The organism is Microbulbifer variabilis (genome assembly GCF_052468405.1).
On sequence record NZ_CP174343.1, the window covers coordinates 2,767,563 to 2,825,233 of the forward strand.

Annotated in this window: 51 protein-coding genes, 1 tRNA gene and 1 pseudogene (2 of these 53 cut by a window edge); 30 read left to right on the forward strand and 23 right to left on the reverse strand. The window is 50.7% G+C overall.

Features of this window, described 5'->3' with window-relative positions; all coding sequences use genetic code 11:
- The 6 genes from ACJJJB_RS12685 to rpsB all read right to left on the reverse strand — a co-directional run.
- Positions 1-469, reverse strand: the 5' portion of a protein-coding gene (locus ACJJJB_RS12685) for a phosphatidate cytidylyltransferase (RefSeq protein ID WP_020413522.1). The gene continues 377 nt to the left of window position 1, outside the view; 469 of the gene's 846 nt are visible here — the first part of the coding sequence; its start codon is at positions 467-469; the stop codon falls past the left edge of the window.
- 126 nt (positions 470-595) lie between these two features.
- Entirely contained in the window at positions 596-1,345 is a 750-nt protein-coding gene (gene uppS, locus ACJJJB_RS12690) for a polyprenyl diphosphate synthase (protein ID WP_020413523.1), read from the reverse strand.
- Positions 1,345-1,902 carry a ribosome recycling factor gene (gene frr / locus ACJJJB_RS12695; RefSeq protein WP_020413524.1) on the reverse strand — a complete coding sequence of 186 codons (558 nt, stop codon included), beginning with the start codon at positions 1,900-1,902 and terminating at the stop codon, positions 1,345-1,347. The genes uppS and frr overlap by 1 nt, the downstream gene beginning before the upstream one ends.
- Positions 1,899-2,636 (reverse strand): UMP kinase, encoded by a 738-nt coding sequence (gene pyrH, locus ACJJJB_RS12700; protein WP_020413525.1) that lies wholly within the window; start codon positions 2,634-2,636, stop codon positions 1,899-1,901. Before pyrH ends, frr begins: the two co-directional genes overlap by 4 nt.
- 161 nt (positions 2,637-2,797) lie before the next feature.
- Complete coding sequence (gene tsf / locus ACJJJB_RS12705) at positions 2,798-3,661, reverse strand: translation elongation factor Ts (RefSeq protein ID WP_020413526.1); 864 nt, start codon at positions 3,659-3,661, stop codon at positions 2,798-2,800.
- 113 nt (positions 3,662-3,774) lie between these two features.
- Complete coding sequence (gene rpsB / locus ACJJJB_RS12710) at positions 3,775-4,521, reverse strand: 30S ribosomal protein S2 (RefSeq protein ID WP_020413527.1); 747 nt, start codon at positions 4,519-4,521, stop codon at positions 3,775-3,777.
- 305 nt (positions 4,522-4,826) lie between these two features.
- On the opposite strand from rpsB, the gene map reads away from it, so the two are divergent.
- From map to ACJJJB_RS12750, 8 genes are all read left to right on the forward strand, one after another.
- Complete coding sequence (map, locus tag ACJJJB_RS12715; protein ID WP_282952839.1) at positions 4,827-5,597, forward strand: type I methionyl aminopeptidase; 771 nt, start codon at positions 4,827-4,829, stop codon at positions 5,595-5,597.
- A gap of 83 nt (positions 5,598-5,680) precedes the next feature.
- Positions 5,681-8,392: a [protein-PII] uridylyltransferase gene (locus tag ACJJJB_RS12720; RefSeq protein WP_020413529.1), complete on the forward strand. Its 2,712-nt coding sequence runs from the start codon at positions 5,681-5,683 to the stop codon at positions 8,390-8,392.
- Positions 8,393-8,421: 29 nt separating this feature from the next.
- Positions 8,422-9,594, forward strand: coding sequence for a succinyldiaminopimelate transaminase (gene dapC, locus ACJJJB_RS12725; RefSeq protein WP_020413530.1), 1,173 nt, complete (start codon positions 8,422-8,424; stop codon positions 9,592-9,594).
- A 53-nt stretch (positions 9,595-9,647) separates the two neighbouring features.
- Positions 9,648-10,316: an endonuclease III gene (gene nth / locus ACJJJB_RS12730; RefSeq protein WP_020413531.1), complete on the forward strand. Its 669-nt coding sequence runs from the start codon at positions 9,648-9,650 to the stop codon at positions 10,314-10,316.
- 2 nt (positions 10,317-10,318) lie between these two features.
- Positions 10,319-10,672, forward strand: coding sequence for an ArsC family reductase (locus ACJJJB_RS12735; RefSeq protein ID WP_444901183.1), 354 nt, complete (start codon positions 10,319-10,321; stop codon positions 10,670-10,672).
- Between the two features lie 9 nt (positions 10,673-10,681).
- Entirely contained in the window at positions 10,682-11,713 is a 1,032-nt protein-coding gene (dapD, locus tag ACJJJB_RS12740; RefSeq protein ID WP_353376527.1) for a 2,3,4,5-tetrahydropyridine-2,6-dicarboxylate N-succinyltransferase, read from the forward strand.
- Between the two features lie 90 nt (positions 11,714-11,803).
- On the forward strand, positions 11,804-12,937 hold the full coding sequence (gene dapE, locus ACJJJB_RS12745; protein WP_445365008.1) for a succinyl-diaminopimelate desuccinylase: 1,134 nt from the start codon (positions 11,804-11,806) through the stop codon (positions 12,935-12,937).
- Positions 12,938-13,075: 138 nt separating this feature from the next.
- Positions 13,076-15,136: a S9 family peptidase gene (locus ACJJJB_RS12750; RefSeq protein ID WP_445365009.1), complete on the forward strand. Its 2,061-nt coding sequence runs from the start codon at positions 13,076-13,078 to the stop codon at positions 15,134-15,136.
- Positions 15,137-15,220: 84 nt separating this feature from the next.
- Here the strand turns inward: ACJJJB_RS12750 and ACJJJB_RS12755 are convergent, their stop codons facing one another.
- Complete coding sequence (locus tag ACJJJB_RS12755; protein WP_445365010.1) at positions 15,221-17,017, reverse strand: hypothetical protein; 1,797 nt, start codon at positions 17,015-17,017, stop codon at positions 15,221-15,223.
- Between the two features lie 147 nt (positions 17,018-17,164).
- Here ACJJJB_RS12755 and ACJJJB_RS12760 point away from each other — a divergent pair, with 147 nt between their 5' ends.
- Entirely contained in the window at positions 17,165-17,308 is a 144-nt protein-coding gene (locus tag ACJJJB_RS12760; protein ID WP_353376524.1) for a hypothetical protein, read from the forward strand.
- Between the two features lie 90 nt (positions 17,309-17,398).
- Here the strand turns inward: ACJJJB_RS12760 and ACJJJB_RS12765 are convergent, their stop codons facing one another.
- The 3 genes from ACJJJB_RS12765 to ACJJJB_RS12775 all read right to left on the reverse strand — a co-directional run bounded on the left by ACJJJB_RS12765 (position 17,399) and on the right by ACJJJB_RS12775 (position 19,022).
- Positions 17,399-17,776, reverse strand: a complete 378-nt coding sequence (locus ACJJJB_RS12765; RefSeq protein ID WP_353376523.1) for a hypothetical protein — start codon at positions 17,774-17,776, stop codon at positions 17,399-17,401.
- A 6-nt stretch (positions 17,777-17,782) separates the two neighbouring features.
- Positions 17,783-18,334, reverse strand: a complete 552-nt coding sequence (locus ACJJJB_RS12770; RefSeq protein WP_020413538.1) for a flavodoxin — start codon at positions 18,332-18,334, stop codon at positions 17,783-17,785.
- 217 nt (positions 18,335-18,551) lie between these two features.
- Positions 18,552-19,022, reverse strand: coding sequence for a Spy/CpxP family protein refolding chaperone (locus tag ACJJJB_RS12775; RefSeq protein ID WP_353376522.1), 471 nt, complete (start codon positions 19,020-19,022; stop codon positions 18,552-18,554).
- Between the two features lie 165 nt (positions 19,023-19,187).
- On the opposite strand from ACJJJB_RS12775, the gene ACJJJB_RS12780 reads away from it, so the two are divergent.
- From ACJJJB_RS12780 to ACJJJB_RS12790, 3 genes are all read left to right on the forward strand, one after another.
- Positions 19,188-19,892, forward strand: a complete 705-nt coding sequence (locus ACJJJB_RS12780; RefSeq protein ID WP_020413542.1) for a response regulator transcription factor — start codon at positions 19,188-19,190, stop codon at positions 19,890-19,892.
- Positions 19,893-19,903: 11 nt separating this feature from the next.
- Complete coding sequence (locus ACJJJB_RS12785) at positions 19,904-21,280, forward strand: ATP-binding protein (protein WP_445365011.1); 1,377 nt, start codon at positions 19,904-19,906, stop codon at positions 21,278-21,280.
- Positions 21,281-21,367: 87 nt separating this feature from the next.
- Entirely contained in the window at positions 21,368-22,081 is a 714-nt protein-coding gene (locus tag ACJJJB_RS12790; protein WP_020413544.1) for an SRPBCC family protein, read from the forward strand.
- Between the two features lie 69 nt (positions 22,082-22,150).
- On the opposite strand, the gene rluB is transcribed toward ACJJJB_RS12790, so the two are convergent.
- The 5 genes and pseudogenes from rluB to ACJJJB_RS12815 form a co-directional block, all read right to left on the reverse strand.
- Positions 22,151-23,011, reverse strand: coding sequence for a 23S rRNA pseudouridine(2605) synthase RluB (gene rluB / locus ACJJJB_RS12795; protein ID WP_020413545.1), 861 nt, complete (start codon positions 23,009-23,011; stop codon positions 22,151-22,153).
- Entirely contained in the window at positions 23,008-24,168 is a 1,161-nt protein-coding gene (scpB, locus tag ACJJJB_RS12800; RefSeq protein ID WP_445365012.1) for an SMC-Scp complex subunit ScpB, read from the reverse strand. The genes rluB and scpB overlap by 4 nt, the downstream gene beginning before the upstream one ends.
- Positions 24,169-24,439: 271 nt before the next feature.
- Positions 24,440-25,204, reverse strand: a pseudogene (locus tag ACJJJB_RS12805) (segregation and condensation protein A); the annotation flags it as partial.
- A 183-nt stretch (positions 25,205-25,387) separates the two neighbouring features.
- Positions 25,388-26,011 carry an L-threonylcarbamoyladenylate synthase gene (locus ACJJJB_RS12810; protein WP_020413548.1) on the reverse strand — a complete coding sequence of 208 codons (624 nt, stop codon included), beginning with the start codon at positions 26,009-26,011 and terminating at the stop codon, positions 25,388-25,390.
- A 111-nt stretch (positions 26,012-26,122) separates the two neighbouring features.
- Positions 26,123-27,118 carry a PHP domain-containing protein gene (locus ACJJJB_RS12815; RefSeq protein WP_445365013.1) on the reverse strand — a complete coding sequence of 332 codons (996 nt, stop codon included), beginning with the start codon at positions 27,116-27,118 and terminating at the stop codon, positions 26,123-26,125.
- A 171-nt stretch (positions 27,119-27,289) separates the two neighbouring features.
- Between ACJJJB_RS12815 and ACJJJB_RS12820 the strand changes: the two genes are divergently transcribed.
- The 7 genes from ACJJJB_RS12820 to rlmB all read left to right on the forward strand — a co-directional run bounded on the left by ACJJJB_RS12820 (position 27,290) and on the right by rlmB (position 32,195).
- Positions 27,290-28,009, forward strand: a complete 720-nt coding sequence (locus ACJJJB_RS12820) for a VC0807 family protein (RefSeq protein ID WP_020413550.1) — start codon at positions 27,290-27,292, stop codon at positions 28,007-28,009.
- 33 nt (positions 28,010-28,042) lie between these two features.
- Positions 28,043-28,342 carry a YciI family protein gene (locus ACJJJB_RS12825; protein WP_020413551.1) on the forward strand — a complete coding sequence of 100 codons (300 nt, stop codon included), beginning with the start codon at positions 28,043-28,045 and terminating at the stop codon, positions 28,340-28,342.
- Positions 28,343-28,366: 24 nt separating this feature from the next.
- Entirely contained in the window at positions 28,367-29,053 is a 687-nt protein-coding gene (locus ACJJJB_RS12830) for a TIGR04211 family SH3 domain-containing protein (protein WP_353376516.1), read from the forward strand.
- Positions 29,054-29,194: 141 nt separating this feature from the next.
- Entirely contained in the window at positions 29,195-29,785 is a 591-nt protein-coding gene (locus ACJJJB_RS12835) for a peptidylprolyl isomerase (RefSeq protein ID WP_157533499.1), read from the forward strand.
- A gap of 3 nt (positions 29,786-29,788) precedes the next feature.
- Positions 29,789-30,547: a pyridoxine 5'-phosphate synthase gene (locus ACJJJB_RS12840; RefSeq protein ID WP_020413554.1), complete on the forward strand. Its 759-nt coding sequence runs from the start codon at positions 29,789-29,791 to the stop codon at positions 30,545-30,547.
- Positions 30,547-31,416, forward strand: coding sequence for a Rossmann-like and DUF2520 domain-containing protein (locus ACJJJB_RS12845; protein ID WP_445365014.1), 870 nt, complete (start codon positions 30,547-30,549; stop codon positions 31,414-31,416). The genes ACJJJB_RS12840 and ACJJJB_RS12845 overlap by 1 nt, the downstream gene beginning before the upstream one ends.
- Positions 31,413-32,195, forward strand: coding sequence for a 23S rRNA (guanosine(2251)-2'-O)-methyltransferase RlmB (gene rlmB / locus ACJJJB_RS12850; RefSeq protein ID WP_020413556.1), 783 nt, complete (start codon positions 31,413-31,415; stop codon positions 32,193-32,195). The genes ACJJJB_RS12845 and rlmB overlap by 4 nt, the downstream gene beginning before the upstream one ends.
- 396 nt (positions 32,196-32,591) lie before the next feature.
- On the opposite strand, the gene guaA is transcribed toward rlmB, so the two are convergent.
- Positions 32,592-34,169 (reverse strand): glutamine-hydrolyzing GMP synthase, encoded by a 1,578-nt coding sequence (gene guaA / locus ACJJJB_RS12855; protein ID WP_020413557.1) that lies wholly within the window; start codon positions 34,167-34,169, stop codon positions 32,592-32,594.
- Positions 34,170-34,256: 87 nt separating this feature from the next.
- Positions 34,257-35,744, reverse strand: a complete 1,488-nt coding sequence (guaB, locus tag ACJJJB_RS12860) for an IMP dehydrogenase (RefSeq protein WP_020413558.1) — start codon at positions 35,742-35,744, stop codon at positions 34,257-34,259.
- A 172-nt stretch (positions 35,745-35,916) separates the two neighbouring features.
- Between guaB and xseA the strand changes: the two genes are divergently transcribed.
- Both xseA and ACJJJB_RS12870 read left to right on the forward strand, forming a co-directional pair.
- Complete coding sequence (xseA, locus tag ACJJJB_RS12865; protein WP_445365015.1) at positions 35,917-37,263, forward strand: exodeoxyribonuclease VII large subunit; 1,347 nt, start codon at positions 35,917-35,919, stop codon at positions 37,261-37,263.
- A gap of 69 nt (positions 37,264-37,332) precedes the next feature.
- Positions 37,333-39,624, forward strand: a complete 2,292-nt coding sequence (locus tag ACJJJB_RS12870) for a transporter substrate-binding domain-containing protein (protein WP_445365016.1) — start codon at positions 37,333-37,335, stop codon at positions 39,622-39,624.
- Between the two features lie 28 nt (positions 39,625-39,652).
- Here ACJJJB_RS12870 and ACJJJB_RS12875 read toward each other — a convergent pair whose 3' ends face one another.
- The 3 genes from ACJJJB_RS12875 to ftsH all read right to left on the reverse strand — a co-directional run bounded on the left by ACJJJB_RS12875 (position 39,653) and on the right by ftsH (position 45,831).
- Complete coding sequence (locus ACJJJB_RS12875; protein WP_020413561.1) at positions 39,653-40,630, reverse strand: NAD(P)H-quinone oxidoreductase; 978 nt, start codon at positions 40,628-40,630, stop codon at positions 39,653-39,655.
- 275 nt (positions 40,631-40,905) lie between these two features.
- Complete coding sequence (locus ACJJJB_RS12880) at positions 40,906-43,194, reverse strand: TonB-dependent receptor (RefSeq protein WP_445365017.1); 2,289 nt, start codon at positions 43,192-43,194, stop codon at positions 40,906-40,908.
- Positions 43,195-43,869: 675 nt separating this feature from the next.
- Positions 43,870-45,831, reverse strand: coding sequence for an ATP-dependent zinc metalloprotease FtsH (ftsH, locus tag ACJJJB_RS12885; RefSeq protein ID WP_353376510.1), 1,962 nt, complete (start codon positions 45,829-45,831; stop codon positions 43,870-43,872).
- 329 nt (positions 45,832-46,160) lie between these two features.
- Here ftsH and ACJJJB_RS12890 point away from each other — a divergent pair.
- The 3 genes from ACJJJB_RS12890 (at position 46,161) to ACJJJB_RS12900 (ending at position 47,869) form a co-directional block, all read left to right on the forward strand.
- Positions 46,161-46,237, forward strand: a tRNA-Arg gene (locus tag ACJJJB_RS12890).
- A 205-nt stretch (positions 46,238-46,442) separates the two neighbouring features.
- Positions 46,443-47,345 (forward strand): LysR family transcriptional regulator, encoded by a 903-nt coding sequence (locus tag ACJJJB_RS12895; RefSeq protein WP_353376509.1) that lies wholly within the window; start codon positions 46,443-46,445, stop codon positions 47,343-47,345.
- A gap of 155 nt (positions 47,346-47,500) precedes the next feature.
- The gene (locus ACJJJB_RS12900) at positions 47,501-47,869 is read left to right on the forward strand and encodes a DUF427 domain-containing protein (protein ID WP_020413565.1); all 369 of its coding nucleotides are present in this window, start codon (positions 47,501-47,503) and stop codon (positions 47,867-47,869) included.
- 147 nt (positions 47,870-48,016) lie between these two features.
- Here ACJJJB_RS12900 and ACJJJB_RS12905 read toward each other — a convergent pair whose 3' ends face one another.
- Positions 48,017-48,781 carry a substrate-binding periplasmic protein gene (locus ACJJJB_RS12905; protein ID WP_445365018.1) on the reverse strand — a complete coding sequence of 255 codons (765 nt, stop codon included), beginning with the start codon at positions 48,779-48,781 and terminating at the stop codon, positions 48,017-48,019.
- A gap of 311 nt (positions 48,782-49,092) precedes the next feature.
- Between ACJJJB_RS12905 and ACJJJB_RS12910 the strand changes: the two genes are divergently transcribed.
- From ACJJJB_RS12910 to ACJJJB_RS12920, 3 genes are all read left to right on the forward strand, one after another.
- Positions 49,093-49,512 carry a nuclear transport factor 2 family protein gene (locus ACJJJB_RS12910; protein ID WP_445365019.1) on the forward strand — a complete coding sequence of 140 codons (420 nt, stop codon included), beginning with the start codon at positions 49,093-49,095 and terminating at the stop codon, positions 49,510-49,512.
- Positions 49,509-50,366: a M90 family metallopeptidase gene (locus ACJJJB_RS12915; protein WP_282952816.1), complete on the forward strand. Its 858-nt coding sequence runs from the start codon at positions 49,509-49,511 to the stop codon at positions 50,364-50,366. Before ACJJJB_RS12910 ends, ACJJJB_RS12915 begins: the two co-directional genes overlap by 4 nt.
- Before the next feature lie 271 nt (positions 50,367-50,637).
- The gene (locus ACJJJB_RS12920) at positions 50,638-51,069 is read left to right on the forward strand and encodes a DUF6892 domain-containing protein (RefSeq protein WP_282952815.1); all 432 of its coding nucleotides are present in this window, start codon (positions 50,638-50,640) and stop codon (positions 51,067-51,069) included.
- Between the two features lie 108 nt (positions 51,070-51,177).
- Here ACJJJB_RS12920 and ACJJJB_RS12925 read toward each other — a convergent pair whose 3' ends face one another.
- On the reverse strand, positions 51,178-52,113 hold the full coding sequence (locus ACJJJB_RS12925; protein WP_020413570.1) for an SPFH domain-containing protein: 936 nt from the start codon (positions 52,111-52,113) through the stop codon (positions 51,178-51,180).
- 725 nt (positions 52,114-52,838) lie between these two features.
- Between ACJJJB_RS12925 and ACJJJB_RS12930 the strand changes: the two genes are divergently transcribed.
- From ACJJJB_RS12930 to ACJJJB_RS12940, 3 genes are all read left to right on the forward strand, one after another.
- Positions 52,839-53,231: a GFA family protein gene (locus ACJJJB_RS12930; RefSeq protein ID WP_083922733.1), complete on the forward strand. Its 393-nt coding sequence runs from the start codon at positions 52,839-52,841 to the stop codon at positions 53,229-53,231.
- An 89-nt stretch (positions 53,232-53,320) separates the two neighbouring features.
- Positions 53,321-53,557, forward strand: a complete 237-nt coding sequence (locus ACJJJB_RS12935; protein WP_353376508.1) for a DUF7661 family protein — start codon at positions 53,321-53,323, stop codon at positions 53,555-53,557.
- A gap of 102 nt (positions 53,558-53,659) precedes the next feature.
- On the forward strand, positions 53,660-54,787 hold the full coding sequence (locus tag ACJJJB_RS12940; protein WP_157533500.1) for an acetyltransferase domain-containing protein: 1,128 nt from the start codon (positions 53,660-53,662) through the stop codon (positions 54,785-54,787).
- Positions 54,788-54,902: 115 nt separating this feature from the next.
- Here ACJJJB_RS12940 and ACJJJB_RS12945 read toward each other — a convergent pair whose 3' ends face one another.
- Positions 54,903-57,671 carry the 3' portion of a translocation/assembly module TamB domain-containing protein gene (locus ACJJJB_RS12945; protein WP_445365020.1) on the reverse strand. Its footprint extends 1,254 nt past the window's final position, so 2,769 of the gene's 4,023 nt are visible here — the last part of the coding sequence; its start codon lies beyond the right edge, outside the window; the stop codon is at positions 54,903-54,905.

Consider the following 57,671-nt stretch of genomic DNA (forward strand, 5'->3'; position numbering starts at 1 on the left):
CCGCCACAACAATAGCGACTACATAGAGCACCAACCAGGCACCGTGATCAAGTCCTCGGAGAATCACAAGAGAGAGCCAGCTGGGCACAAGAACCAACAGTCCCACCATACCGCGCACCCAGCGATTGCCCCAGAGCATAGCGCTGGCGGGGTAGCTCTGGACCCAAAGGAAAGCAAGAGCCCACCAGCCGCAGGCCACCGCCAATATCTGACGGGCTCGATCTATATCCGGTGAAGCAAACTCCATAGAAAATACATACTGTGCGGTTAGAACAAGAGTACCACCCAGTAATGCGAGAAAAACGAAACGCAGAGCGCGATTCAGATTAGAAAGATTGGCCCACTCCCAGCCGCCCAGCAATACTACAGCGACAAAAACCAGCGTATACCACTGTATCGGCAGAAAAAATAGCACCCCTGCAAACAGTACCAGCAATACCAGCGCAGTAATTATTCTTTGTTTTAGCACCGAAAACCCCTTTCATCTGGACCCGCATTTCAGATCGCACTCTTCTCGCGACCCGGAATACCCCGGTGTAGTATTCCTAAATTTCACACAGGCAAAAAAATAGCCGCGCCTCCGGCCCAATATCAATCAGGCCTGCGCAGCCGTGTCCCCTTCGCCAGCCCGGCCGCCGAAACGACGATCGCGCTGTTGAAATGCCGCAATTGCCGCATCCAGAGCGGCCTCACCAAAGTCAGGCCACAGTGTATCTGTAAAATAGAGTTCGCTGTAGGCGGCCTGCCATAAAATAAAATTGCTGATACGTTGCTCTCCACTGGATCTTATCAGCAGATCCACCGCAGGCAAATCGGCGAGTTGTATATTGCTACCGACTGCCTCTTCGTCGATAGCATCGAGCGAGCGTTCACCTTTTAACACTTGTTCCGCTAATTGGCGTGCTGCCTGAGTAATATCCCAACGCCCGCCATAGTCAGCAGCAATAACCAAGTTACCCTGACTACCCTCTCGAGTAATCTCCTCCGCTTCAGCTATTGCACGCTGTAATCGGGGGGAGAAACGATCGCGACGCCCAATCACCCGCAAACGAATACCTTCATCGCACATACGACGGGCCTCTTTGCGCAAATATGAGTGAAACAGGCTCATTAAGAGCTCCACCTCTTTGGGCGGGCGCTGCCAGTTCTCACTGGAAAAGGCGAACAATGTCAGAACTTCAACCCCGCGGCTCCTACACGCAGAAAGGAGATCGCGAATACGCTCGACTCCGGCTTTGTGGCCCGCTGAGGGAGCGAGCCCCCTGCGGGCGGCCCAGCGACCATTGCCATCCATGATGATGGCAATATGCCTGGGGCTAGTCAGCTCGGTACCACCGATGCTCATTAAATTTCCATCAGGTCTTTTTCTTTGACTGCGAGTGATTTATCAACATCCGCAACAAACTGATCTGTAATCTTCTGAATATCATCGCCAGCACGACGTTCGTCGTCCTCAGAGATTTCTTTGTCCTTTACCAGGGACTTCACTTCCGCCAAAGAATCACGACGGATATTGCGGATAGATACACGCGCAGTCTCAGCCTCGCCGCGAGCCTGACGAATAAAGTTCTTTCGAGTCTCTTCGGTCAGCATCGGCATCGGAATACGAATAACCGCTCCGGCAGTACTGGGATTCAGACCCAGATCGGACTTCATGATTGCCTTCTCGATATCCGGAACCAGATTCTTCTCCCAGGGAGTTACCGATAAGGTACGCGCATCCTCAACAGTGACGTTGGCAACCTGAGACAGTGGAGTATCGGAGCCGTAGTAGGAAACATGAATACCGTCGAGAATACTCGGGTGCGCGCGGCCGGTGCGAATTTTATTGAAATTATTGGCCAGTGCGTCGAGCGCCTTGCCCATACGAGTCTTAGCGTCTTTTTTGATATCTTCAATCACGATTTCACTTCCTCTTCGATTAGCGTGCCTTCCTCACCGCCCACAACAATATTGAGCAGCGCCCCGGTCTTATCCATGCGGAACACCCGCACAGGCATGTTGTGCTCCCGGCAGAGGCAGATTGCAGTTAAATCCATTACGCCTAGCTTCTTATCCAGAACCTCGTCATAGGTGAGCTGATCATAGCGAGTTGCACTCGGGTCCAGGACCGGATCAGCCGAGTAAACACCATCCACCTTTGTGGCTTTCAATACCAGCTCAGCCTCAATTTCAATCCCGCGCAAACAGGCTGCAGAGTCCGTGGTAAAAAACGGATTGCCAGTTCCCGCAGCAAAAATCAGCACCTCGCCACGCTCCAGATAGCGAATTGCTGCGCGGCGGTCATAGTGATCCACAATGCCACTCATCTGGATTGAGGACATAACTCGCGAAGAGATATCGGATCTCTCCAGGGCATCGCGCAGGGCCAGGGCATTCATCACCGTGGCCAACATTCCCATATGATCGCCGGTTACCCGATCAAGGCCCGCAGCACTCAGTGCCGCTCCGCGAAACAGGTTACCCCCGCCCACAACCAAACCAACCTGAACACCAATACCGACGAGCTGGCCAATTTCCAGGGCCATCTTATCCAGCACCTTGGGGCTGATACCAAAGCCCTGGTCGCCCATCAGCTCTTCGCCACTGAGCTTTAACAGAATTCTTTTATATTTGCGGTCTTTAATACCGGGCATTCGTCGGTCCTCTCAAATGTACCTGTTTAGTGGCCAAGTATTGCCGCCGAACATTACAACACTTTCAGTCAATTACACAGAGGGGTGCCCCGCTGTAGGCATAAGACCCCCAGCGGAAGCACCCCACCGTGAGCGGGTACCGAGGCACCCACATTATTCGATCAGGAAGAGGATTTAACCTGAGCGGCAACTTCCGCTGCAAAATCAACTTCTTCTTTTTCGATACCTTCACCCACTTCGAAGCGAATGAAAGAAGTTACATCAGCACCGGCATCTTTAACCAGCTTGCCAATGCTCACGTCTGGATTCTTAACGAACGGCTGCTCTACCAAGCTGTTCTCTTTCAGGAACTTCTTGATACGACCACCCATCATCTTCTCTACGATTTCAGCCGGCTTGCCTTCCATATCTGGCTGGGCCTTGATGATATCCTTCTCTTTTTCCAGAACGTCGGCAGGCATATCTTCCGGCTTGTTTACCTGAGGGTTAACTGCGGTTACGTGCATGGCGACGTCTTTTGCCAGCTCAACCTCACCAGCGCTCAGAGCGACCAGAGCCGCAATACGATTGTTGGAGTGTACATAGGCACCCACGACCGGGGCTTCAACCAGCTCGATCCGGCGCACACCAATGTTCTCGCCGATCTTTTGAACCAGTGCTTCGCGAGCAGTTTCCAGCTCACCTTCCATCAGGGCAGCGACATCCTGTTGGCGCTCAGTAAATGCCTTATCAACAACCTTGGCAACAAAAGCCTGGAAGTTATCGTCACGGGCAACGAAATCAGTTTCAGAGTTCACCTCGATCAACACACCGAAGCTGCCATCTTCAGCAACTTTAGCGGCAACAACGCCGTCGGCAGCGGTGCGGCCAGCTTTCTTTGCAGCCTTCAGGCCAGAGGCTTTGCGCAGATCTTCGATTGCTTTCTCGATATCGCCATCCGCTGCGGTGAGTGCTTTCTTACACTCCATCATTGGCAGGCCGGTGCGCTCACGCAGTTCTTTTACCATAGACGCGGTAATCGCCATGATTCTTTCCTCGGGGTTCTGTCACTAAAAATTAGAAAAAAGGGGCCGTAATTTGGGCCCCTTTTTGAGTTCGCAATGTAACGCTATTGGGTTACACCACTTCGCCCTGCAAATTACTCTGCAGCAGCTTCGTCATCGCTAGCTTCGACGTACTCGTCTTTATTCACTGCGCTGCCAGCTTCAGCTGCACCGGCGAGAACCGCATCGGCTACAACAGTGGTGTACAGCTTGATCGCGCGAATAGCGTCGTCGTTACCGGGAATTACGTAGTCAACACCAATCGGGTCGCTATTGGTATCAACAACACCAATTACGGGGATGCCCAGCTTGTTGGCTTCCTGGATAGCAATGCGCTCGTGCTCAACATCGATTACGAAGATCGCATCGGGCAGGCCGCCCATATCCTTGATACCACCGATGGAGCGCTCGAGCTTATCCATGGTGCGAGTACGCATCAGGGCTTCTTTCTTGGTCAGCTTCTCGAAAGTACCGTCCTGGGACTGAACTTCCAGGTCGCGGAAACGCTTGATGGAAGCGCGAATGGTTTTATAGTTGGTGAGCATACCACCCAGCCAGCGGTTGCTGACATATGGCTGGCCACAGCGCTCAGCCTGCTCTTTGATAGACTTCTGTGCAGCACGCTTGGTGCCAACAAACATAATCTTTTTCTTTTGAGCAGCCATCCCCTTGATCACCTGCAGGGCTTCATTGAAAGCCGGTACAGTGTGCTCCAGGTTGATGATATGAATTTTGTTGCGGGCACCAAAGATGTATTGACCCATCTTCGGGTTCCAGTAACGAGTCTGGTGACCAAAGTGAACACCAGCCTGCAGCATATCGCGCATGCTTACTTGCGGCATAATAAACCTCTAAATATACGGGTTAGTCCTCCACACATCCCATGCGTCAACCCCTTCTGAGGCACCCAGACACATGTGCCGATGCGTGTGCGGCATTTTCACCCCGGGAGCATCCCGGAGCGGCGCGCTTTATACCACAATCCAGCACCCGAGTGAAGGACAGTCGAGAATTTGGCGCGCAGGGGTTGTGTCCAACGCACGCAGCGCCTCCATGCCTGTGAGCTATGCCCAGCCGCCGGCAATCCGCTACAATATCGCGCCGCGGTGGGTACAGCCCGCCTTCAACTACTGACCTAAGGACACGCATGACTTCAGCCATTAAGACCCCGGAACAGATTGCCAAGATGCGTATCGCAGGCCGCCTCGCAGCAGAGGTCCTGGAGATGATTGGCGAGCATGTCGTTCCCGGTGTCACTACGGAAGAACTGGACCGGCGCTGCCATGAACACATCGTTAACGTGCAAAAGGCCATACCCGCATGCCTCGGCTACCGCGGCTTCCCAAAGTCCATCTGTACATCTGTCAACGAAGTGGTCTGCCATGGCATACCCTCCGAAAGTAAAGTGCTAAAAAAAGGCGACATCATCAATATTGATGTCACCGTGATCAAAGATGGCTGGTTTGGAGATACCAGCAAGATGTTCTTTGTTGGCAAGCCAGCCGCACATGCCGAGCGGCTGGTGCGGGTAACTCAGGAGTGCATGTACAAAGCTATAGAGATTGTGCGTCCAGGCACTACCCTTGGCGATATTGGCCATGTGATTCAGCAACATGCCGAGAAAAACTACTACACCGTAGTGCGTGACTTCTGTGGTCACGGTATCGGCGATGTATTCCATGAGGAGCCTCAAATTCTGCACTACGGCCAGCCTGGAACCGGCGAAGTGCTGCAGGAGGGCATGACCTTTACCATTGAGCCAATGATCAATGCCGGCAAAGCCGCCACCCGCGTTCTCGGCGACGGCTGGACTGCAATCACCAAAGATCGCCGCCTGTCCGCCCAGTGGGAGCACACTATGGCGGTCACCAGCAATGGTGTTGAGGTTTTAACCGCCCGCAGTGAGGAACAGTTTTAGCCCGTGCGCCTAGCTTGCGCCCTCAGTAAAAGATGCAAAGACCCGCCGCCAAGCGGCGGGACACAGTCAAATGGACTCCGCCCATGCAGCCGGCCCACATCCCCCACTTTGAACGGCCTCTATTTTTCTTTGATCAGGCCAGATTTCGCCGAGATTTAGCCGCCGGCGAAAAGCCACCCCTGCAAGTTTTTAAGGATGCCGTCGGCGCTGCCGAGCATCAGATGACAGAGCGGTTTCGCGAGGGCGAAGATGTAAACACTCTGATTCATGAAAGAGCCCTATTCGTGGACTGTTTACTGCACTACGCATGGCATCAGTACGAATGGAAACCCGGCACAGGGCTGCTCGCAGTCGGCGGCTATGGACGTGGTGAGCTACACCCTCACTCAGATATCGACCTGTTAATACTTACTAATGGCCGCTCGGACTCGAAGACAATCGACAATATTGAGCGCTTTGTGGCACTCCTTTGGGACCTGGGCTTGGATATCGGCCACTCGGTACGTGGTGTCGAGGAGTGCCTGGAACTTGGCGCCCAAGATATAACCGTGATGACCAACCTCACAGAGTCGCGTACGGTGGTTGGCGATGCCGCACCAGGAGAACACCTGGCATCCTCTTTAGAGCGCAACAAACTATGGTCCACTGTAGACTTCTTCCACGCAAAACTCGCTGAGCAGGAAGAGCGCCACAACCGCCAACAAGCGGCGGAATATATTCTCGAGCCCAACATAAAGAACTCCCCCGGGGGATTGCGCGACATCCAGACCATCGCCTGGGTCGCCAAGTACTTCTTTCGGGTGCGCACACTTAAACAGTTGCAAGGCAAGGCTTTTTTTACTGAGGAGGAGTTTGCCATCCTCCAGTCTGGCGAGAGTTTTCTTTGGCGTGTTCGCTATGGACTCCACCTGCTTGCCGGGCGTGCGGAGGAACGCCTGCTGTTTGATTACCAAAGGGAGCTGGCAAATCAGTTTGGTTACAAGGACAGTAATAACCAACTGGCGGTAGAGCAGTTTATGCACAGCTACTACCGCACTGTAATGGCACTGCGCCAACTGAACGATGTACTTCTCCAATATCTCGGCGAAGCAATTCTGGCACCCGGCGGCGAGCAGGATATCACCCCCATTAACGAACGCTTCCAGCTTCGCGGTTGTGCGATTGAAGTTACTCACCCACAGGTTTTCAGCCAGTACCCCTCAGCATTGCTGGAAATTTTTGTACTGATGGCGAGAAATCCGCAGATCACCCGGGTGCGCGCCTCTACTATCCGCCTGATTCGCGAACACCGGCATTTGATCGACCGAGACTTCCGTTTAAATACCGCCAACAGCGAACTGTTTATGCAGTTATTACGTTCCCCGCGGGGGCTATCCACGCAGTTATCGCGCATGACTCGTTACGGAATTCTAGGGCGATATCTACCGGAGTTTGGACGTGTTACCGGTCAGATGCAGCACGACCTTTTCCACATTTACACCGTAGACGCCCACACCTTGCAGGTAGTGCGCAATATGCGCAGTTTCCGCAGTCCAGAAGCGAGGGAAAAATTTCCCATCGCTGCGGACATACTAGGTCGCATGCGTCAACCAGAGTTGCTTTATATCGCGGGCCTCTACCACGATATTGCCAAAGGCCGCGGCGGCGACCACTCCAAGCTGGGAGTAGTAGATGCAACTGAATTCTGCCAGCGACACCAACTGCCCGCCCGCGACCGGCGACTGGTCTGCTGGCTGGTAGAAAAACACTTATTGATGAGCCAGGTATCCCAGAAACAGGACATCAGCGACCCCGAAGTAGTACATGCTTTCGCCCGCGAAGTTGGTGACCGCGAGCATCTCGACTACCTATACGCACTCACAGTGGCCGACATCAATGCCACCAATCCGGAGCTGTGGAACAGCTGGCGCGCGAGCCTGATGCGTCAGCTCTACCAAGCTACCCAACATGCCCTGCGCCGCGGCCTGGAAAACCCTATAGATCGGGAAGAAATTATCGAGGAAACCCGCAGCCTTGCTTTAGAAAAGCTACAGGCAATGGGGTTGCCCGAAGCTTCAGTAGTTAATATCTGGGCACAGATGGGCGAGGACTATTTTGTACGCGAGAGTGCAGACAACATTACCTGGCACACTGCCGCTATCCATGAGCTACACAGCAATGCCCCCCTGGAGCAAAGCGACACCTTGGTGTTGACCCGCAATTCCGGCCCCGGTGAGCACGACGGTGCCACCCAAGTATTCGTATACACTCCCGACCGGGCCAATGTTTTTGCCGCCGCTGTGACCGGACTCGATATGCTCAACTTAAGTGTGCACGACGCCCGACTTTATAATTCCGCCTCCGGATACACATTGGACACCTTCTACGTACTGGATGAGTCCGGCCAACCCCTGCTTGACGAACCGCAGCGACTACAGCAAATTCGGCTTACGTTGCAGGAGGAGCTGGCCCTGGTGGAGGACTACTCCAAGGTGATCCAGCGTCGCACCCCCCGCCGCCTAAAAATGTTTGAACTGGAGAGCCAGGCGCACCTATCAGCCGAACCCGGGGACCTGTATAGCACCCTGGAAATAACCAGTGCCGACAGGCCCGGCTTGCTGGCCCGTATTGCGCGTATTTTTATCGCCCATGACCTGCGCCTGCACAACGCTAAAATTTCCACGCTCGGCGAGCGAGTGGAAGACATTTTCCATATTACCGATGCAGAGGGACGAGCTCTCTGTGACAACGAGATCAATCGCTCACTGGAAGAGGCAATCTGCCGGGAACTGGACGACCACACCACACCGCACTAATAACTATTGAGAGAGCGTATGAGACTGCTATGAACCCCAACCTGGAAAAGTTGCAGCCCTACCCATTCACTAAACTGCAAGCGCTGAAAGAGGGCTTGGAGGCAGCAGACAAGCCGCATATTGCCCTCTCTATTGGTGAACCAAAGCATGCCCCACCCGGTTTTGTCCGCGGTAAGCTGGTTCAACACCTGGACAAGCTTTCCTCCTACCCGCTCACAAAGGGACTGGAATCACTGCGTGTGACAATCGCAGAATGGCTGCGCAAACGCTTCCACCTGGACCAGCTATGTGCGGAAACTCAGGTGCTACCAGTAAACGGTACCCGCGAGGCGCTATTCGCTTTTGCCCAAGCCATAGTGACACCGGGCAGTAAAGTGCTTATGCCCAACCCCTTTTACCAGATCTATGAAGGCGCAACACTGCTTGCCGGTGCTCAGCCACATTTTATAAATTGTGTGAAGGCCAACGGCTTCAAACCCGACTTTGCCTCCATCCCCGAGTCAGTTTGGCAACAATGCGAACTGCTGTATATCTGCTCACCGGGAAACCCGACTGGCGCGCTGTTGGAAGTAACAGATTTACAGCAACTGATCCAGCTTGCTGATCGCTACGATTTCACTATCGCCTCAGATGAATGCTACTCAGAAATCTATTTCGATGAAGCATCACCACCCACCGGATTACTGCAGGCATGCAAAGATCTCGGCCGCAACGATTATCGCCGCTGTGTGGTATTTCACAGCCTTTCCAAACGCTCAAACCTGCCCGGCCTCCGCTCGGGGTTTGTAGCCGGCGACGCGCAACTGCTGGATAAATTTCTGCTCTATCGCACTTACCACGGCTGCGCTATGCCTCTGCCAAACCAGTATGCGTCCATCGCAGCCTGGCAGGATGAAGAGCATGTAAGACAAAACCGTACACTCTATCAACAGAAATTTGATGCGGTACTTGATATTCTCGATGGTTGCCTCGAAGTGAGTTTCCCTCAGGCAAGCTTTTACCTCTGGCCGCGCGTCGGTCATGGAGAGAGTTTTGCCCGCGAGCTATTTTGCCAGCAGAACATTACCGTTTTGCCAGGCGCCTTCCTCGCACGCGAAAACGAGCACTTAAACCCGGGAAGTGAATACGTACGCATGGCCCTGGTAGCGACGCTTGAGGAGTGCGTGGAAGCCGCTCGGCGCATCAAAACCTTTTGCAGCTAGCACAAACACTCGGACACAAAAAATACATCCCGGAGCCCCAGGCACAACAAAGAATGGCAGTAAAAAACTTACTAAAACAGGAGCGAGTGGATTTTATTCTACAGCGCCTAGAAGAACTCTACCCGGAAACTCCGGTCCCCCTTGACCACAAAGACCCTTACACATTACTGGTGGCCGTATTACTTTCGGCACAGTGCACCGATGAGCGCGTCAACCAGGTAACGCCCGCACTCTGGTTGCTGGCAGACAACCCGGTAGGCATGGCACAGGTACCGGTGGAAAAAATCCAAGAGGTCATCCGCCCCTGTGGCCTGTCCCCGCAGAAATCCAAGGCCATCAGTAAACTGTCGCAAATTCTGGTCAATGAATACCATAGCGCAGTACCTGAAAATATGGCTGCACTAGAAACCCTGCCCGGTGTCGGCCATAAAACCGCCAGTGTGGTGATGTCGCAAGCATTTGGACATCCGGCATTCCCGGTGGATACCCATATTCACCGACTTGCCCAGCGCTGGGGGCTCACTAGCGGAAAAAATGTTACCCAAACTGAAAAGGATCTGAAGCGGCTGTTTCCCAAGGAAAAGTGGAATAAGTTACATTTGCAGATTATTTTCTACGGCCGGGAATACTGTTCCGCACGAGGCTGTGATGGCACCGTATGCGAAATCTGCACTACCTGTTATCCCAACCGCAAAAATCCCAAGAAAACCAAAAAGGCGTAACTGTGATTACTCTGTACGGAATTAAAAACTGCGACACTGTAAAGAAAGCCCGTAAATGGCTGGAAAAAAATGGGGTTGATTATCAATTTCACGATTTCCGAGAAGATGGAATGGATAATGTACCCCTTAAAGACTGGCTGGAAAATTTCGGCTGGCAGGAAGTACTAAACCGCCGTTCCACCAGCTGGCGCGCACTTACTGACGACCAGAAAAACAGCATGAATAATGACATCGCCCTAGCATTGGTCAGCGAAACCCCAACACTGATCAAACGCCCGGTAACCACCAGCGGTAACAACACCCATTTCGGTTTTAAAGAGACCGAATTCGCCCAACTCGCCAGCAAATCCAACTAGGAGGAAAATATGAGCGATATTTACAGTATTGGGTTTGGCGTAGGCACTTGTAACAATAAGGGGGAATGGCTGGAAGTCTACTACCCCAGGCCTCTGTTTAAGCCCGATACGGGTGTAGCTGCTGTAATCAAGGAAACCCTGAAGATCGGCGAAGGCAACTACAGCCTTTCTCTGGACCCAGCCCAACTGCATCCCCTGGAAAAGAAATTGCGCCAGTTGGGTGCCAACGATCAAGCAGACATCCTGCAACAATTTACTATCACCCAGCGGCCTCTGGCGGCGGTAGTACTCTCCACTGACCAAGCACCACAATCGCTTCCCGAAGCCTACTTGAAACTGCATCTACTCTCCCATCGTCTGGTAAAACCCCACGAAACTAATCTCGATGGCATCTTCGGTAAATTAGCCAATGTTGCCTGGACCAACCAGGGAGCCATCGACCTGGAGGAACTACCACAGCGACAATTGGAAGCGCGCTTAAAAGGAGAGCACCTGGAAGTTTCCTGCATCGACAAGTTCCCCAAGATGGCCAACTACGTGGTACCTACGGGAGTGCGTATCGCCCACACCGCGCGTGTGCGCCTCGGCGCCTATCTCGGCGAGGGCACCACGATCATGCACGAGGGCTTCGTCAACTTTAACGCGGGCACCGAGGGACCGGGCATGATCGAAGGCCGCATCTCGGCCGGCGTATTTGTCGGCGCGGGCTCCGATCTGGGTGGCAGCAGCTCCACTATGGGTACCCTCTCCGGCGGTGGGAACATAGTGATTTCTGTGGGCGACAACTGCCTGCTGGGAGCCAATGCCGGTATCGGCATCCCCCTGGGAGATCGCTGCACTGTGGAAGCGGGTTTATATATCACCGCCGGAACTAAGGTGGCCCTACTGGACGACAGCGGCAAACTGGTCGAGTACATCAAAGCGCGGGAATTGGCCGGAAAATCCAACCTCCTGTTCCGCAGAAATTCCACCAATGGCGCCGTTGAATGTTTAACGAATAAGAGTGCCATTGAGTTGAATGCAGCACTGCACAGCAATTAAGACCTGACTCGGCGGGGCCCCGACCCCGCCCACTCTTCGCCTGCATAAATTCCGATAATAGCGCACCTTATTGACTAAAAGGATTACTCCGTGACCCCCACATTGCAACTGGCCTTTGACCTTATCCGCCGTCGCTCCGTAACCCCCGAGGACGCAGGCTGTATGGACCTGATGATTGAGCGACTGGAAAAAATTGGGTTCAAAGTGGCAAAGCTGCGCCGTGGCGATACCGATAATTTTTGGGCGGTGCGCAACGGGCAAAGCAAAGGCCCACTGCTCGCCTTCGCCGGACACACCGATGTCGTGCCGAGCGGGCCGGAGGAAAACTGGAGCAGCCCACCCTTCGAACCCGAAATCCGCGATGGCTTTCTGTATGGTCGCGGCGCGGCCGATATGAAGGGTTCACTGGCAGCAATAGTGGTGGCCTGTGAGGAGTTTATCCATCAGCACCCCGATCACAGCGGTCGCATCGCCTTTTTGATCACCAGCGACGAAGAGGGGCCGGCAATCAACGGCACAGTCAAAGTCGTTGAGTGGCTCGAAGAGCAGGGAGAAAAAATAGACTGCTGTATTGTCGGTGAGCCCTCCAGCAGCGAGCGCGTCGGCGATATTATCAAAAATGGAAGGCGCGGCTCCCTGGGCCTTGAATTAAAAGTCTTCGGTGTGCAGGGACATGTGGCCTATCCACATCTGGCGGAAAACCCAATTCACAATTTGGCCCCAGCTCTCGCTGAACTGGCCGCAGAAGAGTGGGATCAGGGCAACCAATTTTTCCCAGCCACCAGCTTCCAGGTTTCCAATATCAACGGAGGTACAGGAGCAACCAATGTGATTCCCGGTGAGGTGGATCTGCTCTGTAACTGGCGCTTTTCTACAGAATCCACCGCCGAAGAACTGGAGGCCCGTGCCCGAGCAATCCTGGATAAGCACAACTTAAAATATGAAGCGAACTTTAATTTGTCCGGGCACCCCTTCCTCACTGCCGAGGGTCCACTGGTCCACGCTGTAGAGCAAGCGATTCAAAAAATTACAGGAAAAGAAACAGAATTATCGACGGCAGGGGGCACTTCCGATGGCCGCTTTATCGCTCCAACAGGAGCGCAGGTAGTGGAGCTGGGGCCGGTCAATGCCACTATTCACAAAGTTGATGAGAGAGTAAAAGCCGACGATTTGGATATACTCAAGGAAATCTATCGGGAAGTACTTAGGGAGCTTCTAACCTGAGCTTACTGCCGCAGACGATAATTATTTATTAATTGCACGGACTATCCCACTAAATACACGGATCGGCTTATTCGCCTCCTGCCCGACCGTCTCTGCGGTATGCTCCTTCCGATAACAAAATGGAGGAGCCCGCAGATAATGAACAGACTATTGAAAATAGCCGCGGCGATATTAATCGCCAGTCCTGCCCTCGCTGAAGAGCAACCCACTAACTTCAGCTATGAGGATGTATTCAATCTCGAGTATGCCAGCGACCCTCAGTTCAGTAACGACGGAAAGAGTATTTACTACGTCCGCAACTCCATGAACAAAATGGCGGACAACAAGCGGGCAAACCTATGGCGCATCAGTGCCGACGGCAAGGACCACCGCCCACTGACCTCAGGAGATTACGCTGATTATTCGCCGCGCCTATCCCCGGACGGTAAAACAATCGCCTTTATCAGTTCCCGCAGCGGCAGCCCCCAGATACACCTATTGTGGCTCGATAACGGTCAAAACCTGCAGATCTCCCACCTGCCAAAATCCCCTTCAAATATTCAGTGGTCAAGGGACGGCAAACAAATTGCCTTCACCATGTTTGTGCCAGAGAGCAAACCTCTGCCGGTTGAACTGCCCGGAGCGCCCGAGGGCGCCGAGTGGGCAAAATCACCCCAGTTTATCGACCGCAGTATTTATCGTGCGGACGGTATGGGTTATCTCAAGCAGGGGCACACCCAAATATTTGTCATCTCCCGTGAGGGCGGCACGCCGCGTCAGCTTACCAGCGGTGAGTTCGACCACAACAGTAGTCTCGCCTGGAGTAAAAACAACGACGCTATTTACTTTTCTGCAAACCGCCACCCCGATCACGAGATCGAACTGATGAACTCTGAAATTTATAGAGTAAATCTCAAGGATGGCGACATTGAGCAGATCACCGAAAGATTCGGGCCTGATCACCATCCGCAGATCTCCCCCGATGGTAAAAAGCTTGCCTACCTGGGATTTGAGGATCAACGGCTCGGGTACCAACAACACAGCCTGCGCATCATCGATCTCGGCAGCGGCGAGTCTCGCAAAGTCCAAACCGCAAAAGACCGCAGTATCTCCAGCTACCACTGGCTAGGCGACAGTAAACGTATCGCTTACAGCTACGACGATCAGGGCTCCACAAAAATTGCCATTAAAAAAATTGGTGGCAGTGACACTGTAATCGCCAGTGATGCTGGCGGTCTATCGCTGGGGAGACCCTACTCGGGCACTCACTTTGCCACATCCAAGCGCGGAGCTATTGCTTACACGCAAACCAATCCGCAACATCCGGCAGAGCTGGCTTTGGCCCACAATGGCAAAGTAAAAGCGCTGACCAGCCTCAATAACGATGTGATGCCACTGCGCAATATGGCCCGCGTGGAGGAGATCAATTACAAGTCCAGTTTTGATGGCCGTGATATACAGGGCTGGGTCGCCTACCCGCCCAACTTCGACCCGAAGAAAAAATATCCCTTGCTGTTGGAAATTCATGGCGGGCCCTTCTCTAACTATGGCCCCCGGTTCGCCGCAGAGGTGCAACTTTTTGCTGCCGCAGGCTATGTGGTTCTCTATACAAACCCTCGAGGCTCCACCAGCTATGGGCATGAATTTGCCAATCTGATTCACCACAACTACCCGAGCCAGGATTACGACGATTTGATGGCCGGCGTGGATGCAGTCATCAACCAGGGTTTTATCGATGAGGAACAACTGTTTGTTACCGGCGGCAGCGGGGGCGGCACCCTAACAGCCTGGATCATCGGCAAAACCGATCGATTCCGAGCTGCGGTCGTTGCCAAACCAGTAATCAACTGGGAAAGCTTCGTCTTGACTGCCGATTATTCCAGGTTCTTTACTAAGTACTGGTTCTCAGGCATGCCCTGGGAAAAACCGGAGGAATATCGCCGCCGTTCACCGCTGACTTATGTGGGCAATGTCACTACGCCAACCATGCTGCTTACTGGAGAGGAGGACTACCGCACACCGATGTCTGAAACAGAGCAGTTTTACCAGGCACTGAAGTTGAACGATGTGGAAGCTGCAATGGTGCGTATCCCAGGCGCCTCTCACAGTATTGCCGCGCGACCCAGCCAGATGATTGCTAAGGTAGCCTCTATCTTGTACTGGTTTGAACAGCACAAGCCAGATAGAGAAAATGCAAACGAGAACTTAGCAGGCAATTAGCCAGTACTCTTGAAACTAAAAGTGTGGGCTAAAAGCCCACACATATCCTCATAATAGACTTGATACAGAACATAAAAAGATAAATCACAGCTTTCTTTCAGCCACCCCTGAGTCTACAATTCGGTTTCCCTCTGCATAAAGGCGGCATTTCCCAAAGACCTTATAACGCTGCCGAGATTTCTCACAAAGATTAAGTGCAGCATCATTTGCAGCTTCCTGATTAATATTCTCTTCAGAAAAACCTATAACAAAGGCCCCCCTAAAATCTAAGGCCAATGCCAAAGCTTTTTCCCCTGGCATATCCTGGTATTTAATAAGGTTTTCTCCCAAACCTTCTTTCACAGGCTTAGCGGATAAACGAGGGCTGCTAACATTTTCAATCTCCCTGCGCATTGAATCCAGACGACCCTCCCTTTCCAAACTGGAAAGCTGTACCATTAGAGGGCCAACAACCTGAGAAAAATATTCTCTATCACGACTAATATAAAGCTCATGAGCATACCACCATGCTATACCTGTGTGCCTTGGTGCACGCAAATAAGCCTGCTCCAGCATTTCAAAATAACTTTCTCGAGGATACCCTAATACCTGCATTGCAACTGCAAGTTCATACCAATAAACAGGCACATCATCATGGGAATTAATAAGCTTGATATACTCATCTCGTATATCAGCTACTACGGTTAAATTAATATTCTCAGCTTTCGACAGCTCTTCGACCAAACCAACACGAGCCTTAGCTTCAAGAAACCATTCCTGCTCGTGGTGATCAACAGGGATGGAGCTCAACCATTCTTTGGCTTGGAGGATATTTCCAGCATGAAGCTCAGCAAGTGCCATTGTAACAATTAGCTCATAGCTGCTATTCCCTTCCTTTTTAGCATACTCAATAAAATCTTTTAATTTAATGACATCCTGCCCCGAAAACGACATAAAACGAGCAATCTCTAATATCGCTTTATCTTTCTGGAGAGACTTTACCAATGGATTAACTTTAATCCCATTCTCTAGATCTAAAGGCCTATCAACATAACCAAAGCTACCCAACTTAGCCAAATGCAGATACTGAGATTCTAACTCTTCAAATGTCATACCCAACTCTTCCCACAGCGATCGAGCCGAATCTGGGTCTCTATCATACTCAACCAGATATTTATTAAGAGCTTTTCGTCTTTCCACATCAAAAAACAGCCAATGCGTCAACATCCAACCACTGGCATAGAGCTCTGTTCTATCTTTGAGGCTTAAAGACCCTTTTTTCGCATCAAGCAATTTATCTAGAGGCAATAAATTTGAAGCATTGAGGCCGACCACACGACTAGCAGGCATCCTTCCTAGCCTAAATTCCCCATCACTAAAACTAACTGTAGAAAATATTTCTGCAACACCCTCACTATACCAATATGGAAGATTGAAAGAATCACGCCCATAAGACAAAAAGTGAATGTATTCATGAAACAAAGTTTGGCGCGCTGGGTTGTCCGGGTAAAACCTATTACCTTCCAAATTTACAATGGCAAAGCTACCGTAGAATGTATTTTGAAAAGCCCCAATAACACGCCGAGAATCATCCCCACTAAACAACCCTCTAAAACTAAGACTGTCATCAAGTGCGTAGATAGTTAACTTTTGTTGATCCGGCACAAACTTAAGATATTCCCTAGCGACAGGCCTAAGCATCTCAAGATCAATAGCCAATTCCTTTGCTTTCGTGGCATCATCATTCGTTACAATACGAAAATGCTCTGTCTCCACCTCATACCAATCTGAGTTAACCAACTTCTGAGACGAAGTGCATCCCCCGAGAAAAAAAGCAACAAAAAAAAGCACTGTATAAAAAAGTTTAAATAATAAAGAGCTGCTATATGTCTTGGCACTCATTTATACCTCCTAAAGACCTTATTCGAGTTAGGCGAAGCCTGAAAGTTACACAATAGACGACTGATAAAGTAGCAACCTCAAGAGATAAGCGCCTTCAATAAAATTGCAGAAACACCCCCACTTTAAACTTGGTACTTTTTGAGAGGAATGAAAACTGATAAAAGTCTTATTTTTGCCAATGAAGCATATGGATTTTATAGAGAGAAAAATAAGATGGGGCCTTATACTGAACTACTAACCTTTATTGACAAGAATGTCGGTGTCGATTCAATGGAAAACAGCCTGCGGTGAAACAGCAATAAGTTAATAAAGGGCTAATCTTTTCAGTGTCATCTGACTTACCAACTAGTGCCCTTAATTCACAACCGAATTACCCACCTTTTAATGGAGGTTTCCTGAAGTATGGGAAGACTCTTCGACTGGACTGACTTGCTCGTCAAAGCCATGTGACAATACAAAATAAAAAATTACCTGCATCTGCCCTTGAAATTCGGTAACCAAATCAAAATTGAATTCCCCTCGTTCACCAGGGTTCACTCGAACAGTGGATACATGCGCAGGTTCGATAAAGAATTCTGCTACGGGGCGCTTTCCTCGGATAACCTGAACGAGCAAGGTGCGGGCATCCTCCTCAGCAAAGCGCCAATAGTAGTCATCATCATCGTAAACTACTGAGTCTGTACTCCCGGCACGAAGGATACAGTTGGGATGTTCGGCCAACCAAGCCCAGAATTCTTTAAAGGGTATTGCCTGATGCATGCAATTTTAATCATCCAACTCAATGATGCTGTCAGCACCACCATCAAGATTGAATTCATCAGCAATTTGTTTGCACCACAGGTTAAGGCGCTGAGCAGTCAACTCTTCCTGTTGATCCTCATCGATAGCGAGGCCCATAAATTTGCCCTCACCTTCGACCTCCGCCTTGGAAGCTTCAAACTCATAGCCTTCAGTGGACCACAAACCGACAATGGTCGCTCCTCGCCCGACAATCACATCGTGCAACATGCCCATAGCGTCGAGGAAGTAATCGCCGTATCCGAACTGGTCGCCCAAACCGTAAAGGGCCACGGTCTTGCCGCTAAAGTCGATTTCCTGCACATCTTCCCAGAACTCCTCCCAATCGGACTGAATCTGGCCGAAATCCCAGGTGGGAATACCAAAAATCAGCTGCTCGTAGTTGGCGATATCCAGCTGAGTGACATCGGCAATATCAAACAGATCTACCCTATCCTCACCCAGGCGGGCGCGGATACGCAGGGCTATAGATTCAGTGTTGCCTTCGTCGCTGCCATAAAACAAGCCGATTTTGCTCACAGTCACTCCTCTCTGCCCTAACCGGGCCACACTAGACACCTATTTGCGGGGCGGCGTATTCTCCCAGCAATAGCGGAATGCAGCAAGCTGACTCTGAAAAGCAAAAGCAGGGGAAACAAAAAGGCCCCCTTGAACGGGGGCAAAGGGTTATGAACCTACCGGGCCTCTGGGGAAGGGCGCGCCCGGTGGATCGCACAAGGAGTCTATAGAAGGGTAATCAGGAGTCTGAAGAGCGGCGCTCAAGGCGGCCTTCGCGCCATTTCATTCGGCGCTCTTTGCGCTCAGCTTTTAGCTCTTCAAACTTGGCTTTCTGCTCATCGGTGAGAATCGCCTCAAATTGCTGGCGCATCTGGTGGTGACTCTGCATTTGCTGTACCTTCAGCCGACCCAGTTCGGCACCTAGCTGATCCACTGTAGCCTGGTCAGCACCGGACTCTATCGCAGTATGGATTTGCTTTCGCAGAGCATTCAGCTGTTCACGCTGGGCATTTCTCGCCTCACGGGTACCATCGCGGTTGGCTTTTAGCTGTGCCTTTTGTCCCTCGGTCAGCTGCAACTCACGGGCCATGTGCTCAAAGCCGCGCTTGTGGTGATCCCCACCCCCGCCAGACGCCATCGTCGCTGCGGGGAAAGCTAAAACACCCGCCAGGGCCAAACTGCTTACCGCCAGTTTCCAGTTCTTCATCATTCTGTCCTCTCGTTTGCATTCAGTGATTTCATAGTAAGTGTGGCCTGTGTAAACAGGGGCAAACCGGGGTAAACAATTGTTAAGAACGGTAAAAAGCCCACAGGGCTGCGATAACTAGCGCCAGTGCTTTGCATATAATGGCACCACAGCAACAGAGAGAACGCCATGAGCCGAATCCTCCTGATCGATGACGACACAGAATTGACCGACCTGCTGAGGGAGTTCCTCACTGGCGAAGGCTTTGAAGTAACAGCGGCCAATGATGGCGGCCGGGGGCTTGAGCTGGCACAGAGCCAAAACTTTGACGCCCTGGTACTGGATGTGATGCTTCCAGTGCACAACGGTTTTGACGTGCTGCGTAAACTCCGCGAAGAGGCCTCCCCAACGAGTAGATCCCTGCCTGTCATCATGCTCACAGCCAAAGGCGATACCGTGGATCGCATTGTGGGCCTGGAAATGGGGGCCGATGACTACCTGCCCAAACCTTGTAATCCACGTGAGCTGGCCGCGCGCCTGCGCGCTATATTGCGCCGTGGGCGGGTTGAAATAGAAGAAAATGACGACAGCCTTAGCAGCGGTCAGTTGCGACTTTTACCAGCTGAACACCAGGCCTATTGGAGCGAACAGGCCCTATCCCTCACTGGTGCTGAATTCTCAGTACTCAAAGTGCTGGTACAGCACGCCGGGGATGTGGTTGGCAAAGAGGTTCTGACCGAAAGTGCACTAGGGCGCAAGCTTATGCCCTACGATCGCTCAATCGACGTACATGTGAGCAATATCCGTAAGAAGCTCGCCGACAAAGGCGCCAGCCGCGATCTGATTATCAATATTCGCGGCGCTGGCTATATGCTCACCCAGGCCAAGCAGTAGGTAGTATCAAAATGCGCAGCCTCTTCTGGAAAATGTTTTTTGGCGCATGGATCACCGCCATGGTGATGGTGGTTGCCGCCATTTACATTACCCATTTTGGCGAGTTTGGCGACCCACGCCAGGAGGAGCGCTGGGAGGGGCCCGCACTATTTCGAGAAGTCATGCGCAATATGCGTATAGCCCGCCGCCATGGTCCTGAGCAGTTCCAGCACTGGCTGGAGCGAGCGCCTAAGAAAGTCCAACGCCGCGTCTACGCGGTGGACCACCTGGGCAACGATCTGCTTGGGCGCCAGGTTCCTACCGATATGAAGCCTCTGATCAACAGCCTGGATTACCGCAATCGCGAAGCGCACATGTTAGTGGACAATAAACCCACCGTGGGCTTCTTCCTGCCACTACGCACAGGGGACCCTCTACGCATCGCCCTGGTTGCCGGCGATAGCAAGGAAGGCCTTTTGCTGCGCTTCCTATGGCGCAATTTCTGGCCCATGCTGCTGCTTTCAATGATCGCTTCCGGAGTTGCCTGCTACTGGCTGGCCAGCTACTTGAGCCGCCCCCTTGAACAGCTCCGAACCGCCACCAGACGAGTCGCTGCCGGTGAGCTGGACTACAGGGTTGCTCCGAGTTTACGCACCCGCAACGATGAACTGACTGACCTTGCCCTCGATTTTGACTCAATGACCGCACAACTGCAGGAGTCCATGTCCGAACAGCGCCGCCTGATCAAGGATGTTTCTCACGAGTTGCGCTCCCCCCTGGCTCGGCTCCAGGTAGCTTTGGCTATCGCCCGCCAAAAGCAGGTGGCAGGGCTTGACACCGAGCTGGACAAAATCGGCAAGGCTGCGGATTACCTGGAGGATATCATTGCCGATGTATTGTCCCTGCCAGTCAGTAGCCAGGAGCAGCGTCCACTGGACGATGTGGTCGAGTTGAACAGCCTGCTTTCGGCATTGATTGATGATCTGCACATAGAAGCTGAGGAAAAAAGCCTGAGCTTTGATGTGAGCACCACTGGCGAAGAGCTTTTAATCGCTACTCGCGGCAGCTCGCTGACCGCAGCACTGGAGAATATTCTGCGTAATGCCATCAAATACAGCCCCTCAGGCGGCCTCGTACGAGTACTGGTAGAGGAGTCCGGGGAATCCTGTAGCATCTCTGTAGTCGACTCTGGCTCAGGGGTTGAGGAGGAGGAACTGGAGGCTATTTTCCGCCCCTTCTATCGAACGGACAGCGCACGCACCCGGGAGAGTGGTGGCTTTGGCCTGGGTCTGGCTATTGCCCAACGCACTCTGCTGCACCATGGAGGCAGTATCACTGCGCGCAATAGCATTGGTGCCGGCCTGTGTGTCGAGATTCAGCTGCCACTTCTGCATATCACCGACGATTGAACGGCGCAAAAACTGCTATAAACAATCTATCGCCAGCATGGGCTGGCGATCATGACTATTTGACCGCCAATAGCAAAGGACCCTGCTATGCGCTGGATCATCTATATCCTCATATTCCTGGTATTGTTACTGCTCGCCGGATATCTGTTCCCTCGAGAGGTAAGCCTTGAGCGGAGCGTCTATATCGATAAGCCTCCCCAGGCCGTCTTTCCCTACGTCAATAATTTTCGCAAATTCAATAGCTGGTCCCCTTGGCGCAATATAGACCCATCTATGCAATACGATTACAGCGGACCTGAAGAGGGCGTGGGCGCGGAAATGAGTTGGCGTGGCGAGAACTCGAAGGCAGGCAGCGGCAGCCAGACTATCACCGCCAGCACGCCAAATTCTATGGTCCGCACCAAACTGGCTTTCGGTGATGGTAGCACTGCGGAGGCGGAGTTTAAGCTGCAACCCGAGGGTGAAGGCACCAAGATAACCTGGGCCTTTATGAGCGATACAGGAGGCGGCCCCAGGGAACGCTGGATGGGCCTGGCTGTGAAAAAAATGGTGGGCGAGTCCTACGAACACGGACTGTCAAAACTTAAGAATTTATTGGAATCCAGTACTGACGCAATTGAGGGTCCGACGCCCGGCGGAGCAGACCAGGGGAGCAGTAATACTACAGACTCCGTCTCAGATATTCCCTCGGATGTTGATGATGCTATGGGGGGAGGCCCGCAGGGTGTTCAATCGGAAATGCAAAACCAACAGCAGGAGGAAGCTGGGGAAACACCGGAGAATGAACCCCAATCACCATAGACCGCGCTACCAGCCTCATTACTATTTTCAATAAAAAAGCCCGCTAATGGCGGGCTTTTTTATTGGGGCTTACCTGGACTTGTTGCGGCGCTGCGCCGGCACCGGCGACTTGCGTAGCTTTCGGCGCTGGCGCTCAAGAGTCTGTTTTTCTCCCTGTGTGAGCGGTCTCTGACCAAGTTTTGGCAGACCCGCAGTAACACACAGATCATCAATTTCGCGAGGCTCCATCTCAATCCACTGGCCCACACGCACATGGGAGGGGATAAATACACTACCGTAGCGAACTCTCTTGAGGCGGCTCACTCGCACACCCTGAGATTCCCACAAACGCCGCACTTCACGGTTGCGCCCCTCCATTACCACGCAATAGAACCAGCGGTTCCTACCCTCACCGCCGCTCTCGACGATATCAGTAAAGCGCGCAGAGCCATCATCCAGCAATACCCCTTTGACCAAGCGCCTTTTCATCTCATCGTCCACTTCGCCCTGGATTCGTACCAGGTATTCGCGATCGATCACCGAGGAGGGATGCATCAATTTGTTGGCCAGCTCACCACTGTTGGTAAACAATAGGAGTCCACTGGTATTAAAATCCAAGCGCCCCACAGAAATCCAACGCCCCGTCTTCAACCTTGGTAATCGATCGTAAACTGTCGGGCGCCCTTCGGGATCGTGGCGTGAGCAAATCTCACCGACCGGCTTGTTGTACAGAATGACGCGGCAGCGATTCTCCTCGGTCGATGGCAGTCGCTGACCATCAAATTCAATGCGGTCCTGGTCGGTAACCCGCTCACCTAGCTCCGCCACTTTTCCATTGATTGTCACGCGGCCAGCATCGATCGCGCGTTCCATCTCTCGCCGTGAACCAAGGCCACTGCGTGCCAATACTTTCTGCAATTTTTCGCCTGCTGGCGAGGTGCCATCACTCATGGGGTGGTGTTTTCCACTTGCACTACATCCTGGGAATCATCATCGACATCAGCATTCCCTTCGGCCCTATCTTCCAGTCCGACTTCGCTCGCTGTGTCGTTATCACCAAACAGGCTACTAGGCGGCAGGGTCGCCGCTATCGGGGCTGTGCTATGCGCCTCCGCTACCAGTTCAGTCTCTCTATTATCGTCTTGGGGGGCGGCTTCAGTATCACCTGTGTCAACGGCACCCAAATTCTCTAATACCGTTTCTTCCTGCGCCCGCTCAATCTCCATCGCAACCAGCGATGCCGCAGCCTCAACCGCATCATCCCGATCGCCTTCATCTAATTTCTCATCAATTTTCTCTCGCTCCACTGGCGACACAGGCTCAACTTCTTCAGCAGGCTGGTCTTCTGACTGCGCTACAATTTCCTCTACCAGCACTTCAACCCGCACATCTCCATCAATATCATCAGGCTCATTATCAATATCGCCCACTGACTCTTCAGCCGCAATATCAACAACTTCTTCTTCAGAACCCTCACCGCTGATTTGCGACACCTCAATATCTGCACTATCAGTCTCTGCCGCGGCAATCTCCTCTGGGGACAACCCCTCTGCTTCAAGGATCTTGTTGAGACTCTCTATATCGCGAATCTCAGCCAGGGTTGGCAAATTATCCAGGGAGCATAGATTAAAGTAATCCAGAAATTCCCGCGTGGTCGCATACAGCGATGGTTTGCCAGGCACATCACGATGGCCAACTACTTTGACCCAACCGCGCTCAAGCAGGGTTTTAACAATCTGCGAACTTACCGCTACACCGCGAATCTCCTCGATATCTCCGCGGGTTACCGGTTGGCGATAGGCGATGATTGCCAGAGTTTCCAAAGTTGCGCGGGAATACCTCTGCGCTTTTTCCTCCCAAAGGCGGTTTACCCAGGGCGCCAAATCTTCAGGCACCTGGAAACGCCAGCCCGTGGCCACCTTCCTGAGTTCAAAGCCGCGCCCAATACAATCCTGCGCTATCTCCTCAAGGATATCTCTCAAGGTTGTATTGGAGGGCTGCTCCTCTTCTTCAAGCAGCGACAATAACTTTTCTTCACTCAGAGGCTGCCCTGCCGCAAGCAGGGCGCCCTCTACAATTCTGCGCAGTAATTCCGGAGCGATTGTCATCTTCTATTTTCTAACTCTGATGCTTTCTCGGCAATTCATCCAGCACGTCCCACTTTTACGCACCAGCTAACTCTTCGCTTGGCTGCCCATTCTGCTCTACTACCGACTGCTCATCCTCAGCAGCCAGTGTGTCAATACCCTCCAGCTCACTCTCAATTGGCAGTAATTCACCACTTGGTGCTCCAGCTGGCTGAGCATCGTCGTCTCCTTCCAAGCTACTTTCAGGACCCGAGAGGTACTCGTCATGACTATCAACACTTCCGGAGCCACTCTGCCCGGCTGCCCGTACATGGATCGGGCCGAAGGCCTCGTTTTGTACCAGTTCCGCCAGGGACTCTTTCACCAACTCCATCACCGCAAGGAAAGTAACCACCACACCAAGGCGCCCCTCCTTCACGGTAAACAGGCTCACAAAAGGCACAAATTGGCCGTGGCGAATCTGATCCAGTACCTGGGTCATACGTTCACGGGTAGAGAGCTTCTCCCGTTCGACCTGGTGGCTCTCAAACATATCCGCACGACGCAATACATCTGCCAGAGCAACCAATACCTCTTTGAGATCCACATCCGGGTCGGGTCGGGTGATACTGCGATCGGGGCCTTCAGCGCTGGCTTGGTGAATATCTCGCCCCATACGTGGAATCTCGTCGAGATCCTCCGCAGCAGTCTTAAAACGCTCATATTCCTGCAAGCGGCGGATCAATGCGGCCCGAGGGTCTTCACCCTCCTCTTCCTCAGCTTCCGGCGGGCGCGGCAGTAACATTCTCGACTTGATCTCTGCGAGCATGGCTGCCATCACCAGGTACTCGGCTGCAAGCTCAAAACGTATCGACGTCATCATTTCCACGTAGGCCATATACTGGCGGGTGATGTCTGATACATTAATTTCAAGAATATCCAGGTTCTGGCGACGAATCAGGTATAGAAGCAGATCCAGGGGCCCCTCAAAGGCCTCCAAAATCACTTCCAAAGCATCTGGCGGAATAAACAGGTCTGGTGGCAGGTCAGTAAAAGCCTCGCCTAATACCAGTGCCACAGGCGCATCTTCCGAATGACCTGGCGTATCTACACTCTCAGGGGGAGCTTCGGTAGAGTCGCCTTCACTCGCCGCGACCTCGGCAAGCACCTGCTCCTCCACCTCGGCTAGTAATTCTTCACTGGACACCCTGCCCCACCCTCGAAAGCGCAAACGCGCGATTATACACTAGCGTGACACTATTCAGCCCAGAATTTCATCAGCCGTTCCGCAACCCTGGCGAATCAGCTCCGGCTCTTCGCCGGTAAGGTCTACAACAGTGGTTGGCTCCATACCACAGAACCCCCCATCAATCACCAGCTCGACCTGATGCTCAAGGGTATCGCGAATATCGTAGGGGTCGGTCAGGGGCTGCTCATCACCTGGCATGATCAGGCTGCAACTCATCAGGGGCTCACCCACTGTTTCAATCAGGGCGAGAGTTATTGCATTGTCGGGTACACGGATACCAATAGTCTTACGCTTCGGGTGAATAAGACGACGTGGCACTTCTGCGGTAGCCGGCATAATAAATGTATAGGGGCCAGGTGTATGATTCTTGAGTAGGCGGAACATCTGATTATCTACCTTGGCATAGGTAGCCAGCTCCGATAGATCCCGACACATTAGAGTGAAATTATGCTGTTTATCCAGCTGTCTCAATGCGCGAATGCGCTCAACGGCCAACTTTTCTCCAAGGCGGCAGCCAATGGCATAGGCAGAATCTGTGGGGTAGACGATAACCCCTCCTGCATTCACGATATCAGCAGCCTGAGAAATCAGGCGCCCTTGAGGATTATCCGGATGAATCTGAAAAAACTGCGCCACAAAAGCCCCCCAAGCCTTTAATGAATTGAAACCTCTTTGCGGACCTTGACTGACCCGCAAGGGATCTCGGTTCGACAGCATCTACAAAACATACGTAAAAAGTACGCTTGGCTAGGCTGTCATGGCATGACCGGGTCGATCCCGGTGCAGAGTGTGCCACAGATTCCATACCGGCTCGACGTCTTCTGGTAGACGCACGCAACCCAATTCCCGCCAGGGCTGGTCTGGCTGGTGAAAATCACTTCCCAGGGAACAGCGCAATTGCGGACCGTTAAGTTCAGTTGTGACCGAAGCCATAAGACTCCGCAATTCCTTAGTCTGGGTAGGATTTTGGCGGCCGCACAGCAACTCTATCGCATCGCCCCCGCAGCGCGAAAACTCGCCAAGTAACCGGACCAACTGGGTGCGGGTAAACCCATACTTAAGTGGGTGTGCCAATACAGCACTGCCGCCAGCCGCATGAATTGTCTCTATGGTCTCCACCATTTGGGGCCACTCGACCTTCACATCACCTACCTTACCTGCGCCTAAATAACGCTTAAAAGCCCGCGCTGTATCCTCTACATGACCCGCTTCTACTAACCATCGGGCAAAATGCGGTCTGCCCAATACAGATTCCCCTGCAACAGCACGCCCACCCTCTAGAGCACCGATGAAGCCGCGCTTGTGCAGTCGCTCAGCAATACGCTCGGCACGCTCCAGGCGAAGCCCTTCGCGCAAGCTTATGGCATTACGCAGCTCCTGCGACGTCAGATCAACATTGAGACCAACAATGTGAATCGAGCGACGCCCCCAAAGGCTGGAGAATTCAATCCCTGCCAGCACAGTGATGCCCAATTGGTCACCAGCTTCCTGTGCCTGTGCTACTCCATCCACTGTATCGTGGTCCGTGAGTGCCATCAGTGTCACACCTTGGCATTTCGCCCTCGACACCAGCTGTGCAGGACTTAAAATACCGTCAGAAGCGGTACTGTGACAGTGCAGATCGACAAGATCGGTATTCAGATCAGCAGACAGGGCTCTCAATAGTGGGCTCTCACTCAGTTTGGCGACAGTGATCGTCGCAGTATCCATTATTTTGGAACAATTACCCGGCAATGCTGTCACAGCGGCACCCGGCGTTTTCAGGGATAAGGCCCGGACCAATGGTCAGCCTAGGTGACCTCGGGGCCGGAGTCTGACAGCAGTATTGTCAGTGGGGAAGAAATTGTTTTGGAGGGACTATAGAGATATCGCCTCCAGACTGATTTCCTGCGGGCATTATCACCGGAATAGAGTATGACCGAAACGAATTCGACTACAACATCTCCCGAGAAACCTAAAAAGGAAGGGTTTCTCAGCAATATCACCTTCAATGTCATCATTCCGACATTGATACTGACCAAACTTTCCGGGGATGACTGGTTGGGCCCAACTTGGGCGTTAATCGTGGCCCTGGCCTTCCCGCTGGGATACGGTCTTCGCGACCTGCTGCGCCTGGGCAAGGTCAACTTCTTCTCGGCCCTCGGGTTTATAGGCATCCTTCTCACCGGCGGTATCAGCTTGCTAAAGCTGGACCCGCAATATATCGCGATCAAGGAAGCCGCGATCCCCGGCCTGCTGGGCGTTGCAACGGCTCTATCCGTTTATACCCGCTGGCCCCTGGTCAAAACCCTCCTCTACAACGATCAAATTCTGAATACGGCAAAAATTGCCCAGTCATTACAGGCAAATGGCAACCAGCCGGCCTTTGAGCGCACTTTGCGCCAGACCTCATGGATTGTTGCCGGGTCATTCTTTTTCTCCTCGGCGCTGAACTACATTCTCGCCAAAATGATCGTCACCAGCCCACCCGGCACCGAAGCCTACAACACCGAGCTGGGTGAAATGACGGCATATGGATATCTGGTTATTGCAATCCCATCAACCCTGATCTTAATGGGTGCCCTCTTTTTCCTTTTCTCCCGCATCGGCAAGCTGACCGGGTTGAAACTGGAAGAAGTGATGGTCGCGCAATAGCACTTTAAAGAACTAACAAGAGCATTAAATACAATGTGGTACGCAATCATCAGTGAAGATGTTAGCGATAGTCTCCCTTTGCGCAAAAAAGCGCGCGCTGATCACCTGGCTAGACTCGGCCGCCTGAAAGATGAAGGCCGCCTGCTCGCCGCCGGCCCCCATCCATCCATAGACAGTGAAGAGCCAGGTGAATCAGGCTTCAGTGGCAGCCTTGTTATTGCAGAGTTTCCCTCGCTTGAGGATGCAAAAGCCTGGGCTGACAGAGACCCCTATATCGAAGCAGGGGTCTACGCATCAATAACCGTCAAACCCTTCAAGTTAGTGCTGCCCTGATAACAACATAAAAATAGAAGCTGTATGACCATGAGAAAACTAATGTCGGGCCTACTTGCTGCGGCACTATTAAATGTGGTTCCAGCCTTAGTAAGCGCTGAAACCCGCTATATCACCGACCAACTTCACGTACCCATGCGCTCCGGCAAGGGTAACGGGTTTCGCATTCTCCACCGGGGGCTGCCAAGTGGCACCGAGCTTACGGTCCTGGAGGACGCTGCATCTGAAGGCTGGACACGAGTGCGGACACCGGGCGGCACTGAAGGCTGGGTCAGGCGCCAATACCTGGTATCCGAACCGGTAGCAAAGCTCAAACTGGCCAGCGCCGAAGCCAACCTGGCCCGCTTTGAAAAGATGGAGGGAAATCTCGGTGGCGAGGTCCGCCGCCTGGAAGAGGAGAACAGCCGGTTGAATAGTTCCCTGAGCGCGGCCCAGCAACAGACACAAAACCTTACTACTGAACTCAAAGCACTCAAGACCCTGTCCTCGGACGCTATATCCCTCAATGAGCGTCACCAGAAACTTCTGCACCAGCACGAGCTACTCAAGCAGGAAAAAATTATGGCAGAGGCCGAGATCCAACGTCTTTCCGGCAGTGAATCCCAGAGATGGTATTTGTTTGGTGCCTTATCTGTGGCAGTCGGTGCCATACTCGCAATGATTGCCCCCCGCGTTCGCCCCCGCAAACGCCACTCCGAGTGGGCCAACTGATCTCACTTCCGGGCAAAGAAATCGCATACTATTAAGAGCTGGGATTGCGGCATTTGCCGCCCCCCGCAGCCCTTCATCCAGCATTAGACCGGGCGCGCTGTTAAATTAGATCCCTAAAACAACCCCAAAAGGACAAGGATGATGCGTAAACTTTTTGTGTGTTTTCTCTGTGCTCTCTTTGCGCTTCCCGCACTGGCCAAAAATCCCCAGGTTGAACTGAAAACTGACCTGGGCGTAATCCGGGTTGAGCTGTTCGCTAAAGAGGCTCCGGCCACAGTGGAGAATTTTCTCGCCTATACCGATAGCGGGTTTTATAACGGGATTATCTTTCATCGGGTCGTGCCCGGTTTTGTAGTACAGGCTGGCGGCTTCACTTTTGATTTCCAAAGGAAAGAAACCCGCGACGCAATTGTCAACGAATCCACCAATGGCTTACAGAATCTGCGTGGCACCCTGTCGATGGCGAGGACTAACGATCCAGATAGTGCAACCTCACAATTTTTTATCAACCTGGTGGACAACACCAGGCTCGATGCAAAAGAAGACCAGGCAGGCTATGCCGTATTTGGCAAGGTGATCGAAGGCATGGATGTAGTAGAAAAAATTGTGCGGGAGCCTCGTGGCCTATATCGAAAGCACCCGAGTGCACCCAACGTGCCTATCCGTATCCTCGACGCAAAAAGAATCGATGTCGGCGATAAAACTATCGCCAACAACACTAAGGGAGAATAAGCAGTGATAGCCCTCAGCGTAAATCTCAACAAAATTGCCCTCATCCGCAATTCCCGCGAGGGCAACTTTCCCGACGTTGTCGCCCACGGCAGGATCTGCCTAGATGCTGGCGCACAGGGAATTACTGTGCATCCGCGTCCGGATCAGCGCCATATCCGCCCTGGCGATGTACGCGAACTTGCAACTCTGTGCAGGGAACGACAGGGCATAGAGTTCAATGTTGAGGGCAACCCCTTCGCTACACATTTAGCGGACTATCCAGGCCTAGTGGAATTGGCACTGGAAACCAAGCCCGATCAGTGCACCCTGGTACCAGACAGCAATGACCAACTGACTTCAGACCACGGTTTCAATCTCAAGCTCGACGGCCCGCGCCTAGTGCCACAGATTGCGAAATTGAAGGGGGCGGGAATCCGCGTCAGTTTGTTTATGGACCCTGACCTGGAACAGATCAGCCTGGCAAGAGATATTGGCGCTGATCGAATTGAGCTTTATACCGGTCCTTACGCGGAAGCTGTTGCCAAACAGAGCCCGGATTTGGATAGCATTTTTGCCACCCACTGCGCCGCTGCCGAACACGCACGTCAGCTGGGCCTCGGTGTTAATGCAGGCCACGACCTCAATCTCGTTAACTTGCACCGCTATCGTACCCTGCCGGGGCTACAGGAAGTCTCCATCGGCCACGCTCTCACGGTGGATGCCATAAGTATGGGGCTTGAGAATGCCGTAAAAGCCTACCTCGATTGCCTCGCCGGAAACTGATGCAGACACTTAACATTATTGGTGCTGGCCGCCTGGGGAAAACCCTCGGGCGCCTGTGGCAGCAAAAAGGACTATTCCAACTTAAGTCCATCTTCAATCGCAGCTACGACAGTGCACTGGCAGCGGTTGAATTTATCGGTGCGGGCCAGGCTGCCGAGTCTCTAGAATCCATGGCCGAAGCCGACTGCTGGCTGATTTCCTGCTCTGACGGTGAGATTGCTGTGATTGCCCAGCGCCTCTCCGATAAACTTACAGAGCGCAACGACGTTATCGCATTTCATTGCAGCGGAGCACTCAGCTCGCAGGTTCTCGAAGTTCTGCGCCCCGCCTCCATCGCCAGTGCCCATCCGGTTCACAGTTTCGCCGAGCCCCTGCACTCCCTGGATACCCTCCCCGGCAGCAGTGTCGCACTGGAGGGAGACAGTCTTGCTGTCAGTGCTCTGGAAAATGCTTTCACCGCCCTTGGTTGCGAAATCCTTACCATTGAGGCTCAACACAAGTCCCTGTATCACGCTGGTTCAGTAATTGCCTGCAACTATCTCACCGCTCTGATTGACCTGAGTCTACGCAGCTTTGCCGCGGCGGGTATCGAGCGCAACAGCGCCCTCAAACTGCTTGAACCTATTGTCCTGCAGACCGCACAGAACAATATGTCCCTGGGCCCCGAAAAGTCCCTCACAGGTCCTATTGCCCGAGGTGACCTGGAGACAGTTGCCACTCAAGTGGAGAATCTTGCCTCTGTGGACCCACAATTGGCACTTCACTATCGCCAACTGGGACTCGCCTGTGTAGAGTTGGCGCGGCGCGGCCAGCTATCGGATGAGAGCGCGGCCAGTTTGATCGAATTATTGAGTGAGCCAATGCGGTGAAAGACTCCTCTGAGTACCTGAAAAAAAGAGCCTTCTACGACAGTCTTCTAACCATTTATGGGCGCAAGCCGGTTCTCGAAGCCCTGGAAGATCCCAGCCTACCGGTGCATAAACTACACCTGGCAAGCAGCAACCGGCGCGATCAACTAATCAGTCGTATGGAGGCGCTGGCCGAGGAGCGCCAGGTGGAAATTGTCCATTGGGACCGCAAGGGACTCTCACGAATCTCGAAGAATTCTCGCCAGGACCAGGGAGTGGCACTTGACCTGGCCCTCCCCCACTACAGCACCTGCGAAGGATTTCTTCAGCAGCGTCAAGGCGACAACAATAAAAAGCCCTACGAGCTGTTGGCACTCGATGGTATTACCAATCCACAGAACCTGGGCATGATTATTCGTTCCGCCTGTGCAGGCGGCATAGATGGCATAATCCTACCGCGCAAAGGCTGCGCACAGATTGACCCACTGGTGATCAAGGCCAGTACTGGCACCCTGTTTAAAACTCGCATTTTGCGCTGTGAAACACTGGCGAACACACTGGGAGAATTCCGCAAGGCGGGAGCCCGTGTCTGCGGCCTCTCCTCTCACGCGCAATTGACCCTGGCAGAGGTTACAGGTGAAGTCCCCACCATTTTTGTTCTCGGCAATGAAACACGCGGTGTCAGCGAGGCCGTATCGAAACAGTGTAATGAATTACTCCGCATCCCCATGCACAATGATGTCGAAAGCCTGAATGTAGCGGTTACCGCCGCCCTAATTAGCTTCCGCCACCAACTCTGAAGCTTCCCTGGGGGTTAAACAACTCCCGCTAAACTCTTTAACCCCCAATAAGCTCCCGTATTTGGGCACCTCTCCACGACAGCAGCTGCACTTTATCCACTAGCTACCTCTACTCACAGATTCTGTGGATATCTCTGTGATTAACTCTCAAGCGATCGGCGCAAAGGCCCATGGTTACGTCATTGTGACAATCTGAAGAAAAAATAACCAAAGCTGGAAACGTTCAAAAAATCAACGAGTTACGAATGAAAGTAAATCCTGCTTAAAAGATCCCCTAAGTAAATGACCGAAATAACAGGAAGAGACACGGCTGTGGAAAGTGGCACGCTTGGCGGGAAAAAAGTGGTGCAGGGGTGCCAAACACCCCTGCAAGCGGCGGGGAAGTAATTACTTATTTTATTCCCATTCAATAGTCGCTGGCGGCTTACTGGACACGTCGTAGGCTACGCGCGAGATATGCTCTATCTCATTGATAATGCGATTGGAAACCTTCTCAATCAGTTCGTAGGGCAAATGCGCCCAGCGCGCGGTCATAAAGTCCACGGTTTCCACTGCGCGAAGTGCCACCACATATTCGTAGCGACGACCATCCCCCACGACACCGACAGACTTCACCGGCAGGAATACCACAAACGCCTGGCTGGTTTTATGGTACCAATCGGCCTTGTGTAGCTCCTCGATAAAGATCGCATCTGCTTCGCGCAGGATATCAGCGTACTCCCTTTTTACTTCGCCAAGAATACGTACTCCCAAACCCGGTCCCGGGAAGGGATGGCGGTAGACCATATCGTAGGGCAGACCCAGCTCCAGGCCGATTTTGCGCACCTCATCCTTAAACAATTCGCGCAGAGGTTCTACCAGATCAAACTGCATATCTTCCGGCAGGCCACCCACATTGTGGTGAGACTTAATCACATGGGCTTTGCCCGTTTTGGCTGCGGCGGATTCAATCACATCCGGATAAATAGTACCCTGGGCCAGGAACTTCACATCCTGCAATTTGGAAGCTTCTCGATCGAAAATCTCGATAAAGGTATTACCGATAATTTTGCGCTTGGCTTCAGGCTCATCCACACCTGCCAGACGTGAGAGGAAATCCTCTTCCGCATCGGCTCGAACAACCCGTACGCCCATATTGTCGGCGAACATTTGCATCACCTGATCGCCCTCATTTTTGCGCAACAGGCCGTTGTCCACAAAAACACAGGTCAGCTGATCACCAATCGCCTTGTGCAGCAGTGCCGCCACAACAGAACTGTCGACACCCCCTGAAAGACCCAGTAATACCTTGCCATCGCCCACTTGTTCTCGCACTTTGGCGATGGAGTCCTCGATGATATTGGCCGGGGTCCAGAGCTTTTCACAACCGCAGATGTCGATAACAAAGTGTTCATAGATACGCATTCCCTGAAGGGTATGGGTCACTTCCGGGTGGAACTGCACACCAAAGAAGTTCTTTTCGGCGGAGTACATGCCGGCGATGGGGCAGGAATCGGTGGAAGCCAGAAGTTCAAAGCCTTCTGGCATCTGCACAACTTTATCGCCGTGGCTCATCCATACATCCAGCAGTGCCTCACCTTCATCGTTGAGATGATCTCTGATATCGCGCAGCAGATTCGAAGTGCCCTCTACTTTTACCTGGGCATAGCCAAACTCACGGACATCACTGCCCTGCACTGCGCCGCCCAGCTGGTGTGCCATGGTCTGCATGCCATAGCAAATCCCCAGTACCGGCACTCCCAAGCTGTAAACCACTTCTGGCGCGCGGGGAGAGCCCTCTTCCGGTACAGACTCGGGCCCACCGGCCAGGATAATACCTTTCGGGTTATATTCGCGGATCTCTTCTTCGCTCATGTCGAAGGCGCGAATTTCGGAAAAAACACCCAGCTCGCGCACACGGCGGGCGATCAACTGGGTGTACTGGGACCCAAAGTCGAGGATCAGAATTCGGCTGGAGTGGATATCTTGGCTCATGATTGACTCATTAACAGAATAAATAACGGCAAACGGACCTGAAAGGTCCGTTTGCGGCTTGGTACTGAAAGTTGTTCACCGGGAGGCTTAGCGTCCACCCACCGGGTAGTTGGGCGCTTCTTTGGTAATCTGTACATCATGCACATGGGACTCACCCATGCCGGCGGCAGTTACTCGCACAAACTCCGGACGGGTGCGCATGGTTTCAATATCCACACTACCGGTATAACCCATAGCTGAGCGCAGGCCGCCCAGCATCTGGTGCACTATGGCAGACAGAGGACCTTTGTAGGGGACGCGCCCTTCGATACCTTCCGGAACCAGTTTCTCTGCGCCCTTGCTGGCATCTTGGAAATAGCGGTCAGAAGATCCCTGGGTGCGCGCCATAGCGCCGAGAGAGCCCATGCCCCGATAGGATTTATAAGTACGTCCTTGATACAGTTCTACCTCACCCGGCGCCTCTTCGGTACCGGCAAACATGGAGCCCATCATTACAGAGGAAGCACCAGCGACAATCGCTTTGGAAATATCACCGGAGTAGCGGATACCGCCATCGGCAATCATAGGCACGCCTGTCCCTTTAAGTGCAGTGGAAACCTCGGCAATTGCCGTTACCTGGGGCACACCGATACCAGTCACGATTCGAGTGGTGCAAATAGAACCGGGCCCAATACCTACCTTCACTGCGTCCGCACCAGCTTCAACCAATGCACGAGCGGCTTCCCCTGTCGCAATATTGCCGCCGATGACATCCACTTGGGGGTGCATTTCTTTGATACGGCGTACACGATCAATCACGTTGAGGGAGTGGCCGTGGGCAGTATCGACTACCAACACATCCACACCAGCCTCTACAAGAGCTGCCACACGGTCATCAGTATCAGGGCTTGTACCGACAGATGCGCCGACACGTAGGCGACCATCGGAGTCCTTGCAGGAATTCGGATACTGCTCGGCCTTATTAAAGTCTTTAACGGTAATCAGACCACGCAACTCAAAGTCATCGTTCACAACGAGTACTTTCTCGATGCGGTGCTTGTGCAGCAATTCGCGCACATGATCTGAAGAGGCATCTTCGTGAGCAGTTACCAGACGCTCTTTCGGAGTCATCACACTGGCGACGCTAACATCCAGATCGGTAAGAAAGCGTACATCGCGGCTGGTTACGATACCAACCAGATTGCCTTTATCCATTACCGGAACACCGGAAATATTATGGTGGCTTGTCAGTGCGATCAGCTCGCGTACAGTGGCATCAGACTCAATAGTAATAGGATCTTTTACCACACCAGCTTCGAATTTTTTTACGGCTCGAACCGCAAGAGCCTGCTCTTCAATAGACATGCTCTTGTGGATAATACCAATACCACCTTCCTGAGCCAGGGCAATAGCCAGGCGTGCTTCCGTCACCGTATCCATAGCGGCGGATACAATGGGAATATTCAGGGTGATATTGCGGGAAAGCTGGGTTTTCAGGCTGACATCCTTGGCGGTAACCTCGGAAAAACCGGGCACAAGTAGGACGTCGTCAAAAGTGAGGGCTTCGCGCGCGATGCGCAGATTGGATTCAGACATTGTTGACACTCAAACCTCGAATAGGCGGGATTGGGTATCGGCGCGATTATACCTCTCAGCGCCCAAAGCGCAAATGTCAATTTGCAGAAAAGTGGTTTTCTCGAGTAAAGCCCTTTACCTGTAGGGGGGATACTGCAATATTGCTCCGCCAGTTATTCCCAGTGAGACCCAGATGCAATCCAGCTCCCCCAACCAAAAGCGCAGCGTCCTGTCTGTAAGCGAACTGAATCGCGAGGTGAAACACCTGCTGGAGAGCAACGTACCCCTATTGTGGATCAGCGGGGAGATATCCAATTTTACTGTGCCCAGCTCAGGCCATTGGTATTTCAGCCTTAAAGATGCACACGCACAGGTGCGTTGTGCCATGTTCCGCGGACGTAACCGCAATGTGGCCTTTCGCCCACAGAATGGTCGCGAAGTACTGATCCGCGCACGGGTAAGCCTCTATGAAGGACGCGGGGAATTCCAGCTCATTATCGAGCATATGGAAGAGGCCGGCTTCGGTGCACTGATGCGCCAGTTGGAGCAACTCAAAGCAAAGTTGCAGGCCGAGGGATTATTCGATCCATCACGTAAGCGCAACCTGCCCTACTTGCCCACCAATATTGGCATTATTACCTCACCAACCGGTGCCGCCGTTCGCGATATGATCCATGTATTAGGTCGCCGTTACCCAGCCGCGGAAATCGAGCTATGGCCGGTAGCTGTTCAGGGACAAGGGGCGGCACAAAAAATTGCCGCGGCAATTGAAAAAGCCGGTAGCAGTGGCCGCCATGAGCTGCTGATTGTGGGACGTGGAGGCGGCTCACTGGAGGACCTGTGGCCTTTTAACGAAGAAGTCGTAGCCAGGGCACTGGCTGCCTGCCCCATCCCCACAATTTCGGCAGTAGGCCACGAAACCGATACCACAATTTCAGACTTGGCCGCCGACTTGCGCGCTCCCACCCCTTCAGCCGCAGCGGAGATCGCCAGCGCAAATGCAGCGGAGTTATTTCAACGGCTCGAAAATAGCAGAGTTCGGTTATATCGCGCAATACAACACCAGATGCGCCACTTACAGCAACTGGTCATGTTGAAGCGCAACCGCCTGCGCCACCCTCGCGAGCAGTTACAGAATCGTGCCCAGCACCTGGACCACATTGAAATGCGCCTGTTTGCCGCCGGACAGCTGCAAACCCAGCAGCGTCGAGCCCAACTGGCCTCGGCCCAACGGTCATTTGTCCATTACCAACCAAAGCGTCATATTCAGGAGAAACGTGAAAAGCTGCAACAAGCAGAATCGAACCTGCAACGCGTTACTGAATTTCGTTTGAAGCACAATAACGACAAACTCAACCTCCTGGCACAGTTACTTCACAATGTGAGTCCACTGGCGGTTCTACAACGGGGTTATGCTATCGCTATGGACACCAACGGCAGAGCCATTAAAGACGGCCGTACTCTGGAAGCAGACCAGGAGGTCAATATTAAACTGGCCCGCGGGAACTTTTCTGCAAGGGTGGAAAGTATTGGGGACTAAAGTCCAGAATAGAAAAGCGCCCCAGGCACGACACTATAATCGTCCTGTAGAGAGCTTATGGAGCGATCTATGGGATCTGCTAACAGTGCAGTCAGACCCACCTGTTGGGCTGTGATTTTCCTCTCAATACTTGTATTGGCCATTGCCGCATGTAGTAAAGAGGGAAAAGAAAGCGACCTTGCCAGCCCGGCAGGGGTTGCTTCGAGTCAAGAAAACATACAGCCTGAAAACGTCACTCCCCCTGTTATCCCCGCCAAAGAGCAGCAGGTCAATTACATTGAAACCGGTGATCTGCGTGAAATAAAAAAACACGGCACTATCCGCTTTGTAAACCTGACCGGTGCATCTGAAAATATGCTGCCCCGGGATAGCGTGGTCAGCCTTCGCCACTTTGAATTGGCAAATAAACTGGCCGACAAGCTAAAACTGGAAGCCAAATGGATCAAGGCAGAAACCCCTGACGATGCCATTAAAATGCTCCTCGCCGGAGAGGCAGATATCATCGCCTATGATCTGACAGTCACCGATTCCCGTGAAGAGCAAATTGACTTTAGCGTACCTATTCGCCAGGCCCGGCGACAACTGGTAACCGGCGCCTCAGGACCAGATATCACCGAACCGAGCAAATTAAATAATGTCGAGCTTATTGTCCCTAAAGGTTCCGCCAATGTAGAGACTGCTCAGCAGCTAATCGCGGAATTTCCGGATGCCAACCTGAGCATGCGGGAATATAAAATCCACGGTAACCGCGATGGTCTTGTAGATAAGATGAACGAGGAAAATAACTGGGTGGCAGTTCTCGAGGATTATTCAGCACAAGACCTGCGTAATTACCGCGACGACTTACGCCTTGGTGCTTATGTAAGCGAACCCCAGAACATTGCCTGGGGAATGCGTAAAACCTCCAGGCGCCTGCAGTCCACTGTAGATAATTTTCTCACCCGTAATTTGGTGAAAGCGCAAGAAGAGCGAATCACTGACTGGAAAGGTATTAAAAAATCAGGAGTAATCCGCCTGCTCACCTACAATGGCCCCACCACCTATTTCCTGTGGAAGGGGTTGTTGATGGGCTTTGACTACGATCTAGCTAAGGCTTTTGCAGACAAACACAAACTCCAATTGCAGGTTATCGTGGTGCCCTATGAGGAAAACCTGGCAGATTGGCTCAGAGCAGGTCGCGGTGATTTTGCCGGAGCGGAAATGAATATTACATCAGCGGTAGAAAAACAGGGAATGGTATTTACCAAACCTGTCGTTGAATCTACTGAGCAAGTAGTGAGTGGTAGGGGAACTCCGCCCATCAAACAAATTCAGGATTTAAACGGGCGCAAACTCACCTTACGTGCTTATTCTTCATTTATTGAAACAGCAAAAACACTGCAAAATGCGGGCATCGACGTGGATATACGGGTGGCACCACCGGATATTTCCCAGTCTCAGATATTTTCGATGATTGCGGAGGGCTTGGTGGATGCCACTATCGCCCACTCCGGTCGCGCAAAAATTGAAGCATCAGTTCAACCGAACTTAGTGCTAGGCACAGTACTAGGCGATCCAACACCAGAGGGCTGGCTGGTTCTGCGTCAAAACTGGCACTTGCTGCAAAATCTTAATAAGTTCCTGACAAGTTACCGAAAAACCGATAAATACAAAAAGCAATACGCAGCATATTTCGAGCCAAATAAACGTTTTATGCAAAGAGTAAGCACCCGGGTTATCCCGGGGGAAAACTTATCTCCCTACGATGACTTGGTTAAAGAATCCGCCTTTAAATACGATTTTGACTGGCGCATGATCGTCGCCCAAATGTGGCAAGAAAGTAACTTTAATCCCAAAGCGGTATCCCCAGTTGGCGCACAGGGCCTGATGCAGGTGATGCCAGCAACCGCAGAAGAAATGGGATTCCCCCCACCACTGTTTGAGCCAGAGCGTGGTATCAAAGCGGGCGTAAAATATATGGACTGGGTAAGAGACAGATTTAATCCCGCCCTGCCCACGGTGAACAAACTGTGGTTCACCCTCGCTTCCTACAACGCAGGTTACGGGCATCTACTCGATGCGCAACGGCTTGCCGAACAGCTGGGGCTGGACCCAAATGTCTGGTTCGACAACGTCGAGGTGGCCATGCTGAAACTGGCCCAACCCCAGTACTTTAAACGGGCGCGTTACGGTTATGTGCGAGGCTCCGAACCGGTACAGTATGTGCGCAATATCAGCAACCTCTACAAGGCTTATGTAGAGATGATGAGTGATGATGTATCCATGCGGCCATCAACGCAGCAAACACCCGACAGGTTTTGCTCTCCAAGCAACACACCCGAAGGGATGATTGTTCAGGTCTCCCCTCCCCCATCACAATGAGTAAAAGGAAACCGTATAAAAAAGCGCGTTAAAGCGTTAATACAATTTTTCCAATAACTTTACCGGACTCCAATAAACGATGCGCTTCAGCTACCTGCTCGAGAGGGAATTGAGCTGCAATTTGCGGGCGAATTTTTTCTGCCTCAATTAACGGCCAAACTTTGGTTTCGAGCGAATAGGCAATATCCGCTTTCACCTCAGCGGTGCGGGCTCTCAGTGTAGAACCTGTCAGTGTGAGGCGCTTAAGCATTACCGGCAGCATATTGACCTCAACTTTAGAACCTTTGAGGAAGGCAATATTTACAATCCGGCCGTCATGGGCTGCCATACGAATATTACGCTCTATATATTCCCCTCCGACCATATCCAGGATGACATCGGCACCATGGCCTGCCGTAGCTTCGCGCACTACCGCCACGAAGTCTTCTTCGTGATAATTAATTGCCCTCTCGGCACCGAGCCTCTCACAAGCCTCACATTTTTCGGTAGAGCCGGCAGTAGCAAAAACCCTGGAACCCAAGTGATGTGCCAGCTGAATAGCGGTGGTACCAATCCCGGAAGAGCCGCCATGCACCAACAAAATTTCACCGCTCTGTAACTTTGCCCTGTCGAATACATTGCTCCATACAGTAAAGAAAGTCTCAGGCAGGGCCGCCGCTTCAACCTCGGTCAAACCGGCAGGAATGGGTAAACATTGCCCCTCCGGAACTGCTACGAACTCCGCATAACCACCGCCATTAGTCAGAGCACAAACTTTATCGCCCAATTTCCAGCGCTTGACTTCATCCCCCACGGCAACCACTTCTCCAGCCACTTCCAGGCCAAGGATTGAAGAAGCTCCCGCTGGAGCCGGGTAAAGACCATTGCGCTGAACAATATCAGGCCGGTTCACACCCGCGGCAGAAATCTTCACCAACACTTCATCTGCGGCCGGAATTGGCGTAGGCAGGTCTGCGACCTGCATTTTCTCTGGGCCACCATACTCCGGCAGATCAATTGCGCGCATGTTCACTCCTTCAACAGGGGTTATTCTTAAAATTGCCCTAGGGCTGTCTCAACTTTTTTAAAATGGGGCAGTATGAGAATCTATCAAGGCACCAGCCCAAAAGTCCTGCTTCTTTAATCAGGGAGTAAAACAGTCTATAAGCTGCAAACCAGAAGCGGCCAGGAAATCTCCCAAGAAGTTTCTAGAACTCCCCAAAAGACTGCCTGGCCGCTATTCACCATTTCGGCGAAAACGATTTACCTAACTGAGAGTAAGGGTCAATAAACTATGGCAACTTAGAACTCGTAGAGAAGCTCCAGCCCCATAACACGCCCTTTATTGAGCGGAGTAAAGCTCGCACCAACCCCTCCCATAATAGGCGGCAGCTGAGTATTGTTACCCTCTGTCACTTCATCCAGCATATTCTTACCAAACATGGAGACAGTGAAACTACCACTATCCGGTGTATAGCCAATACTGAAGTCCAGCATATCGACTTCGGACAACATTCCGCGATTATCATCGGTATAAGGCGCCGCATCCCGATGATTAAAGTTAACGCGGGAGGTCAAACTACCATAGGTGCCTAACTGCAGATCATGGACAAATCCGACACCATATGTCCATGGAGCTAGGCGAGGAATCTCAAGACCAAGGTCAGTGCCATCTACAACACCATCCCCATTGAGATCTCCCAGTACTTTGTCGTAGTCACCATCCACGTAGCCGACATTAAAAGTAAACAGCAGGTTCTCAGTTAGAACCGCCATGGCCTCCAACTCAGCTCCCCGAATAGTGGCATCGGCGGTGTTACGGATTATCTGTGCAACACCAGTGAATGGATCAGGCAGGTTTTCCTCCCTCTGCATATCATCAATGGTGTTATGGAAAACCGCCATATTGGTCCGCAAACGTCCATCCAGCCAATCTACCTTGGCACCAATCTCAAAGCTACTTTGCTCTTCCTGATCAGTTACCTGAGGGGTATAGGGCCTACCGGTACTCGGATTAATACCTGCGTTGCGGAAGTTGTAACCACCACTGCGGAAGCCCTTGGTCCAGAACGTATACAGCTGGGTATCTTCAGATACAGTCCACTGTAGTCCAACCTTTGGCGTAAAGGCATTCCAGCTCTGGCTGTCCTCAAAGTCATAGGCCGCACAACCATCCAGAGTGCAGAAATTCAATGGAATTGAGGCAATTTTTGCATCTTTTTCTTCGCTCGAATAGCGTCCGCCCAAGGTCAGTACCCAGGCTTCATTCAGATCAATATCTGCCTGTGCAAAGATGCCATAGGTACTGTGATCCTGCTCTCCCCCCCCCGTTATACTAATTTGCCCAAACTCTAACAGTCTGTTTTCAAGATAAGTTATATCCTGACTGAACCAGTACACTCCGGTGGTCAGGGCCGTGCGACCAAAACGCCCAGCATAGCGAAGCTCATTACTAAGCTGGCTCTGGTCCACACTGGAATCTGCATGGAAAAGAGTAACCGGTAGTGAATCAATATCGCCAATACCACGGGCCTCGTACTCACGCCAGGCGAGTATATTGGTGATGGTGCCATCGCCAAAGGCCACATCTTTATTGAACTCGGTAATTATCTGGCTCCACTCATCTTTCTGGTAGCCCTCTTCATCCTGAGCTACTTCAAATGAATCTTTGCCGTTATCCCAATCATCCACGCCAAATGCTGCAGCAAATATGGGCGCACTTGGTGCGAACTGCAGCCCCCCTAAAGTCTGAACCATGGTCGATTCGTAGCCGCGGTTTTGCGCCACCACGCCATCAGAATCCATGCGGCCGTGCTCCATGCGCACCAGTAACTCCGCGGTCTCGTCCAACTGGATACTAAAGCTTGGACGAATAAACCAACTGTCGGAGGCTCCGGCATTATCATTGCCTGTTGCCACATTCTCGAACCAGCCCCGGTCATCATTGTAATAAACAGTCAGGCGACCATTGACCGAATCCGCGATAGCTCCATTGATGGAACCTGCAGTTACTGTATCCAGGTTATCTGTAACCGAGACCTTGACTCGGGAAGAAAATTCTTCTGTTGGGCGTGCGGTCTTTATTACCACAGCACCACCGGTGACATTACGACCAAATAACAACCCCTGCGGGCCTCGTAAAACCTCAATACCTTCCAGGTCAAACAGGTCAGTAACAACACCCGCATTAACCCCCAGGTACATTCCATCAACAAAAACCCCAACAGTGGGGTCAATAGAGGGAATGGAGCTGTTAATTCCAAGCCCACGCACAGTAAAGTTCGCGGTATTTTTGACGGTGCCCACATCCTCCAGTTGAACATTGGGCATTTTGAATGAAAGGCTTTGCAGATCTTTAGTATGCAAGGCCTCCAGCTGATCGCCGGAGTAGGCAGTTGCCGCTACCGGAACCTCCTGCAATATCTCCGCATCGGCGCGTTTACGTGCGGTGACTTGCACCTCTTCCATAAGAGTACTAACCGAACCCTCAGCGGCAAAACTAGGGATTGCACCACTGGCTAACCAAAGAGTTGCTACTGAACAGGCGGAAAGCAGAGCAGTATGCTGCTTGAGTCTTGACGGACTTCCCATGTTTTCTCTCCATTGTTTTATTTTTTTTATCTACAACAACGGACTTATCGCAATCGGTACTACCTGGCCCCGCCGCTCTACTCTCTTATGAGATTCCGACTTTAACGGAGCTCCGATCTAAGACCGTGCTGATAAAGAGACACAGAATTTGCATGATTTCTGTGACGCAGACAGGTTACAGGCTCATACCCCTGGGTGGAAGTCTATTTATCGTGGATAACGATAAAAATAACTCAATAAGTCTGGAAAGTTCGCTTTCAACAGAAAAATAAAAAAGTAACGGATATAAAAATTGCAAAACGCACTGTTTGAGTGCAAAAAATTCTGTCTTGGGCTGCTAGCAGTCTTTTATAAATCGCACCCTCGATCGACCCTCTATTAATAAAAATAGTAATAATCTGACATCCATTGAAAATGCCAAAATAAAACAGCTCGCAATATGCACAGAAAACAATATCCATTGCCGCAGCGGATTAAAACCAATTGGACAGACTAATTAGTCATATATTTAATTTACTTACCCTAAATAGAGAAAAGTTAAAAACTGGTACTTGTAGATATTTAACTAATACCCAAAATTCATCGAGACTTATCTTGATTTGCCAAAGAATGTTAAGTACTGACCACTAAGTCCGGTTGTACTTTTGTAAATTTTATAAAGATTTTTTTGGATAATTAGTGTGTTGATGAATCAGCATCGTCCACTTGCGCAATGATCTTGTGCATTTCGTTCCCATCCAGAGTTTCATTTTCCAATAGAGCCTCCGCAAGTGCGTCCAATTGCCTGCGATGTTTCCTCAAAAGTTGCTCGACCTCTCGTTCTATGCCACTCACTAGAGCAATAATTTCATCATCGATAATTTCTGAAGTATGCTCACTAAAATCCTTTTGCTGGGCCATCTCCTTGCCCAGGAATATATGTTCTTCTCCACGGCGAAAGGCCACCGGCCCCAATTTGTCACTCATTCCCCAGTGAGTAACCATATGGCGGGCCAGGCGCGTAGCCTGCTTCAAGTCCGATTCTGCTCCAGTGCTGACCTCACCAAAAACCACACGCTCAGCCAGCCTCCCCCCCAGCATTACGCCGATGCGATCCTTCAGGTAACTGGTTCGCATATTGTGGTGTTCCTCAGCAGGAATTTGTTCCGTTGCCCCAAGACTATGCCCGCGGGGGATGATGGTGGCCTTTTCCAGGGGATCAGCATTGGGTAGCAGGCTAGCTACCAGTGCATGACCGGCTTCATGGTAGGCAACTGTTCTCTTATCATTTTCTCCCATCACCATTTCCCGCTCGCCACCGAGCACTACTTTATCCCTGGCACGTAACAGACAATCCATGTCCACCGTTGACTTATTTTCCCTGCCAGCCAATAGGGCGGCCTCATTGATTAGGTTTTCCAGGTCTGCTCCGGCAAAGCCCGCAGTCAGTGCAGCCAGGTGCTCCAAATCAACATCTTTATCAAGGGGAACTTCCCGCGAGTGAATTTGCAGTATCTCCTCCCGAGCCACTTTATCCGGCAAGTCCAGGGTAATCTTGCGGTCGAATCGCCCTGGGCGCAGGAGCGCGGCATCCAACACGTCTGGCCGGTTGGTGGCTGCGACTACAACTACCGCTTCCTGGGGATCGAAGCCATCCATTTCTCCCAGTATCTGATTAAGGGTTTGTTCGCGCTCATCGTGCCCACCGCCAAGACCGGTCCCCCGTGCGCGCCCGACAGAGTCAATCTCATCAATAAAGATAATCGCGGGTGCCTCCTTCTTTGCATCGGCAAACATATCCCTCACCCGCGATGCGCCGACACCAACAAACATCTCGATAAATTCTGAACCGCTGATACTGAAAAATGGAGCCTCACTTTCCCCCGCCAAGGCTTTGGCCATTAATGTCTTACCTGTGCCTGGAGGACCCATCAGGAGTATGCCTTTGGGAATCTTCGCCCCAAGCTTGCGATAATGCTCCGGGTCTTTGAGGTAACCGGCTATTTCCTGTAGATCTTTCTTGGCATTACTTAGACCCGCCACATCGTCAAAGGTCACTTGGGACTCACTGCGTTCATAGCGTTTAGCCGGAGAGCGTGCAAAGCCGAAAGGACTTCCAGGTGCAGCGCCACTCATACGCTCCTGCATACGACGCCCTAACCAGATAAGTAGGCCAATTATTAAGATCCAGGGAAGAAGAAGAATAAGCAAGCGTTGTAAAATACCTCCCTGGGACGACTCCGCCTGGATTTCAACTTTCTGCTTTTCCAATAACGGAAGTAATTCAGGGTCCTGTACCGAGGGTATGGTAGTAATAAAACGCTGGGGCTCGCGAGGCTCCCCCTTCCTGCCTTGTTCAAGCTTTGCCTTGTTAGTGGGTTCTTTGAAAGTTCCAATAATTCGTTCGCCCTCAAAAACCACAGTCGCAACCTTGCCCTCACTGACTGACTTCTTAAATTCACTGTAAGCAAGGGGCTCCTTAGGACTACCGAAGCGACCATTGGAGCAATATTGAAAGGTCATAATGACCAGAAAGATCAGGACCAAGTACTGCAACCAACTTAGAGGACTCTGTTGGAGGGGTTTACTTGAGAGAGGGGATTGCGGGTCCTCTGGCGGCAGCTTTTGCCCTTTATCCTGGTCGTCTGCCATTGCCATAGGATCTCACTAAATCTGGGACGGACAACTTCCTAAACTGAAGCAACCACCATAGTCTGGAGCACTAAGTATAGTTCCCCGCCAGCAAAGGCGGATGTAAGTACCCTCCCCCGCAAGTCCAAAGATTGTTACTTACAGGCGTCGGAGCAACTATTTTTAAAATAGGGCTTGCAAACTCCCTAACCACGCGGCAGAATGCGCGCCCTATCGATCTTCGAAGTCACTTCCTAGAGAGCGAAGAAGTTCGGTAAGCTGCGGATTTTTAAAGAGTTTTCCTTAAAAATTAGTTGACTTAACAGGATCAACTGACTATAGTTCGCAACCACAACGCGCTCGTAGCTCAGCTGGATAGAGTACCTGGCTACGAACCAGGCGGTCGGAGGTTCGAATCCTCCCGAGCGCGCCATACAAGAGGGCTTATATCGCAAGATATAAGCCCTTTTTCTTTTCTCTGATGCTGCATCCAAGCCCAAGTAAGCGCTCGCCTCCCCAACCTTTCCTATTGAGTTCAGTGCCTAGCACTAAAAACCCAGCACGAAGCTATCGTATAAAGTCACAGAATTTATAATGAGACCACCCATTAACGTAGAGACCTGTAGCTGCAAATAGCAATGGCAAATATCAGAAACATCGACCTAAACCTACTCAGGGCCTTTGATACTCTGATGGACGAACGCAATGTATCCCGCGTGGCTGAGCGGTTATCCGTTACCCAGCCAGCCGTTAGCGGCATGCTCACCAGATTGCGCAACAGCCTCAATGACCCTCTCTTTACTCGTTCGCAACATGGCATCAACCCCACCCCTCGGGCACTGGAACTGGCAGATCCGGTTAAGAAAATTCTAAGTGAAATAGAGAGCATCCTGGCGCCTACAACTTTTGACCCAAAAGGGAGCACCATGGCGTTTTCCATTGCGGCCACCGACTACGCACTAAAGGCAGTCGTCACACCACTAATCTACGCCCTACAGGAAGAAGCTCCAGATATTCAAATCTCAATCCAGCCAATAAATGATGTGCAACTGTTTGCCCTAATGGAGCGGGGTCAGCTGGACTTGGCAATCACTACGCCCGATGCCGCGCATAAGGAGCTACGGGCAAAAACACTATTCGAGGAAAGCTATATCTGCATTATGGCAGACGGTCACCCAATGGCCGGCAAAAAACTGACTGTAGGTAATTTCTGTAGCATGAAACATGGAATAGTTTCCTTTTCCGGCAACGCTTTCCACGGAGTTACCGACACTGTTCTGGATTCCCTGGGCAGACACCGACACGTTTCGATCTCTGTCCCCAATTTTTTATCTTTGATAGAAGTCCTGAAAAACTGTGAACTATGTGCAGTAGTTCCAAGGAAACTCATAATCGGCATTGATGGTCTTGCAACAGCTGAACTGCCATTTGATATTCCAGGATTCAGCAAAATAATGGCCTGGCATGAACGTACCCACTATAGCCCTGCACATATTTGGATCAGGGAAAAAGTTAATCAATTATGTAGTGAGGAGTCTTAGTTAACAATAATGTTCAGGGTAAGAGTTCGGGTTGACCACAATCTCGCTACTTGTCTGCTTTGACCCGTACTGACAATCCACTCGCCCATAAAAAGTGCGCTATAAAAGAGTCAATTTAAAGATTGATGTCAGGGTTAATAGGAGAGCTACAGAAAATGACCAATCCCGCACCAGGATTTAAAGAGAACCCCTACCACAAAGTAGAGATTTCACCACTAAATAGAAAGGTGCAAATACACTCTCAGGGGGTAACAATAGCATCGACAGATAAAGCACTCTCTGTAAAAGAATCCGGCCTACCTGAAGTCTTTTATATTCCATTTGACGACGTAAAACAGAAAATGCTAATAGAAAGCAAAACTACCAGCTACTGCCCATTTAAAGGCCAAGCCAGCTACTGGTCAATTCAGGTTGATAGTAACAACATTAGCGATGCTGCTTGGCAATATAAAGATCCGTATGATGAATGCCGTTTCCTTAAAGGGCATATCGCTTTTTATTCCAGCAAAGTAGACATAATTTAAAACTAACAGCCACAAACGGATAAACAAATGAGAAAATTTGAAACTATTTTCATAACAAGATAAAAAGTAGTATTAACCTAAAAAAGACCGGGATGATCCCGGCCCTTCATGTATATATTACCAGTAAAAAGTAATTTGGCCTGTCAATTACTTACAGATATCCTGCTTCTGCACCACATCGTACTTTTTCAATAACTCCTTGTAGCGGCTAGTACGACACAACTCTGCCAATCCACGATTAAAATCATCTCGTACCTTTTGATCTCGGAACCCCACACGGAAATCTGTCATTAGGGGAAAAATCTGGAAAAGGTTGACCTGATCCATTTTGTGCCCCATTTTATTACTGAAAAACTTAAACAGCTCCATATCCACAACCGCCACCACATCTTTCATTTTCCAAAACTGTGCAACCAGGTCGGAGGCAGTTGGCGCCTGAATAATATTCTGACGTTGCGTTCCGTTCGGACCATACATATTTTTAAACTCAGGCCCCAAATCCATTGGAGCACCTTGCCAGGTAATTACCTTCTTACCAGCAAGGTCCGCAATGCTGTCAATCTTCATTTTATCGCTGGCTTTGGTAATGGCGTAATTGGCAAAGCTGATCATATTGTTGGAATAAAAAAGATCATCGTCTTTTTTCATCACATTGACCGCCGCCTGTACTTTGCCCTGCTCCAGAGCCGGAGCGGTTTCCGCAAACCCCATCTGGACAAATTCCAAGGAGTATCCCGGAAGTGCCTCCCGCACAATATCTATTTCCAGGCCACTGGTAGCATTATTGATCACATAAGGCGGAGCATCGCCGGCAATCGCCACTTTCAGAGGCGTACCGCCCGACTGGGCTACCGCTTGGAGCAGGACACCGAATATCAATATGGGAGCAGCAATTAGGGAACGCATACGCATAAATATCTCCACAGTGATAGAAAAATCACCCTGACGTCATAAGTGTTGGCACCTTAAGGCCATTTTTCAAGTCGCTGCAATCAACTAAATGGTAAAACTTTAATAACCAAGAGGCTTGAAAGAAGCGCCTAACTCCCCAATTCTGAAATTATTGAAACAGAAACCGAAAAACAGATAGAAATCACCTGAATCTTAACCAAAGGTCTATTTCTCAGGCAGACTGTAAGGTCAAACTTGCAAAGTGTATGAGTTGGGATACCCAATAATTGCAAGAAAATCCACGAGGTTAAATCCAGAAAGGGAACTGCGGAATGATGTCCGATATAGAGCTGTTGATTGAGTACGAAACCGCCTTACACTGTGCAGGAATCCGTAGAAATCGGACAATAGTGGAGAAGCTATTAAACCCAGCTTTTTATGAGGTAGGGAAGTCTGGGAGCAGTTTTGACCTCAACTCGATAATTACACTGATGCAATCCAAAGAAAGTAGCGAGGGGGAAATCCACAGCCAGGATTACCACTGTACAGCACTCTCTGAATCTGTACGACTGCTACTTTATCGCAGCGCTCACCGCCATCAACAGGGTAACTATTCAGACTTCTGCAAGCGTTCCTCTTTTTGGGTACTCAATAATGATCAATGGCAAATGATTTACCATCAAGGCACTCGTTGTGAAGCTTTTGAAATTGGCGAGAATATCTCCACCAAACGGTCAGCAATAAATCTATGAGTGCTTTTATCATTGTTATCCTGCTCGCCCTAGCAGTTTGGTTTGTGCCCCACTTCTATCGCCGCTGGCGTATCAGACACCGTCGCTCACAAGCACTCACTCCGGAACAATTGCAGCTGGTTCGTGAGATGCTCCCCCTATATCGCTACCTAAATGCCGACCAGCAACAAGAACTGCGTGGTAATATTGCACTCTTTCTACACGATAAGGAATTTGTCGGTTGTGATGGCCTGCAGGTTACCGAGCAAATGAGAGTTGCAATCGCCGCTCATGCCTGCCTGCTGCTGCTAGGGCGTAAGAATGAATGCTACCCTAACTTGTACAGTTTACTGCTTTATCCGGATACCTATGTCGCTCACGAGACCCGCAGGGAAGGCTTTATAGAAACAGCCAAGCGCAGTGCTCGGGAAGGCGAGGCCCACTACCGAGGACCAGTTGTACTTTCCTGGGGAGACCTGGAAGAAGACTTGCAATTTCCTCAACGAGGACACAATGTTGCTCTGCATGAATTCGCCCACAAGGTAGATGAGGAAGATGGTTTCTTTGATGGTCGCCCTCTATTTGAAAAAGTAGACGAAGGGGCCAACTGGGCCGAGGTAATGAGCCGGGAGTTTCATCGCCTCCAGCAAAGAGCCGAGTATGGCCAAATCCCGGGAGATACCCCCTCTGTGCTGGATTTATACGGCGCTCAATCTCCAGCCGAATTTTTTGCGGTAGCAACTGAAAGCTTCTACACGGTTCCCATCGCCATGAGGGCGTTACACCCTGAACTTTACGCAGAACTAAGCCGGTTCTACCGGCTGGATCCCGCCTTTCTTCTTAGTGGAAAAAGTGCAGTGACTCCAGGCTTATAAACCCCTAGAAAGCCACCTAGAAGCACAATAGAAACTGAACATGTAAATATTTAGAGTATTTACTTACTTATAGTCAAAACTTCCGCAACGACTACTTATACACACTTTTTCCTGTTAATGTGAAGCTAATTTCTTCCAGTATTAAAAAAGAGAGAAGAGATTATTTACGACTAACAAGGATGGAAAATCTACTACCCAGTGCTCCAGCCCAGTGCTTCAGAAAGTACCGAGAATAGATCCATATCTGTATTATTTATAGGGAAAAATCATAGTGAGTGAATACGCAGAATTTACTGACGAGAACTTTAGGCTTCTAGTTTTGGAAAAACTGATGTATTTCCATAAAGTCATCCAACCAGAATTTAATGTTTTCGAGTTTGCTGCCAATCATCTAGGGAGAACAATAGATATAGAGGAAGAAGGTTATGACCCGATCCATGAAGTGCAAGATTATTTTCGAAGAATAGAAATAAAGAAAGAGTGGCTCACAGATATCACAGAACTTCGTCAGGAAGGCAGTTACCCTATCTGGACTCAAATCATTCCATTTTGGTGCGGAACAACAGACGATTTTGACATACGCTCAACTGCAGATACGAATCTCCTACCTAACCTGAAAAAGCTTATCCTTTTTTACAATGAAGAAAATCCGGAAATTCTGGAGGAATTCAAAGCCAAAGGAATTGATGCAAAGTGGGTCTAAACAGAAACTAAGACAAATTACATAATAATTAGCGATGCATCACTGACCAAGGGAGCTGCAAGACAGGCCGAAAGCCCCAGCCTGTCCCACACTGTAAAAGTACTATTTTTAGACGGGTTGCACTTCTTCTAAAGTTCGAAACTTAGCTTTGGCGGCAGGTTTCTCCGGCATCGGCAGAGCAACAGGCACCTGTTGCGACTGGCCAGTGGCCATAACCACAGTACTGCCGTGGCGAGCGGCGCTCACCAGTGCATCATTGTCGGCGATAGCAGTCATAAATCGTAAAGCCTCATCGGCACTGGTGCCGGCATTAGTTAACACTTTGACTGCTTCAGCGGCACTCTCGGCATAAACTCGACGCGCTTCACCCATTTTCTCCATACGAATCTTAACCGATTCACCGTCGGCTTTGGCCTTGCCCACTTCCCGCTCACGGATTGCTTCGGCTTCATAGGTAGCCGCCTGCTTCTCCCGCTGCATTTCCATTACCTTGTTAGCCTGGACTTCGACAGACTTGGGCAGACGCGGCTCATCCGAAAGCACATCGACTATCTCAACGCCAAAGTCGTGAAAAAAATCACGTAAGCGCTCTTTGGCTTTATCAGCTATCTGTTCTTTTTTGTTGTACACATCTTCAAGTTCAATGCCATTCGCTACCGGAATTGCAGCATCAGTGGCAAAAGACTTTAGCTGAGATTGGTAATTCTCCAGATCATACAACGCTTTATATGCAAGCTTCACATCGGACGATACCTGGTGCTGTACTTTAAGTACTAAACCGAAGGTAACATGATTGCTGGTCTTCAGGTTAAGATCCACCGGCGTCTCGTGCAGAGCTGTGGATGCCTTTTTATCCACCCATGAGAGGTAGGGAATAATCAAGTTGAATCCAGGAGTAGCGGTCTTCCAGTATTTGCCAAGAAATAGCACAAAGTGGTACTGCTTTGGCTTAACGATAACAATGGCTTTTGGCAGCAGGAAAACTATAGCCAGAATGAGCACAATAGCCCAAGAGGAAATATTTATAGAGAACTGTTCGAGCATATCTTCTTTTAATCCTGAGCAAGGAATCTAACAGAATGACAATCAGGGTAATATCCTCCCAGATTTATCATCACTGATCTTATTAGGGTTATGGAACTACGAATCTTTTGGATATTATTGAGAGTATAGTTTTTGTCATCAGCAATCAATCTATGACCGAGAGATTCAAAAATACGGAAACAGTCAGCTTCAACCCATCAATGAATCATCTACCTATTCTCTCTCACCCTCTTCCAAGTTTTTTACAATCACCTCTTCTTTATTATGACACTGATACCTGGGAGATCTTACCAGATCACAACTTGTAATTATATGAAGTGACTTAGACACACCTACTAGTACTAGGCGGCCAATAAAAGGAGAGAAATGATCGCAGCAAACGGTAGCCATGGAGCGAAAAAAGTTATCTGTCATCATCCTAGTGACCATCCACACCACACCCTCCGAATTTGGCACCTCCTCATCATCACCAGCACACTGGCATCCAACCAAACACCCAGAAATTTATTCAGACAACTCTAAACGAAGGTACCAACGTATCGACTTAAAAATAAATTCAAAAAAACCAAGACTTACACACAAACAATTTATTAGACAAAGAAAAATGCGACTCAAAATTTACTCACTCACAGGTTTAAATGTAATATTAGTAGCTCTCCCCCTAATATACGATCAAGTTGCACGCTGTGCCAATCAAACTCTCATACGAAATAAAGGAAAAATAAATGAGCTACTTACAAGAAGGTGGATGTTTTTGTCGCAATGTACGTTACAAAATCAAGGGGGAACCTGTATTACAGCTTTTTTGCTTCTGTAGTGATTGTAGAATGATAACCGGATCAGATGCCTGGCCAGGATTTATGGTTAGGAGTTCAGATTTCTTATGCTCACTAGGTATTCCAAAAATCTACAAAAAGGTATCAAGTGAAGGGCGGACCGTAAAACAACATTTCTGCAAAAACTGTGGCTCAAATCTTTGGGGGGAGACAGAGTTCGGCCTGATTAGTGTTGGAGCAGGCACTTTAGACAACCCAGATATATTTAACCCATCCAATAAGGTTTTCACATCTGGAGTTCCTCATTGGGCAAGAGTCCCAGAAAATCTAGAGAGCCTCTAGCTAAGCGTGGCCTCAGAAACATAGCCAAAAGAGCCTGTACCAATTTGGGCAATTAACATCGAAAAAAAATAGAAAGTAGAATTTTTACAATGAAAGTTTATAGTTACAGTATTTTTGGTCGAGAAGTTATAATTGAAAGGCATAATGACGGCTGGCTGGCATTCTTCCAAGGTCCTGAAGGAAAGCGAAGACCTGCAGGGATAATTATACCATTTGAGATTACCGAGGGGGAACTAGCCCAGTATTTATCAGATTTATGCCATGAATGGGCGTCGGAAAGATATCAAGATGTGATACTGTTGAAGGAAACAAGTATCTCAACATGACAGCAGTCCTTAATATAAAATCATAATTGCAAATAGTAGTCACCAGTCCCCTACAAAGAAAAATCGAATATTTTAATAATAATCGAACTTGGAGATAACCACTTGCGATACCCAGCAATAGACATTACCAGAGGTATTTTAGTCGTTGTTATGGCGCTCGATCACACTCGAGATTTCTGGACGGCCATCCAGTTTGACCCCCTCGACCTATCCCAAACCTCTGTGATGCTATTTCTTACCCGCTGGATCACACATATTTGCGCCCCTGGTTTTATTTTTTTAACCGGGCTAAGTGCCTATTTACATGGTAAAAAGTTAAACTCCAAGCAGGAACTCTCTCAGTTTTTGCTGGTAAGGGGCCTGGTACTAATCCTCCTGGAGCTTACATTAGTTAATCTTTCCTGGCAGTTTGATTACAACTATGCCTTTGTTCAGGTTATATGGGCGCTGGGGCTATCAATGATACTACTAGCAGGCCTGATTTACCTCCCCAATAAGTTGACCCTTATAGCCTGCCTGGCCTTAGTTGGATTGCATGGCTATATAAACGATAATTACATACGCCAACTACTGGGAAGTTACGAGTGGATATGGATCCTGGCTCATGTTCGCAGCGGATTCAGGCTATTTGAGTTTGATACCGGAATTTTCGCCGCCTACAATATCATCCCTCTATTTGCCCTTATGTACCTAGGGTATGCATCTGGCACTCTATATGAACTGGAGGCAAAAAAAAGGGTACACTTTCTCCTAATGGCAGCAGCAGTACTAGCGATCCTATTCTTTAGTTCAAGGTTTATTGGCTTTGGGGACCCCCATGTCTGGAATCCTGATGAAGGTATTCTCGGCTTTATCAATACTTCCAAATATCCAATGTCATTTAACTATATAGTAATGACTATGTGTATAGTATTACTAACAATGGCATTAGTAGAAAACAGAAAAAACAAGGTATTAAATATATTTCTTATGTTCGGCCAGGCATCACTCTTTTTCTATCTCTTACATGTACCGATTATCAATTTAGCCGCTCACCTTTGGACATATCTGGAATTTGGAGTTGCAACCAACTTCTTCAATGGCACTAAAGTATGGCCAGAAGGCTATGAGCCAAACCTGGCGCGAACCTACTTATTCTGGATTGTACTTATCGGCACATTGTATTATCCGTGTAAGAAGTACCTAAAAAAGAAAAAAGAGAGCAACTCGGTAATCTATTCATACGTATAGATTAGCTGAGGATCAGTAGCCAGAAGCTGGTACAAAACTGGATCGTTCTGCGATCCAGTTGAGATATTTTTGAGGTCTGAGAAAAAATGAAATATAGGTTGCAGGCGGCTATAAACTAATAATCCTTTTTCCACTGCAACTCTACACTGCCAGAACCACTATCTCCATCATCTGCGGTTTTGAACTCCAAGTTTAGGTTTTCACGCAATTCTATTTGCATTTCCGCCTGCCAGGGGCTCAGCGGATCGGTGCTGCGTTGCAACTCTACATAAATCCGATTGGTAATATATTTACCCAAACTAAGGGCATATTCTTCGCCCTCATCTCCTTCCTCCTGCTCAATATTAAGGGTATCGAGACGCAGCAATTCACGGGTTTTTGCTACCGGATCGAGCACGGCACGACCGGTTTGTAGGCTACGCACCACGCTCACCAGACGTACGGCTTGTAGCGGTGAAATATCTGAAAGAGACTTGCCAAATAGTAATTGCGCTAAAATTTCATCCTGAGAGGCTGAAGGATCTGAGCTGAAAGTAATATCCAGGTCAGTTGCAGAGCCTGAAATATTTGCTGTGATTTCACCATCGCGATAGCTATAAACACCCTCGACAAACACTGCCACTTCATTATTTTCGAAGCGAATCTCTCCCTCCTGAAGATTAAACTTCTTACCTAGCAGGTCAAAACTGCCGCGCACGATAGTCAGCTCACCTGAGGCTTCCGGTTTGGCCGCAGTTCCGTGAATATCCACTTGACCGCGCAACTGCGAGTTAAGTCCAAGTCCGCGCACATAGGACTGCTGATCCAGAATCACCTCGACTCCCAAACTGATCTTGCTAAGCAGCAGCGGTGCACGCTCCACCTGTGGGCCATCCACCTGGACCTCCACTACTTGAATTTCCGGAACCGTGCTGCCAATCCACTGCTCAATCTGTACTGCCAATGGTCGCAGGGTAAAACGACCGGTGATTTGCGCATCCTCAGTCGAACCCGACAGGGTAGCTTCTCCAGAGATTGCACCGCGTACTCCCGGAGTATTCAGTAAGTGTGCCCTATTCAGATTTAAGCTTAAGCTCATCTGTGGCGGTGCCTGCTCGGGAAAAAACACGGCCCCTCCCAAACTAATCGTACCGCCATCAACAACTGTGGCACTGCCCCTTTCGACAAGCCACTCTCCCGGGGTCAAGCGTGTATAAAAATCAATATTGGTAATACGGGTGTGGCTTGGGCGGTGCTCATAGCTTGCTCCACTCAGTTCTATCCCACCAACAAGATGAGGCTCACCCAAAGTGCCGACACCATCCGCTGAGAAACTCAGCAAACCGCGCATTACATGTATCCTGGGGTCAATAAATTCAGCAACGACAGACAGATCTGCGGAACCACTGCTCACCAGCTGTAGAGGAATATCGCTCACAGACCCCGCTGAGCTATCAGAAAACAACCGTTCAAAAATGGGAGAAATCAATAACTTGGCACTGCTATCTATTGCACGGCGACCATCGTGCTCAGCCACGAGAGATACCTGCAATTCCCCACCTTCGGTATGCCATTCAAGCACTGTTGAGAGAGGCTGCACCTGCACACGCCCTTGCTCACGGCCGGGCGTATAACCACTGATTCGCAATTCCCCTTCAAGCTGTGGCTGACGTGGACTGCCAGTAATACTTGAGTACAAAACGACATCACCCTGCTCAGGTGTATTAAACGGTAACTCTCGTGAGAGATCTTCCAGTGAGGCCCTGCCCTGCAGCTGCAGATCCAGCCGCTGCTCGTTGAGACTACCGTGGGCCCACAACTGGTTGCGCCCCGCCCACAGAAATTCCAGCCCGTCCACAACCAGACTCTTATCCGCATAATCAAGCACTCCCTGCAACTGCCAGGGTTCATGGCGATAGCCACCCTGGGCCAGCACACTGGCGCGTACTTCAGGGTTGGTAAGTGCTCCCTTGATCTCGCCATCCAGGCTAAGCTCGCCTTCCAGGGTCTTGGGTAGCGGCAACCCTAACACCTCGAACAGGGGTAGCGGCAGGTTGCGCGCACTCACCCCCAGCTCAAGCCGACCCAGCTTTGGCTCAAGTGCTCCCTCAGCTTCAATCAGTGCAATTCCCTCGCGCCCCAGGCGCTGGGCTTCCTTTGCAAGTTCGGTGAGACGGCTCGCATTTTGCTCGGGCTGACTCGCCCCTTTTTGCATACTCGGGATAGTGGTCGGTGACTGGGGGCCGCGGAATTGCCCCATGTCGAAATGGTCTATGGATCCGTTGGCATATAACTCCACACGCAACCCTTGCAGATTAATCTTTTCGAGGTCGCCGCTGGCATCACCCTTCAGGTTGTATCGGTATTCGTGAACCAGGCCATCGGATTCCAGGCTAGTATTCAGGCGCGGATTGGACCAGGGACCTTCCACACCAACCTGCCCCTGCAGGCCCAAGCTAACACCCTTAGCTGAAGCGAGACCGAGATCTTCACTTGGGTTGAGATTGCGAATATCTACCTGCAGCTGCAAGTTCAGTGCTTCAGACTCAATATCTACAGTGCCACCGCCAAGGATATTTAACTTGTCCCCCACCAGGGAAAAATCCGTAATGGTTAGCCCCTTCAAGTTTCCATTGACTCGGGCTGTCAACTCATTCTGTAAATTTCGGTAAGCCGATACAGCACTCAAATCTCCCTGCAAATCCGGGTTATCCCAAGGTCCCTGTGCGGTTAGCTGTAATTGGTGCAGAGTACCGGAAAAGTCATCAGGGATTTTCAGCTGCTCTGTTTGCGGGAGGGAAAATAGAAGGCGGCGAATCTCCTCAACTCCCAGCTCCTGCACGGCCGCACTCATATCCAGGGTTTTATTTTCAGTATCTATACTGCCCGCGGTACGCATCTGTGC

Coding starts and splice junctions, on each gene's coding strand:
- pyrH (WP_020413525.1), bottom strand. CDS start 2,636: ATGCCCGGTATTAAAGACCGCAAATATAAAAGAATTCTGTTAAAGCTC.
- guaB (WP_020413558.1), bottom strand. CDS start 35,744: ATGTCTGAATCCAATCTGCGCATCGCGCGCGAAGCCCTCACTTTTGAC.
- ACJJJB_RS12750 (WP_445365009.1), top strand. CDS start 13,076: ATGAACAGACTATTGAAAATAGCCGCGGCGATATTAATCGCCAGTCCT.
- ACJJJB_RS12845 (WP_445365014.1), top strand. CDS start 30,547: ATGCAGACACTTAACATTATTGGTGCTGGCCGCCTGGGGAAAACCCTC.
- ACJJJB_RS12720 (WP_020413529.1), top strand. CDS start 5,681: ATGCAGCCGGCCCACATCCCCCACTTTGAACGGCCTCTATTTTTCTTT.
- ACJJJB_RS12895 (WP_353376509.1), top strand. CDS start 46,443: ATGGCAAATATCAGAAACATCGACCTAAACCTACTCAGGGCCTTTGAT.
- guaA (WP_020413557.1), bottom strand. CDS start 34,169: ATGAGCCAAGATATCCACTCCAGCCGAATTCTGATCCTCGACTTTGGG.
- ACJJJB_RS12875 (WP_020413561.1), bottom strand. CDS start 40,630: ATGCGCGCAATTGATCTGCCGGAGTATGGTGGCCCAGAGAAAATGCAG.
- ACJJJB_RS12835 (WP_157533499.1), top strand. CDS start 29,195: ATGCGTAAACTTTTTGTGTGTTTTCTCTGTGCTCTCTTTGCGCTTCCC.
- ACJJJB_RS12910 (WP_445365019.1), top strand. CDS start 49,093: ATGATGTCCGATATAGAGCTGTTGATTGAGTACGAAACCGCCTTACAC.
- rluB (WP_020413545.1), bottom strand. CDS start 23,011: ATGAGTGATGGCACCTCGCCAGCAGGCGAAAAATTGCAGAAAGTATTG.
- ACJJJB_RS12765 (WP_353376523.1), bottom strand. CDS start 17,776: ATGCATCAGGCAATACCCTTTAAAGAATTCTGGGCTTGGTTGGCCGAA.
- ACJJJB_RS12930 (WP_083922733.1), top strand. CDS start 52,839: ATGAGCTACTTACAAGAAGGTGGATGTTTTTGTCGCAATGTACGTTAC.
- ACJJJB_RS12780 (WP_020413542.1), top strand. CDS start 19,188: ATGAGCCGAATCCTCCTGATCGATGACGACACAGAATTGACCGACCTG.
- ACJJJB_RS12935 (WP_353376508.1), top strand. CDS start 53,321: ATGAAAGTTTATAGTTACAGTATTTTTGGTCGAGAAGTTATAATTGAA.
- ACJJJB_RS12900 (WP_020413565.1), top strand. CDS start 47,501: ATGACCAATCCCGCACCAGGATTTAAAGAGAACCCCTACCACAAAGTA.
- ACJJJB_RS12785 (WP_445365011.1), top strand. CDS start 19,904: ATGCGCAGCCTCTTCTGGAAAATGTTTTTTGGCGCATGGATCACCGCC.
- ACJJJB_RS12760 (WP_353376524.1), top strand. CDS start 17,165: ATGAAAACTGATAAAAGTCTTATTTTTGCCAATGAAGCATATGGATTT.
- ACJJJB_RS12790 (WP_020413544.1), top strand. CDS start 21,368: ATGCGCTGGATCATCTATATCCTCATATTCCTGGTATTGTTACTGCTC.
- tsf (WP_020413526.1), bottom strand. CDS start 3,661: ATGGCGATTACCGCGTCTATGGTAAAAGAACTGCGTGAGCGCACCGGC.
- scpB (WP_445365012.1), bottom strand. CDS start 24,168: ATGACAATCGCTCCGGAATTACTGCGCAGAATTGTAGAGGGCGCCCTG.
- rpsB (WP_020413527.1), bottom strand. CDS start 4,521: ATGCCGCAAGTAAGCATGCGCGATATGCTGCAGGCTGGTGTTCACTTT.
- ACJJJB_RS12915 (WP_282952816.1), top strand. CDS start 49,509: ATGAGTGCTTTTATCATTGTTATCCTGCTCGCCCTAGCAGTTTGGTTT.
- ACJJJB_RS12830 (WP_353376516.1), top strand. CDS start 28,367: ATGACCATGAGAAAACTAATGTCGGGCCTACTTGCTGCGGCACTATTA.
- dapC (WP_020413530.1), top strand. CDS start 8,422: ATGAACCCCAACCTGGAAAAGTTGCAGCCCTACCCATTCACTAAACTG.
- nth (WP_020413531.1), top strand. CDS start 9,648: ATGGCAGTAAAAAACTTACTAAAACAGGAGCGAGTGGATTTTATTCTA.
- ACJJJB_RS12870 (WP_445365016.1), top strand. CDS start 37,333: ATGGGATCTGCTAACAGTGCAGTCAGACCCACCTGTTGGGCTGTGATT.
- uppS (WP_020413523.1), bottom strand. CDS start 1,345: ATGAGCATCGGTGGTACCGAGCTGACTAGCCCCAGGCATATTGCCATC.
- ACJJJB_RS12820 (WP_020413550.1), top strand. CDS start 27,290: ATGACCGAAACGAATTCGACTACAACATCTCCCGAGAAACCTAAAAAG.
- ACJJJB_RS12755 (WP_445365010.1), bottom strand. CDS start 17,017: ATGAGTGCCAAGACATATAGCAGCTCTTTATTATTTAAACTTTTTTAT.
- ftsH (WP_353376510.1), bottom strand. CDS start 45,831: ATGGCAATGGCAGACGACCAGGATAAAGGGCAAAAGCTGCCGCCAGAG.
- ACJJJB_RS12825 (WP_020413551.1), top strand. CDS start 28,043: ATGTGGTACGCAATCATCAGTGAAGATGTTAGCGATAGTCTCCCTTTG.
- dapD (WP_353376527.1), top strand. CDS start 10,682: ATGAGCGATATTTACAGTATTGGGTTTGGCGTAGGCACTTGTAACAAT.
- ACJJJB_RS12775 (WP_353376522.1), bottom strand. CDS start 19,022: ATGATGAAGAACTGGAAACTGGCGGTAAGCAGTTTGGCCCTGGCGGGT.
- xseA (WP_445365015.1), top strand. CDS start 35,917: ATGCAATCCAGCTCCCCCAACCAAAAGCGCAGCGTCCTGTCTGTAAGC.
- ACJJJB_RS12905 (WP_445365018.1), bottom strand. CDS start 48,781: ATGCGTATGCGTTCCCTAATTGCTGCTCCCATATTGATATTCGGTGTC.
- ACJJJB_RS12925 (WP_020413570.1), bottom strand. CDS start 52,113: ATGCTCGAACAGTTCTCTATAAATATTTCCTCTTGGGCTATTGTGCTC.
- ACJJJB_RS12880 (WP_445365017.1), bottom strand. CDS start 43,194: ATGGGAAGTCCGTCAAGACTCAAGCAGCATACTGCTCTGCTTTCCGCC.
- map (WP_282952839.1), top strand. CDS start 4,827: ATGACTTCAGCCATTAAGACCCCGGAACAGATTGCCAAGATGCGTATC.